The following is a 57,671-nucleotide window of genomic DNA, read 5'->3' as shown; positions in this document are numbered from 1 at the left end:
GCGCGAGATCACCGCGGCACGGGCGTTCAGGCCCAGCCCCGCACCGGTCACGGCCCCTGCGGCGATGGCCAGCACGTTCTTCATGGCCCCCCCCAACGCCACACCCACCACATCATCGCTGGCGTAGAGGCGGAATGCGGGTGACCCGAGGGCGGCGGCCCAGTACTCGGCCTTCTGCAACGGGTCGAAGGCCAGCACCGCCGCGGCAGGCAGGCCGCGCGCGACTTCCCCGGCGAAGTTCGGACCCGAGAGCATGCCCACCGGATTGTGCGGCAGAATCTCCGCCGCCACTTCGGGCAACAGGGCTCCGGTTTCACGTTCCAGGCCCTTGGCGCAGATCAGGATGGGCAGAGCGGGATCAATGCTGTCGGCCAGTTCCTGCAGGACGCCCCGGATCGTCTGGGCAGGCACGACCAGCAGCAGTGCGTCAGCCCCGGCGATGGCGCTGCGCTGCTGGTCCACGTCCCGCCCGGCAAGAGTCGTTCCGGGACCGGCACGGCCAATGGCGGCCTGCAGGGCATTGCCCCAGGCACCGGCGCCGACGACGGCGATATCTATCTTGTAGCTCATGCGTCTCAGGGTGCGGCAGCGACGGCCGGAATGGATGCGTCATAGGGACGCAAATCCCTGTAAGGGCGGGCCGCTGATTGGGCAATGGGCTCCGGACGCACTACGTTTCCGGCCAATCACAATCGCTTCGGGTGTCCATGCGCCCGAACAGCCCAACCTGACAGGGAGGTGAGCCAGTGAAGATCACCGGAACCTACGAACTCGAGGCAGACAGGCAGAAGGTCTGGGAAGCCCTGAACGATCCGGAGGTACTGCGCGCCTGCATCCCCGGCTGCGAGTCCCTGGACAAGACCGGAGAGAACGAACTGACCGCAACGGTGACCGCCAAGGTCGGACCGGTGAAGGCCAAGTTCAACGGCTCCGTCGAACTGAAGGATCTCAACCCGCCCGAGTCCTATCGCATCGAAGGGTCCGGCAAGGGCGGCGCAGCCGGTTTTGCCAAGGGCGGCGCGGATGTGCGCCTGGACGCCCGCGACGGCGGCGGCACGGTGCTGAGCTATGAAGTCGATGCCCAGGTCGGCGGCAAGCTGGCCCAGATCGGCTCCCGCCTGATCGATGGCACCGCCAAGAAGCTGGCCGACCAGTTCTTCAGCAACTTCCGGGAACATGTCGAGACACCGGACGACAGCAGCGCACCGGAGGAGCCGCAGGAAGCCGCGGCACCGGAAGCTGAAGCCCCGGATGCGGCACCGGCTCAGCCGGTGGCAGAGACCGATCCGGCGGATGCGGACACCCCGGCACCGGAGGTGGCGGTCAGCGATGTGCCGCAGCCGGAGACCGAGATGCGCCCGACGCCGCAGGCCGCGCCTTCACAGCCTCCGAAACCGGAGCCGGCAGGGTCCGGGCGACTGCCTGCCTGGATCTGGTTCCTGGGGGCTGCAGGATTGATTCTCGTTCTGGTCGCTCTCGTCTCTTGAGCCTGAGGCAAAGCCGATACAGGATGCACACAAGATTTCTTCGACCAAGGGAGGACGGGGTCACATGGCAAACGTGACGATGACGATCAATGGCAAGCAGGTCAGCGGTGAAGTTGAATCGCGCACCCTGCTTGTCGAGTTCCTGCGCGATCAGCAGCGCCTGACCGGCACGCATGTCGGCTGTGACACCAGCCAGTGCGGCGCCTGCGTCGTGCATGTGAACGGCGATTCCGCCAAGAGCTGCACCATGCTGGCGGTTCAGGCCGACGGTGCCGATGTCACCACGATCGAGGGACTGGCCAACGGCGACGACCTGCATCCGATGCAGGCCGCGTTCCGCGAGAACCACGGCCTGCAGTGCGGCTTCTGCACCCCGGGCATGATCATGAGCGCGATCGACCTGGTGAAGAACAACGCCGATCCGTCGGAGACCGAGATCCGTGAATGGCTGGAGGGCAACATCTGCCGCTGCACCGGCTATCACAACATCGTCAAGAGCATCAAGGCGGGTGCGGAGGCGATGCGCGGCTGAGCCATCGCGCGGCAGTAGCATGATCGGGTGACGGCGGCGGAAGACCGCCGCACCCCAACCCCAGGAAACGGGCCCCATGGCACAAACGCCGGATTCAACGGCGGACACGGGCCCTGAGGAGGCAACATGACTGAACAGGGAATTGGCGCCAGCGTTCTGCGCAAGGAAGACTTTCGGTTCGTGCGCGGTCGCGGCAAGTACACCGACGACATCAACCTGCTGAACCAGACCCACGCCATCATCGTGCGGTCTCCCCACGCCCACGCGACCATCAACAGCATCGACAAGGCCGCGGCGCTGGCCGCGCCGGGTGTCGTCGCCGTGCTGACGGCAGAGGACTTCGCGGCCTTCGGCGGCCTGCCCTGTGGCTGGCAGGTCATCGGCAAGGGCGAGGAACCGATGATCGAGCCCAAGCACCCGATCCTGGCCGAGGGCAAGGTCCGCCATGTGGGTGATCCCGTCGCCGTGGTGATCGCCGAGACCAAGACCCAGGCCCGTGACGCGGCCGAACTGGTCGACATCGACTACACCGAACTTCCTGCCGTCATCGACATGCGTGAGGCGCTGCAGAACGCGCCGGCCGCTGTGCATGACGAGGCTGCGGACAACCAGTGCTTCGACTGGGAGATCGGTGACCGTGCGGCCGTGGATGCCGCGTTCGAGAAGGCGCACCACGTCACCACACTGGAACTGATCAACAACCGCCTGGTGCCGAACGCCATGGAGCCGCGCTGCGCCATCGGTGACTATGACAATGCCAGCGGCGAGCACACGCTCTACACCACCAGCCAGAACCCGCATGTGATCCGGCTGCTGATGGGCGCCTTCGTGCTGCAGATCCCGGAGCACAAGCTGCGCATCTATGCCCCGGACGTGGGCGGCGGCTTCGGCTCCAAGATCTACCATTATGCCGAGGAAGCCATCATGACGGTGGCCGCCAAGGTGCTGGAGCGTCCGGTCAAATGGACCTCCGACCGTACCGAGGCCTTCCTGTCCGACGCCCATGCCCGCGACCACATCACGAAGGTCGAGCTGGCACTGGACGCCGACGGCAAGTTCCTGGCGCTGCGCGAGTTCACGCTGGCCAACATGGGTGCCTATCTGTCCACCTTTGCCCCGTCGATCCCGACCTACCTGCACGCCACCCTGCTGGCCGGGCAGTACACGACCCCGGTGATCTATGCGGAGGTCAAGGCGGCCTTCACCAATACCGTGCCCGTCGATGCCTATCGCGGTGCCGGCCGGCCGGAAGCGACCTATCTGCTGGAGCGCATTGTCGACAAGGCCGCGGCGGAGATGGGGATCGACCGCATCGAACTGCGGCGCAAGAACTTCATCCAGCCGGACCAGTTCCCCTATGACACGCCGGTCGCCCTGACCTACGACACGGGCGATTTCGAGGCGACGCTGGCCCCGGCGCTGGCCGCCAGCAAGTGGGACAGCTTCGAGGAACGCCGCAAGGAAGCCGCACAGCGCGGCAAGCTGCGCGGCATCGGCATCAGTTGCTACATCGAGGCCTGCGGTATTGCACCGTCCAACATCGCCGGTGCCCTGGGCGCCCGCGCCGGTCTCTACGAAAGTGCCACGGTGCGGGTGAACCCCACCGGCTCCATCCAGGTGCTGACCGGCAGCCACAGCCATGGTCAGGGGCACGAGACCAGCTTTGCCCAGATCGTGGCAGACAAGCTGGGCGTGGATATCGGCTCCATCGAGATCGTGCATGGTGACACCAACAAGATCCCGTTCGGCATGGGCACCTACGGCTCCCGCTCCATGGCGGTGGGTGGTGTGGCCCTGTCCAACGCGACGGACAAGATCATCAACAAGGCGACCAAGATTGCCGCCCATCTGATGGAAGCCTCCGCCGAGGACGTCGTCTTCGAGGACGGCATCTTCAAGGTGGCCGGGACCGACAAGGCGGTGCCTTTCGGCGACGTGGCCCTGACGGCCTATGTCCCGCACAACTATCCGCTGGAGGAGCTGGAGCCGGGGCTGGAGGAGACGTCGTTCTACGATCCGAAGAACTTCACCTTCCCGTCCGGTTCGCACATCTGCGAGGTCGAGATCGATCCCGCCACGGGTGAACTCGAGATCGTGGCCATGCATGCCACCGACGACTTCGGCAATGTCATCAACCCGATGATCGTCGAGGGCCAGGTGCACGGCGGACTGGTGCAGGGCATCGGCCAGGCGCTGTTCGAGAATGCGGCCTATGATTCCAGCGGGCAGCTGCTCAGTGGTTCCTACATGGACTACTGCATGCCGCGCGCCGATGATGTGCCGTCATTCACGGTGGATCACGAGGTCACGGCCTGCACCCACAATGTGCTGGGTGTGAAGGGCTGCGGCGAGGCCGGTGCCATTGGCTCACCGCCCGCGGTCATCAATGCCGTAGTCGACGCCCTGCGCGACTACGGCGTCACGCATATCGACATGCCGGCAACACCGGCGAAGATCTGGAACATCGTCAATCAGGGCGCGACCGCCCAGGCTGCCGAGTAAGGGGGACACCATGTACGAATTTGAATATGTGAAGCCGGGAAGCCTGGATGCCGCGAAGTCGGCCATTGCCGGGGCCGAGGACGGCAAGCTGATGGCCGGTGGCATGACCCTGATCCCGACGCTGAAACAGCGTCTGGCCAGCCCCAGCGATGTGGTTGACCTGGGTGGCCTCGGCGATCTGGCAGGCATCCGCAAGGATGGCGACAGCATCGTCATCGGTGCCATGACGCGCCATGCCGATGTTGCTGCCTCCGCCGATGTGAAGGCTGCCATTCCCGCTCTGGCCGACCTGGCCGAAGGGATCGGCGACCCGCAGGTCCGCAACCGCGGCACCATCGGCGGATCCATCGCCAACAACGATCCGGCGGCGGATTATCCGGCGGCGCTGGTGGCACTCGGCGCGACGGTCCGCACCACCAAGCGGGAGCTGGCGGCGGAGGATTTCTTCACCGGCATGTTCGAGACCGCGCTGGAGGATGACGAGATCATCACCGAAGTGGTGTTCCCGACGGCGGAGAAGGCAGCCTATGCCAAGTTCCCCAACCCCGCATCGCGCTATGCCATCGTCGGCGTCTTCGTCGCCAAGGGCAGCAGCGGCGTGAAGGTGGCCGTGACCGGTGCCGGTCCTGCCGTGTTCCGCGTCCCGGAGATGGAGACGGCCCTGTCCGGCAATTTCTCCGCCGACGCGCTGAAGGGCATTTCGGTTTCCGCCGATGACCTGAACAGCGACATCCACGCCGGTGCGGACTATCGGGCGCATCTGGTCGGCGTGATGGCACAGCGTGCCGTCAAGGCTGCTGGATAGAAATCCATACAGAAAAGTCCTTGGGGGCTGACCGGCCTGTGTTGTAGCATTTACGCCAGTTCGATTGCCCTAAAACAAAAAAACGGAGGAAAACATCATGGCCTGGTCCACACCGCGTATCGAAGAGATCTGCATCGGCATGGAAATCAACGGTTACTTCCCCGCCGAATTCTGATTGCGCCTTTCAGGCGTTTGACGGGACGACCGGCCGGGAAACCGGTCGGTCGTTTTCGTTTCAGGTCCACCGTTTGACATTCCCGGATCGGACATCCGCCATATGCGGCTGTGTGACGGGACGGGGCAGCCACGCGCCGGTTTCCGGTCCGCCCGCCCCGGGGTGAAACGCTGGCAGACAGCATGACCGTGACCGCATGAACACCTTTGAACTGCCACAATATGTGAGCGCCGACCGGCCCCTGGATCCCGACGGGCTGGAGGCAGCCCTGCGCGACATCGGCGCCCGTCGCTACCACAACCTGCATCCGTTTCACCGCCTGCTGCACGATGGTGCCCTGAACAGGGGACAGGTGCAGGCCTGGGCGCTGAACCGCTATTGCTATCAGGCCCATATCCCGAAGAAGGACGCCCTGCTGATGGCGCGTCTGCCCAGCGTCGAGCTACGCCGGGAATGGCGCCGCCGTATCGTCGATCACGACGGCGAGGATGAGGGTGAGGGCCCGCGCGGCGGTGACGATGGCGGGATCGAGCGCTGGCTGCGGCTGACCACCGGACTGGGGCTGGACCGCGATTACGTCAGGGACATGGTCGGCATCCTGCCCGCCACCCGCTTCGCGGTGGAGGCCTATGTCCATTTCGTGGCGGAGAAGCCCCTGCTGGAAGCCATCGCCTCCTCCCTGACCGAACTGTTCTCCCCGACGATCATCTCGGAACGGGTTTCCGGGATGCTGGCCAACTACGATTTCGTCGATGCGGAGACTCTTGCCTACTTCAGCAAGCGCCTGACCCAGGCCCCCAGGGACTCCGACTTCGCGCTGAACTACGTGCGGGAACATGCGGTACGGCCGGATCAGCAGCAGGCGGTGCTGGATGCCCTGACATTCAAGTGCAACGTGCTCTGGGCCCAGCTGGATGCGCTGTACTCTGCCTATGTCGCGCCGGGGCAGATTCCGCCGGGCGCCTATCGGCCATGATTGGCGATGCCACCATTCCGGCCCTGCCGCGCGGCGTGCGGCTGCGCGAGGATCAGGCCCGCGGCGGCTTCACGCTGATGGCACCGGAGCGCGTGCTGAAGCTTGATCCGATTGCGAACGAGGTCCTGAAACGCATCGATGGCACCGCCACCGTTGCGATGATCGTCGATGACCTTGCCCGGACCTTCGCCGCCGACCGTGCCCAGATCGACCGGGATGTGAAGTCGATGCTGCAGGGGCTGGCGGACAAGCGCCTGCTGGACCTGACCGGCAATGACTGACGGCACGGCCATTGATCCGCCGCTCGGCCTGCTGGCGGAACTGACGCATCGCTGCCCCCTGTCCTGCCCCTATTGCTCCAATCCGGAGAACCTCGACCGCCGCTCCGGCGAACTCGACACCGAAACCTGGAAGAGGGTCTTCGCCGAGGCCGCAGCCCTGGGGGTCATGCAGGTGCACCTGTCCGGCGGCGAGCCGACAGCACGCGCGGATATTGTCGAGATCACCGCCCATTGCCGGGATGTCGGCCTTTATACCAACCTGATCACATCCGGCATCAACGTCGCCGGGGCGAAGCTGGATGCGCTCGCCGATGCCGGGCTGGATCATGTCCAGATCTCGTTCCAGGGCGATATTTCGGACCACGCCGATCATGTCTCGGGGATGCAGGGATCACACGCGCGGAAGCTGGAACTGGCCGCGCAGGTGACCGGCCTCGGTCTGCCGCTGACCGTCAATGCCGTCATCCATCGCGGCAATGCTGATCGGGTGCGGGAGATGGTGCAGTTCGCCGTTGATCTCGGGGCCCGGCGGATCGAGATCGCACATGTCCAGTACTACGGCTGGGCGCTGCGCAATCGCGACGCCCTGATGCCCACGGCGGAACAGGTCCGCACCTCGACCGCAGCGGTCGACCAGGCGCGCGCGGACTTCGCCGGGCAGATCGTCATCGATGCCGTGGTGCCTGACTACTATGCCCGCAGACCCAAGCCCTGCGTCGGTGGCTGGGGCAGGCGTTCACTGAATGTCACCCCGGCCGGCAAGGTGCTGCCCTGCCATGCGGCGGAGACCATTCCGCACCTGACGTTTCCCAATGTGCGCGACCGGTCCCTGTCCGACATCTGGCACCACAGCGAGGCCTTCAATGCCTATCGCGGCACCGACTGGATGGCCGAACCCTGCCGCAGTTGCGACCGGCGGGACGTCGATTTCGGCGGCTGTCGCTGCCAGGCGCTGGCCATGACCGGCGATGCCGGGGCGACCGATCCCGCCTGCCAGCTGTCCCCGTTTCATGCCCGCATGATCGAACTGGCGGAGACGGCGGTAGCCGAAGTCGAGGCATCCCCCATGGACACCAGATACGACTACCGCCGCTTCCTCTGACCGGTGGATACGATCAGGCGTCGGACTTCGGGTCGAAGACCGGCGGGCGTTTCTCCCGATGGGATGCCAGCCCCTCCCGCACTTCCGGCCCGGTGAAACCGAGCATTTCCAGTGCCACGGAAGCATCGAACGCCGGTCCGGCCATGCGGTACCAGTTGTTCAGCGCATACTTGGTGAAACGCATGGCGGACGGCGCGCCATTGGCCAGCCGGACAGCCACTTCCAGCGCCTTGGCCTGCAGTTCGTCATCCTCCACGGCGAGCGATATCAGCCCCATCCGTTCGGCATCCTCACCGGTCATGGGCTCGCACAGCATCAGGTGATATTTCGCCTTCGCCATGCCACACAGGATCGGCCAGTTGATGACGGCATGATCACCCGCCGCCACACCCAGCCGCGTATGACCATCGACGATCTTCGCCGACTTCGCCGCGATGGAAATGTCCGACAGCAGGCCCGCGACCAGACCGGCACCGACCGCCACGCCATTGATGGCCGAAACGATGGGCTTGCCGCAGTTGATGATGTTGTAGACGAGGTCCTTGGCCTCCTTCCACGACCGCACGCGGGCGTGGTAGTCGTCGATCATCGCCTCGATCATGGCGAAGTCGCCACCGGCGGAGAAGGCCTTGCCCTTGCCGGTCAGGATGACGGCTGAAACGTCCGGATCGGCGTCGATCTCGTTCCAGATGTAGGTCATGTGATTGTGACCCGTCTGGTCGAGCGAATTCATCGTCGCCGGATTGTTCAGGGTCAGCCGCAGCACCCTGTCCGCAGGCCAGTCCACCTCGAAGGTCGAGAATTTCCCGTAATCGCCAGCCATGTTCATGTCCTCCCCATCTGACTGTCAGAAAGGCAGGAGTATAGTACGGATCAGGCCTGCGGGCGTTGCTTCGATGGATCCGGTGGCGGCAGGTCTGCCACCTGCACCGTGGCGCCCGCGGCATGTTTCACCACCAGCTCGCGCGGCACATTGGCCAGACACTCGGGTCCGTTCTCCCCGATCACGATACTTTCCGTCATCGCGATGCCCCAGTCCGCCTGCCACAGGCCGGTCATGAAATGGAACGTCATGCCCGGTTGCAGCACGGTCAGGTCCCCGGCGCGGAAGCTCATCGTCCGCTCGCCCCAGTCCGGCGGGTAGGACAGGCCGATGGGATAGCCGGTGCGGTTGTTCTTCTCGAAGCCATGGCGGCGCAGTTCGGCAAAGAACGTCAGCGCCACATCCTCGCAGGTATTGCCGGCCTTCGCCTTCTCCAGACCGAGCGCCATGCCTTCCTGCACCGCGGCCTCCGCCCGGCGGAACAGTTCCGGCGGTTCGCCGAAGTGGACCGTGCGGGTCAGGGGGCAGTGATAGCGGTGGTAGCAGCCGGCGATCTCGAAGAAGACACCCTCGTTGTCACGCAGCGGACTGTCATCCCAGGTCAGGTGCGGGGCGGAGCCGTCAACACCCGCACCGACCAGCGGCACGATGGCCGCGTAGTCACCGCCATGACCGTCCGTGCCGCGCAGGCCCGCGTCATAGATCTCGGCAATCAGGTCACACTTGCGGACACCGGGTTCGGCGATATCGAAGATGCGTTTCATCTGGGACTCGACGATCCGTGCGGCCTTGCGCATGTAGTCCAGTTCCTGCGGGCTCTTCACCGCGCGCTGCCAGTTGACCAGCGCGGTCGCATCCTGGAACCGGACGTTCGGCAGGCCGGACTGCAGCGTCGCGAATGCCTTGGCCGAGAAATAGTAGTTGTCCATCTCGACACCGACGGTGCCCCCGGCCCAGCCGCGGGTCACGATCTCCGCGCACAGCACCTCCATCGGGTGCCGCTCCATCGACTGGACGTAGTGATCCTCGTACCCGACGAGGTCGTCGAGGCCCATGTAGACGGTACGCTTGGCGCCGTTCAGATCCTGCCCGCGCCCGAACCAGACCGGATCGCCATGCGGCCCGACGATGACGGCCTGATGCACGTAGAACGACCAGCCGTCATAGCCGGTGAGCCAGGCCATGTTCGAGGGATCGCTGAGGATCAGGAGGTCGATGCCGGCTGATTCCATGGCAGCGCGCGTCTTGTTCAGCCGGTCGGCATATTCCTGGCGGCTGAAACGCAGTGCGACATCTTCAGGCATGGGCAGTCTCCGGACGACAGCAGGGACAGGTCGAATTCAGCTTGGCAGCGGGGACAGCGTCCGCTGTCCTTCCATCGCCAAGACATGTCCATGCTGCGACGCGCCCCTCGCAAGGGTGGCTCAGGTATTCTTGATGCCCCGCAGGCGTTCGGTGCGGCGGCGCAGCAGTTCCAGCGCGAAGAGCATCAGCATGGACACCAGTGTCAGCAGGGTCGCCACCGCCAGAATGGTGGGACTGATCTGTTCGCGTATGCCGGAGAACATCTGCCATGGAATGGTGCGTTGCTCGAAGGAGCCGACGAACAGCACCACCACGACCTCGTCGAAGCTGGTGATGAATGCGAACAGCGCACCCGATATCACGCCAGGCGTGATCAGCGGCACGATGACCGTGAAGAACGTGCGCGCCGGTGACGCGCCCAGGCTGTTGGCCGCCCGGATCAGATTGTTGTCGAACCCGACCAGCGTCGCGGTCACCGTGATCACCACGAAGGGGGTGCCGAGCGCGGCATGGGCCAGGATGACACCGAGGTGCGTGCCCTGCAGCCCGACGCGGGAATAGAAGAAGTACATGCCCGCCGCGGAGATGATCAGCGGCACGATCATCGGCGAGATCAGGATGCTCATGATCAGCGTGCGATAGGGCATCGACGGCCGCGACAGCCCAAGGGCCGCCAGCGTGCCGAGGCTGGCCGACAGGATGGTCGCGAAGAACGCGATGACGAAGGAGTTCCAGACCGCACCCTGCCAGTTCAGGTTGGTGAAGAAGTCCATGTACCATTTCGTCGAATAGCCGGCAGGATCGAACGCCAGCATCTCCGTCGTGAAGGTGAAGAAGGGCACCGCGTTGAACGACAGCGGCACGATCACCATCAGCGGGAAGATCAGGAAGAAGAACACCGCCGCGCAGATGACGCGGAAGGCGTAGTACCAGATCCGCTCCGGCGTCGATGCATAGGGTGGAAGGGCAGCCATTGGTCTCTCCCCTAACCCAGCTTCATGTTGTCGATGCCGACGATCTTGTCGTACAGCAGGTAGAACACCAGCACGATGGCCAGCAGCACCGCGCCCAGCGCCGCCGCCAGACCCCAGTTCAGGGAGTTCTGGATATGGAACGCGATGCGGTTGGAGATGAAGGTTCCCGACGTGCCGCCGACCAGTTCCGGCGTGATGTAGTAGCCGATGGCCAGGATGAAGACCAGGATCGCCCCGGCACCGATCCCCGGCACCGTATTGGGGAAATAGACCTTCCAGAAGGCCGGCCACGGATGCGCGCCCAGCGATGTCGCGGCGCGCATGTATGTAGGCGGCACGGTCTTCATCACGCTGTAGAGCGGCAGCACCATGAACGGCAGCAGGATATGCGTCATGGCGATGACCGAGCCGGTGGCGTTGTGGATCATCGCCAATCGCCCGTCCTCGGAGATGATGCCCACGAAGACCAGGATATCGTTGATCACCCCCTGTTGCTGCAACAGGGCGATCCAGGATGTGGTTCGCACCAGCAATGATGTCCAGAAGGGCAACAGCACAAGAATGATCAGCAGGTTGCCGATCTTGGCCGGTTGCGTGGCGATCAGGTAGGCGATCGGAAAGCCCAGCAACAGGGTCATCAGCGTGATCACCACGGACATGATCATGGTGCGTATGAACAGCTTCGTATGGATCGCCTTCTCGGAATCCTCGAACCGGATATCGCCTTCCGGCGTCTGCATCGCGTCGACGGCGGCCAGATAGTATCCCGGTGTCAGATTGGGCGAGAACTGCTTGATCACCTGCCAGGTAACGACCTTGCCCCAGTCCTTGTCGGTCTTGATCAGCTGTTCCTTGTAGGGCGGTTCCTTGATCCGGCTGGCCTTGCGTCCGGCACCACGGAACAGGCTGGACATGCCGGAGCGTTCGTAGTTCAGCCGCTGACCGACCTTGGTGTTGGTCCGTTCCTTCCGCGCCACCTTCAGGTCCGCGACCATGGCGGCATAGACGGCCTCGTCAGGCAGTTCACCGGAGGTCTCGTCCCAGGACTCCAGCGCCTTGACGGTCTGCGGCAGGATCTCCTCGACAATGCCGTTCTCGACGGAGCGGAACAGCATGTCGGCGATGGGGATGATGAAGCTGATGGCAACGAAGATGAACAGCGGCGCGACGAGGGCCAGCGCGAACATGCGCTGTCGGCGCAATGCCTTGGCCAGGGAGACCTTCAGCGGCTTGCCGTCCGCGGTGACGATCGCGTCGGCGGCACTGTTCTGCATGTCGGTCGCTGTCATCCTGGTTCGCTGAGCCCCCTGCCCAATACCTGTCCCGGACTTCGCCGTCCGGGCCGATGCCACACCGGAAGACGCCCGCTGGCGGGACGCATTCGGGAGTAGCAACGGTTTCCGGGGCGGGCGAAACCCGCCCCGGAGTCCGTCACGTCATGAGCCTTACTGCAGCAGCCAGGACTGGAAACGCTCATCGATATCGTCGCGATTGTCCGCCCAGAACTCGTAGTTGTAGAGCAGGGTGGTCTTGGAATTCGCGGGATCGGTCGGCATGTGCGGTGCCATCTCGATGCCCAGCGTGGCGTGCTTGCCCACCAGCGGTGCCGATGACTTGCGCGCCGGACCGTAGGAGATGAACTTCGCCTGATCAGCCAGACGCTGGGTGTCGGTGGCGAAGCGCAGATACTCCATCACCGCTTCCTTGTTCTTGGTGCCCGTGGGGACGATCCAGCCGTCCAGGTCAAACACCTGCCAGTCCCACAGCATCGCGATCGGCTGCTTCTCTTCCTCGATCACCGAGAAGAGACGACCGTTGTAGGTGGAGCCCATCACGACTTCGCCGTCAGCCAGAAGCTGCGGTGTCTGTGCGCCCTTGGTCCACCAGACAACGCTGTCCTTGATGGTGCCAAGCTTGGCCAGGGCCTTCTCGACACCGGCCGGGGTGCCCAGAACCTCATAGACCTGATCCGGCGCGACGCCGTCACAGAGCAGGGCCCATTCCATGTTGTTGATCGGGTTCTTCTCCAGCGCGCGCTTGCCGGGGAACTTCTCCAGATCGAAGACGTCGCAGACGCTGGTCGGCGTGGAGGAGACCATGTCGGTGCGATAGCCGAAGGTCGTGGAGTACACGATCTGCGGGATGAAGCATTCGGACACGATCAGGTCGCCGAAATCCTCAGAGGCGGGCGTGCCATCGGGGGCCGGTGCCAGCACCTTGTCGTGGTCGATGATCTCGGCCAGGCCCTCGTCGCACAGACGGATGGCATCGGCGGCGACCACATCGACCAGGTCCCAGGTGACATTGCCGGCTTCGTTCATCGCGCGCAGCTTGGCCACGGCCGCGTTGGACGAGTCGTCATTGACGATCCTGACATCGGAATTGGCGGCCATGTAGGGATCATGGTAGGCGCCCTGCTGGCTGGCCGAATAGGCACCGCCCCAGGATACGACAACCAGTTCCGTCTCGGCCTGGGCACTGGTCACGGCACCTGCCGCAACACTCGCCACAGCAGCCGCAATCAGGGCTGACTTGAAGCTTTTCATTATGAGCCTCCTTGGTTTTTCTCTCGTGCGATCCTGTTCCCTGCTGACCCTGTGATCACAGATTGTCGGGCATATCGAGTGCCCGGCAGTCGCGTGTCCGCCAGCCAAGGGAAATTTCGTTGCCGGGCACGAGACCGGCACGATCTGTTGAATTCGGAATCTTCACCACGAAGTCGTCGCGCCCGCAGACGGTCAGGCGCGTGCGGATGTGGTCACCCAGGTAGATGAGTTCCTGCACCCGGGCATCGACATGGACGTCGCAGTCCTTCACATCGTCGCCGATCATCACCCGCTCGGGCCGGATCGACAGCATGGTCTTTTGGCCCACACCACCGTGACTGATCGACAGGGCCGTCACCTTCTCACCGCTGTCGAGTTCCACCGAGCACCTGTCGCCATCCGCCGCCGTGACCTTGCCGGTCAGCTTGTTGTTCTCGCCGATGAACTGCGCCACGAAGGCATTGTCGGGGCGTTCATACAGGTCCGCCGGTGGTGCCAGCTGCTGGATGATGCCGTCGTTGAACACCGCAATGCGGTTCGACATGGTCAGCGCCTCGGACTGGTCATGGGTGACATAGACCACCGTGATGCCGAGATTGTCGTGAATATGCTTGATCTCGAACTGCATCTGCTCGCGCAGCTGCTTGTCCAGCGCGCCCAGCGGTTCGTCCATCAGCACCAGTTTCGGGTCGAAGACCAGCGCGCGGGCCACCGCGACACGCTGTTGCTGCCCGCCGGAAAGCTGCATCGGGCGCCGGCCGCCGAAGGGGCCGAGCTGCACCATGTCCAGTGCCCGCTGGACCCGCTCCTCGATCTCCGCCTTGCCCATCTTGCGGACCTTCAGCGGGAAGGCCAGGTTCTCGGCCACCGTCATGTGGGGGAACAGCGCGTAGTTCTGGAATACCATGCCGATGTCGCGCTTGTGCGGCGGCACATCGTTCAGCGGCGCGCCGTCGAGAACGATCTTGCCATGCGTCGGAGTCTCGAACCCTGCGAGCATCATCAGGCAGGTTGTCTTTCCGGACCCGGACGGGCCAAGCATCGTCAGGAATTCGCCATTGGCGATATCTAGGTTCAGATTCTTGACGACGAGCGTTTCACCGTCATAGCTCTTCTGCACTTCCTGGAACCGGACGAATGGATCGCCCATCGACTGATCGCCTGTCACGCAGCTGCCTCAATTCCCTGTTTGCCCCGCATTGATTGCAGGTGCTTGAAGTTCGAACGCCCGGTCGGCGTTTGCAGTCCCTGTTGGTCCGACCTGCTTGTTGCCGCAGTGTCTGGGCCCGTCTTCGTGTTGCGGTGCAACGATGTCAGCTTTGTGATCATCATGCAACCACCCTGCCTTGTTGCTGATTATGCAGGCAGAATCATCTTTTCGGGGCCGAAGGGGAAGTCCGTGATGTTCTCGGCGCCGTCCCCGGTGACGATCAGAATGTCATGTTCACGATAGCCGCCGGCCCCCTCCACACCCTCGGGCAGCATGATCATGGGTTCCATGGATACCACCATGCCCGGTTGCAGCACGGTCTCCACATCCTCACGCAATTCCACCGCCGCTTCGCGTCCGTAGTAATGGGATAACACGCCGAAGCTGTGACCATATCCGAAGGAGCGATACTTCAGCAGGTCCCAGCCGCGATACATCTCGTTCAGTTCCAGCGCGATATCGCAGCAGCGCGCACCCGGCCGGATCAGTTCCATGCCGCGTACATGAACCGCGCAGTTCTTCTGCCAGAGATCCAGCGAGACAGCGTCCACCGCACCTGCGAACAGGGTCCGCTCCAGCGCCGTGTAATAGCCGAAGATCATCGGGAAGGTGTTCAGGGACAGGATATCGCCCTGTTCGATCCGCCTGTTGGTCACCGGATTGTGGGCCCCGTCGGTATTGATGCCGGACTGGAACCAGGTCCAGGTATCCATCAGCTCGACGAAGGGGAAACTGTCCGCGATGGCCCGCACCATGGCACTGGTGGAGGCCAGCGCCACCTCATGCTCCGGCACCCCGGGGCGGGCGGCTTCCATCACCGCCTCGCCACCGATCCGGCAGATGCGTGCACCCTCCCGGATCAGGGCGTGCTCCTCTGCCGACTTGACCGTGCGCAGCCGCATGGCCGTTTCACCGCAATCCACCAGTTCCACACCCGGGAAATGCGCTGCCAGCAGATCGCGGAACTGCAGGGTCACGTGATCGAACTCGATCCCCAGCCGGCGAACCCCGGGCAGCAGTTGCTTCAGACCGTCGAAATAGCTCTCCCGACGCCAGTCCGTGTAGGTCAGGTTGTCACCGAACGTCCGCCGCCAGGGCTGCCCGCCATCGATCGCCGCGGTCAGGGTCGTTGCCGCATCCGGCGTCAGGGTCAGGGCGTAACGGCGCCCGAACTGGCAGTACATGAAGCCCGAGAAGTAGCAGATGTTGTGGTAGCTGCTGAACAGGCAGGCATCGATGTCATCCGCTGCCATCAGCGCCCGCATGGCGTCCTGCCTGCGCTGCATCTCCGCGTCCGTGAAGGGGGAGAAGCCCTTGTCCCCATTGTGCCAGCGTGCCAGATGGATCAGTTCATCGGTCATGTTCGCCCCCCTGTCGATCAACCTGTTCTTCCCACAGTCCGCCGCCGCGCCTGCGTCGGTCACGACCAAACACTGTTCCCCCAGCGACCATCACGTCCCCGACAGGAAACTTGATTGCCGCCGCAGCCGCATCAGATAGCGGGGCAGACACGCAGGAGGTGACGATGACACGGTTTCAGCTTCACACGCAGGAAACGGCGCCGGAAGACGGCAGGGAACTGCTGGAGAAGGCGGAGAAGAGCTATGGCTTCGTCCCCAACCTGATCGCCGGAATGGTGGAGGCACCGGCCACCACCGAAGCCTACATGGCCCTCAGCCGCGCCGTGATGAAGATGTCCTTCACGCCTGAGGAACGGCATGTGGTGTGGTTCACCATCAACGCCTATCACGACTGTACCTACTGCATGGCAGGCCACACGCGGATCGCCAATGCGGAGAAGATTCCGCAGGATGTGATCGAGGCGGCGCGCACCAATTCCCCCTTCGCCGACGACCGCCTGAACGTGCTGCGCGCCTTCACGCAGAAGATGGTGGTTCAGCGCGGCTGGGTGAAAGACGCCGACCTCGACCACTTCATGGCCGCGGGTTTCACGAAACGCAATGTCATCGAGATTGTCGGCGTCATCGCGCACAAGGTGATTTCCAACTATACCAACCATCTGGTCGGGACACCGCTCGACCCCCACTCGGAACAGCACGCCTGGACCCGCCCGCCGAGTCTGGCGGCAGAGTAGGATCGGATCACCCACCGGCAGGGAGCAGACGCAATGAATGTCTTCAGAATTCCCGACAGGGGCGTGCTGCGGGTTGGCGGCACCGAGGCCGTGGGATTCCTCCAGGCCCTGGTGACCAACAATGTTGCGGATATTGCCGCAGGAACGGCGGTCTATGCCGCGCTGCTGACCCCCCAGGGCAAGTTCCTGCACGACTTCTTCGTCACGCCCGAGCCCGACGGCGACGCCCTGCTGCTGGAGGTGGAGGCCCCCCGGATCGACGACCTGAAGCGACGCCTGACCATGTACAGGCTGCGATCGAAGGTCACGATCGACGACGTCAGCGCCGACTGGCAGGTGCTGGCGGCACCCGACGGCGATGTCACGGGAGAGGGTGCGATCAGCTACACCGACCCCCGCGATCCGGGCATGGGAAAGCGCCTGCTCTGGCCCGCCACACACCCCCTGCCCGACCACGATGACGACCTGTCCGCCTATCATGCGCTGCGCGTCTCACGCGGCATCCCGGATGGCAGCCGGGACATGGAGGTGGAGAAGAACTTCATGCTGGAGGTGCGTTTCGACAAGCTGAACGGCATCGACTTCCGCAAGGGCTGCTACGTCGGGCAGGAGATCACGGCGCGGAGCAGGTATCGCGGCAACGTCCGCAAGATGCTGCTGGCTTGCCATGTCGAGGGCGAACTGCCTGACGCTGGCGCGGATGTGGTCGTGGATGGGCGCAGCGTCGGGACCGTGCGCAGCGGCGCAGGCGATCACGTGCTTGCCATGCTGCGCCTGGACCGGCCTGAGGGTATCCTGCAGGCAGGATCCGCGCGCCTGACCGTCACGACACCGACGGACTGAACGGCAAGACTGATGGCGACCGGCAGGTCTGGCGAAGCGGTCAGTTCGGGCAGATGCGCGGCGTGATGCCATTTTCCTTCGCATAGGCGACCGCGGAGGATTCCACCATCGGGCGCACGATGGACTGATCGGTCTCGATCCAGTCCGTTGCCTCCCCCCAGGCGGTGCCGTCCCATTGCAGGAACTTCAGCGGCGAGTCACCGCCGTGATTGCGGCAGGAAAGCCTGATCTCCGGCAGCAGACCGACCGCGCCGAGCTTCGCCAGCCGCGCCTCATCAAGCGTCAACTGTTCCAGCGCGGCCTGAACCTCCGCCCCGGTGACCGGACGGTTCTCTCCCGCCATCCGCATGGCGTCGCGGATGGCCTCGGTGCCGACGATGGCCATGGCCACGGCACGATTGAAGTAGATCGAGCCTACCCGCCGCGGGTCCATGTCACCGTCACCCTTGTCATAGAGGTAACGGATCATGTCCTGGATCACCGGATAGTCCGCCCCGGCGGACTGGTACCCCGCAGCATAATAATCCTTCGCGGCCGGACCGGCGGGGATCACATCCTCCTCCGACCCCGACCACCAGGCACCGATGACCCGGTTGGCCGGAAACTTGACCCGGCGTGCCTCCTTCAGGGCCATGGGATTCATCACGCCCCAGCCGCGCAGGATCACGTAGTCCGGCTTGTACTGCCGTGCGACCTGCAGCCAGATCGATTTCTGGTCCAGCCCAGGATGGGCGACCGGGAAGTTGCGGAACTCGAACCCATACTTCTGCGCCTGACGCTCCAGAACCGGGATGGTTTCCTTTCCATAGGCAGAATCATGATGAACGTTGGCGATCTTCAGGCCTTTCAGCCTGTCCATCCCGCCTTCGAGCTGACCGATGAAACGGACCTCCGCCGTCGACTGGCTCCAGTAGCTGGTGATGACGGGGAACACGTAAGGGAAGACCCGGCCGTCGGAACCGTCCGCGCGCCCGTACCCCATGGTGATGATGGGAACCTGATCGGCCCGGCCCGGCCCCACCAGCGCATAGGTCGCGTCGGTCGAGAGCGGGTGAAAGAACGGCAGGCCGCTGGTGCTGGCCTTCTTCAGCTTCTCGTAACAGGCAACGACACGTTCCGCCTTGTAGGCGGTCTCGCACTTTTCCCAGCTCAACCTGACGCCGTTGATGCCGCCGTCCCGCCTGTTCAGCAGTTCGTAATAGTCCGCCATACCGTCACCGAACGCGGAACCGCCGGCGGCGTAGGGACCGGTCCAGTAGGCCGCGATGGGAATGAACTGTGTCGGCGGCGGTGCAGGCTTCTGGGCCACCGGCTTTGGCGGTGCGGGCCTGGCTTCGATCTCGTTCTGGGCCAGTTGCAGGGACTCGCGCGGGCCTGCCTGCAGACCCAAGGACACCATTGCCATCGGCAATGCCGCCAATGCTGCGGCGAGGACAAGTGTCCCTGAACGCATCTTGCTCTCCCCGGTCGCCTGCCCTTGAAGGGTCTTGTCCCTGAACCTTCTCATATCACGCGCGGGACGGCCGTACCATTCCGACAACACCTAAACAGCCGGAATATCGGCCATTTGTGACCGTTTCACATCGGATCAGTGGGAAACGCGCGCCAGCTTGCGCTCCCGATGGAACACATACATGCCTGCCCCGACGATCACCGCAACGCCGGTCCAGGTCACCGCATCGGGAAAGTCATCGAAGATGAGGTATCCAAGCACCGTCGCACTGATGATCTCCAGGTACTGAAACGGGGCGAGCACCCCAGCCGGAGCGCGACGGAACGCATGCACGACCAGCATGTGCCCAGCGGTCGCCACCAGCCCAAGCGCGAACAGCAGGCCCCACTCGTGCAGTTCGGGCTGAACCGCGGTCAGTGCCGGGATACCGGCGATCCCGCCGAGGGCCAGGACAGCCGCCATGGTCAGAAAGCCGAACACTCCGGCCCAGAACTGCATCTGCACCGCGTCACCGGTCTGGGCCATGCGCCGTGTCAGCACCAGATAGACGGCGAAACAGCCTGCCGCGAGCAGGGGCATCAGCGCCGGCCAGCCGACCCAGCCGAAGCCCGGTCTGATGACGATCAGCGCTCCCAGGAACCCGACCAGCACCGCGGTCATCCTGCGCCAGCCCACGGCTTCCCCCAGGAACAGTCCCGACAGCAGGGTCAGGATCAGCGGTTCCACGAAGAAGATCGCGATGGCGTCCGCAATCGGCATGTGTTGCAGCGCCGTGAAGAAGAACGCGGTTGCCAGGGCGATCAGCGCCCCCCGTGCCGCGTGCAGATGCAACTGTCGCCATGGCACACGGGGCAATCCCCCGGCCAGCAGCAACAGCGGAAACAGCAGCAGCGACTGGAACAGGAAGCGGCTGGCCGCGATCTGGCCCGGCGGCACGCTCTCGCCCAGGAACTTGGCGATGGCATCGATACAGGGAATCCACAGCATCCCCGCCGCCATCATGGCCATGCCGACCTCGACAGCCGGGCGTGGCTTGCGCGGGGCGCTCATGTCCCGTGGAGGGCAGCGATGGCTTCAGCCGACTCGCGGATCAGCTCGGGACCGCGCCAGATCATGCCGCTGTAGAACTGCACTGCCGAAGCCCCGGCGCGCACCTTCGCCGCCGCATCCTCGCCCGTCATGATCCCGCCGACCCCGATCAGCGGGACCTCGCCCCGGGTGGCCTCGCGGAACCGCGACAGCACCTCCGTCGACGGGCCGCAGAGCGGCGCGCCGCTCAGGCCACCGACCTCCGTGCGGTTCGGACTGCGCAGGCTGTCGGGGCGGGCGATGGTCGTGTTGGCAACGACCAGGGCATCGATTCCCATGTCGCGTGCGACGGCGGATACATCCGTGATGTCCGCCGCGGTCAGGTCCGGCGCGACCTTCAGGAACAGGGGCGTCTTCAGACGGCCTTCATTCCGTACCCTGATCAGCCGCTCGAAGATATCCACCAGCGCGGCGCGGTCCTGCAGCGCGCGCAGCCCGGGTGTGTTGGGGGACGAGACATTGACCGTCGCATAGTCCACCAGCGGCCCCACCACCCGCAGGCATTCCGCATAGTCGGCGATACGATCGGTGCTTTCCTTGTTGGCCCCCAGGTTGACGCCGACGATGCCCGGTGCGCGCCGCCGCTCCAGATTGCGCGCCACGGCCTCCGCCCCGTCGGAATTCAGGCCATAGCGATTGATCACAGCCCGGTCCTCCATCAGGCGGAAGACGCGGGGGCGCGGATTGCCCGGCTGCGGCTTCGGCGTCACGCCGCCGATCTCCACGAAGCCGAAACCCAGCGCCAGCAAGCCATCGACAGCTTCCGCGTTCTTGTCCAGTCCCGCCGCCAGTCCCACCGGGTTCGGCAGGCGCAGACCCGCGATCTCCACCGGCATGTCGGGTACCCGCACAGCCGCCAGCCTGGCCAGCGCCGGATTGCGGAGCGCCCGAACGGTCAGATTGTGGGCCCGTTCGGCATCCATGCTGAACAGCAGACGTCGCGCCAGGGGAAAAAGCAGGCTCATGGTTCCGGGTCCTGAAAGAGTCTCGAGCGTTGCTGATACAGGCTTGCGCGGTCCGACGCCACCATTGCCCTGACCGGACGCGCGGCGATCAGCGGGCAATTCCCTCACGGCGCAAAACCGACTAAGACACGGTCAAACGAAAGCTTGGGGAGGAGAGCGCAGCATGGAAGCACGGTTCTTTTACGACGGGGACTGGTTCACGGAGAACCCGCGCCTGACCGGCCCGATGGATCACGCCTTCTGGATGGCCAGTGTCGTGTTCGACGGCGCCAGGGCTTTCGAGGGGCTGGCACCGGACCTGACACCCCATTGCGAACGCGTCGTCCGTTCCGCCCGCACCATGCTGCTGGAACCGAAGGAAGATGCCGCGCGGGTGGAGGAGCTGTGCCGGGAGGCACTGGCCGACCTGCCCCGCGACCGCGCCTATTACATCCGTCCGATGTTCTTCGCCCGCACCGGCTTCGTCTCTCCCGATCCGGAATCGACGGAGTTCACGCTGGCTGTCTATGAGTCGCCCCTGCCCACCGCGACGGGGATGAGTGTCTGCCTGTCCACCCACCGCCGTCCGGCCCGCGACATGGCCCCGACCGATGCCAAAGCTTCCTGCCTCTATCCGAATTCCCAGCGCGCGCTGCGGGAGGCCGGACAGCGTGGCTATGACAATGCCCTGCTCTGCGACCCTTCCGGCAATGTCGCGGAACTGGCCACCGCCAACATCTGGATGGTCAAGGACGGTGTTGCCATGACACCGGTCTGGAACGGCACCTTCCTGAACGGCATCACCAAGCAGCGGATGACGGAGCTGTTCCGCGCCGACGGTGTCGAAGTGCAGGAGGTCACCCTGACTCCGCAGGACTTCGCCGAAGCGGACGAGATCTTCACCACGGGCAATTTCGGCAAGGTGGTCCCCGTCACCCGCTACGAGGGGCGGGATCTGCAGCCCGGCCCCATCGCGCGGCGCGCCCACGGTCTCTATTTCGACTGGTCGCAGTCGGAGGGCTACTGATGAAACTGGAAGGTATCCGCGTCCTCGATCTGTCGCTTTTCCTGCCCGGCCCGCTGCTGACCCAGATGATGGCGGATCACGGGGCGGAGGTGATCAAGCTGGAACCCATCAATGGCGGGGAGCCGAACCGGGAGATCGGCGCCCGGCGCGCCGACGGGGTGACGGTCTATTTCCAGAACACGCACCGAGGCAAGAAATCGGTGCAGCTGAACCTGAAGACGGAGGCGGGGCGGGAGGCGCTGCTGAAACTGGCCGAGACCGCCGACGTGATGATCGAGGCGTTTCGCCCCGGCGTGGTGAAACGGCTGGGTGTCGACGCGGAAACCGTGCGCGCCCGCAACCCGCGCCTGGTCTATTGCTCCATCTCCGCCTTCGGTCAGGACGGCCCCTATGTGAAGCGCCCGGCGCACGATCTGGCGACGGAGGCGCTGGCCGGTGTGCTGAGCTGCAACATCGGCGCGGACGGCGCGCCGACGATTCCCGGCATCGCCAACGCGGACATGCTGTCGGCCACCATGGGGCTGTCGGCGATCCTGATGGCGCTGCTGCGCCGGACCGAGACCGGTCAGGGGGACACCATCGATCTGTCGATGATGGATTCGCTGATGGCGGCAATGCCGAACCTGCTCGGCACCGTCTTTGCGGAGAAGAAGATGCCGGTCGTGCGGCATGAGCGGACCTGGGGCGGCAACGCCATGTACAACATCTACGCCACGGCGGACGGGAAGCACATCGTGCTGGGCGGCGCGGAGATGCACTTCGCGAAGGCGATCCTGACCAAGCTGGGCCGCCCCGACCTGATCGAGGCCTGCGAGCCGCCGCCGGGACCGACACAGCAGCCCGCCATCGACTTCCTGCGGGAAACCTTCGCCACGAAGACCCAGGCGGAATGGGTGGCGTGGTTCGAGGATGTGGACGCAGCCTTCGCCCCCGTCAACGACCTGCGCCAGGCCTGTGACGATCCGCAGTTGCGCCATCGCGGCATGATCTTCGAGGACGCGGACGGCTTCGAGCATGTCGGAGTGCCGATGAAGTTCGCGGAGGAACCGGGCCGCGCCAACACCACCCTGCCGCGCCTGAGCGAACATACCGAGTCCCTGCTGCGCGAGCTGGGCTATTCGGACGACGATCTCGCCGCGATGCGGGCAGAGGGGGTATTCTGAGGCCGCTCTGGCTCCCGTTTAATGACGTGCTACCCTGACACACAGGGGAGAGACGATCATGACCGAGCAGACCTTCGACGCCATCATCATCGGGGCCGGAATTTCCGGCATGTACCAGTTGCACCAGTTGCGCGGCCTGGGCATGTCGGTGCAGGTACTGGAGGCCGGGGACGGCGTCGGCGGCACCTGGTACTGGAACCGCTATCCGGGCGCGCGCTTCGATTCGGAAAGCTATTCCTACGGCTATTCCTTCTCGGAGGAGATCCTGGACGAGTGGCAATGGAGCGAGCATTTCTCGGCCCAGCCGGAGACGCTGCGCTATTGCAACTTCGTCGCCGACAAGCTCGATCTGCGCCGCGACATCCGCTTCGACAGCACGGTCACCCGCGCCCGCTGGGACAGTGAGGCGGAGCGATGGACGGTCTGGACGGCGGATGGCTGGACCGGCTCCGCGCAGTTCCTGATCACCGCCATCGGCCCCCTGTCGGTCCCCACCATGCCGACCATCGACGGCATCGACGACTTCCGGGGCCAGTCGATGCACACCGCCCGCTGGCCGCATGAGCCAGTGGATTTCAAGGGCAAGCGCGTGGCGGTCATCGGCACCGGAGCAACCGGCGTGCAGACGATCCAGGAAGTCGCCAAGACCGCCGGACAACTGACCGTGTTCCAGCGCCGCCCGAACTGGTGCGCGCCGCTGAAGAACAGCCCGATCACGCCGGAACAGCAGCAGGACATCCGCGCCCGCTACCCGGAGATCTTCGAGATCTGCAAGCGGTCCCACGGCTGCTTCATGCATGACGCCGACCCGCGCCGCGCGATGGGGGTGAGCGCGGAGGAGCGCGAAGCCTTCTACGAGGAACTGTACGACGCCCCCGGCTTCGGCATCTGGATGGGCAACTTCCGCGACATCTTCGTCAGCGAGGAAGCGAACCAGACCATTTCCGACTTCGTCGCCGCCAAGATCCGCCAGCGGGTGAAGGACCCGAAGGTCGCCGACATGCTGATCCCGAAGGATCATGGCTTCGGCACCCGGCGCGTGCCGCTGGAGACCAACTACTACGAGGTCTACAATCAGGACAATGTGCGGCTGGTGAACCTGCAGGACACGCCCATCGAACGGGTGACGCCGACCGGAATCCGGACCAGCGCCGAGTTACTGGAATTCGACATCATCATCTATGCCACCGGATTCGACGCCGTCACCGGCGGCTTCTCGAAGATCGCGTTCGAGGGCGTGGACGGCCAGACGCTGCAGCAGAAGTGGGCGGAGGGACCGCTCACCTACCTCGGCCTGATGGTGCCGGGTTTCCCCAACATGCTGACCCTGGTGGGGCCGCACAATGCCGCGTCCTTCTGCAACATTCCGCGCTGCATCGAGCAGAACGTGGAATGGGCCACCGACTTCATCCGCAACATGCGGGAGAAGGGCCTGGCGACGGCGGAGGCGGACGAGGCCGCTGCCACGGAATGGACACACCATGTCCATGAAAGCGCGGAAAAGATGCTCTATACCAAGGTCGATTCATGGTTCATGGGCATCAACACCAATGTCGAAGGCAAGAACAAGCGCACCTTCCTGCTCTACGCTGCGGGCGCACCGGCCTACCGCGCGAAATGCGACGAGGTCGCTGCCTCGGACTATGCGGGCATCGCCCGGCATTGACCGTCGCGGGCTGCTGCTGGGCGGGCTGGGCCTGCTGACGGCGGCGGCCCTGCCGGGCGCGGTCCATGCGGCGCAACCCGATGACATCCATTTCGACGTGCACATCGCCGGCTCGAAGGTCGGGCATCACAGCCTGAGCTTTACCCCCGGCCCCGACGCCGGACAGATGACCGTGAAGGTCGATATCCGCATCCGGGTGCGGCTGTTCTTCGTCACCGTGTTCGACTACACGCAGACAACGGAGGAAGTCTGGCAGGGCGACCGGCTCGTCCGCTTCACCTCCACCACCCTGGACGGCGACAACAGGGACGAGGTCACGGCGGTTCAGGGAGCGGAGGGTCTGGAGGTGACCAGCCTGCGCTTCGGCAACCGCACCCTGCCCGCCGACATTTGGCCCTCCACCGCCTTCTGGAGACAGGATGCCGTGCAGCGGAGCGCATTCCTGGATGCCGCGCGGGGCGACATCCGCAAGGTCGCCATCACGGAACTGGACCTGGAATTCATCGACGCGCAGGAGAAGCGCCACCTCGCCCGCCGCTACCACGCCGAAACCAGCCGCGATTTCGATGTCTGGTACGGCCCGGATGGTTCATGGCTGAAACTGCAGTGGTCCGGCTACGGCATGACGGCGGACTATCGGCGATAACGGAACAGCCGCACTGACGCGGGGGTAACGGCCCGGTACACTCCCTTCCACGGATACTGGATGCGGGAGGAGAATGGACATGCGGGTCGGGATCATCGGTGTGGGCTTGATGGGCCACGGGATTGCGCTGAATGTGCTGAAGGGCGGATTTCCGCTGGTGATGATGGATCATCCCGGCAACCAGCCGGTGGACGACCTGATCGGGATGGGCGCGGGCCAGCAGGACTCGCCGGGCGCGGTCGCGGCGGTTTCCGATCTGGTCATCATCTGCGTTACCGGTTCGCCGCAAGTGGAGGCGGTGATGACCGGGGAGACGGGCGTGATTGCCGCGCTGAAACCCGGCACCATCGTCGTGGACTGTTCGACCGCCCTGCCGGAATCGACGGAGCGGATGGCGGCATTGGTGGCGGAGGCCGGGGGGCGGTTTCTGGATGCGCCGATGACCCGCCTGTCAAAGCAGGCACATGAAGGCACGCTGAACATCCTCGTCGGTGGCGAGGCCGAGGTGCTGGAGGCTGCGCGACCGGTACTGGACACCTTCACGGAGAACATCGATCATGTGGGCGGTGTCGGCTTCGGACACCGGATGAAACTGCTGCACAACTATGTCTCGGTCGGCCACATGGCGCTGCTGGCGGAAGCGGCGGCGCAGGCGGCGGAGGCGGGGGTCGAACCGCAGGTCTTCGTCGATGTGCTGGGCAAGGGTGGCGGGGCCGGGATGGCGCTGGAGCGGCTGAGGCACTGCATCCTGACCGGCGACGCCAGTGACGTGCCCTTCTCCATCGGCAATGCGATCAAGGACATCGACTATTACCGCGAGATGGTTGGCGAGAGTTCCGGCAGCCGGGCCATTGCCGACGGCGTCTCCTCCGCCATCGGGACGGCGGCCGGGGCAGGGCATGGGGACGCCTATGTCCCGGAACTGAGCCGACTGTTCCGGGGCTGAACGGCAGGACACAGCGAAGTCGTCAGGATTTCAACCTGACACCAACGACAACGAGGAATGGTCGAACAACGAAGCAAGCGCCCCTTCCCCCTCGACGGGGGAAGGCCGGGAAGGGGGTGGATCGGCGAAGCCGATGCAGCACCGGACCACTGCGCAACAGCCTTCGGCTTCCCCCCCATCGACCGCTGCGCGGCCACTTCCCCCGCGAGGGGGGGGGGAAGCAGGGGAGAGATGCCAGGCCGACACTCCCTTGGTCAGAACGCTCGCGGGGGCAATGAAGATCATCCCCGTCCCGAACAAGACGATCCGCATTCAACGCGGCAGCAGGGTTGATCCCATCAGGAACTCGTCGACGGAGCGGGCGCACTGGCGGCCTTCGCGGATGGCCCAGACGACCAGGCTCTGACCGCGACGCATGTCACCGCAGGCGAAGACGTTGGCGCAGGAGGTCTGATAATCCTCCGTGTTGGCCATGACGTTGCCGCGCTGGTCCTTTTCCACCGCCAGATCGTCGATCATGCCTTCATGCACCGGGCTGACGAAGCCCATGGCCAGCAGCACCAGATCGGCCTTCAGCTCGAACTCCGACCCCTCGATCTTCGCGAAGCCCTTCTCCGGCCCCTCGCACCGCGCGCACTCGATGGCGACGACCTTGCCGTCCTCGCCCCGGATGGCGGTCGTGACGACGGAGAAATCGCGCTCGGCGCCTTCTGCCTGGCTGGAGGAGGTGCGCATCTTCAGCGGCCAGTCCGGCCAGGTCAGGGCCTTGTTCTCGCGCGCCGGCGGTGCCGGCATGATCTCGAGCTGGGTGACGGAAACCGCACCCTGACGGAAGCTGGTGCCGATGCAGTCGGAGCCGGTATCGCCACCACCGATGACGATGACGTGCTTGCCCTCTGCCGTGACTTCCTCGATATCGCCCAGCGGTTCGTTGCTGACCCGGCGGTTCTGCTGCGGCAGGAAATCCATCGCAAACATGACGCCGTCCAGGTCGCGGCCCGGCACCGGCAGGTCGCGCGGAGCCTCCGCGCCGCCAGCCAGGACAACCGCGTCGAATTCGGCCAGCAGGTCATCGACCGACTTGTCGATACCGACATGGATACCACCGATGAACATCACGCCCTCGGTCTGCATCTGCGACAGGCGGCGGTCGATCAGATGCTTCTCCATCTTGAAGTCGGGAATGCCGTACCGCAGCAGGCCGCCCATCTTCGCGTTCTTCTCGAATACATGCACCCGATGCCCGGCGCGGGCCAGCTGCTGCGCCGCAGCCAGACCGGCAGGGCCGGAGCCGACGACGGCAACCGTCTTGCCGGTGCGATGCTTCGGGATCTGCGGTTCGATCCAGCCTTCGCTGAAGGCGCGGTCGACGATGGCGCACTCGATGGTCTTGATGGTGACCGGGCTGTCGTCGATGTTCAGCGTGCAGGACGCCTCGCACGGGGCGGGACAGACGCGACCGGTGAATTCGGGGAAGTTGTTCGTGGAGTGCAGAACCTCCGAAGCTTCCCGCCATTTCCCGTTGTAGACCAGATCGTTCCAGTCCGGGATGATGTTGTTCACCGGGCAGCCCTGATGGCAGTAGGGGATGCCGCAGTCCATGCAGCGCGCGCCCTGGGCCTTCAGTTCGTCATCGGGAAGCGGCACCACGAACTCGCGGAAGTGCTTTACCCGCTCCTCCGCCGGACGGTAGTGGCGATCCTTGCGTTCGATCTCCAGGAACCCCGTGACCTTGCCCATCAGTCATCTCCTCCCGGCAGCGCGCCGGCTTCGGCGGTGGCGGCTTCCTCGGCCCGCAGCTCGTTCAGGGCGCGTGCATAGTCCCGCGGCGTGACCTTGACGATCTTCGACAGCGTGCCGTCGAGATCCTCCAGCAGGGCTTTCGCACGGGCACTGTTGGTGTAGTGCGCATGACGCTCCAGCAGCATGCGGATACGGCTGGCGTCGTGACGCAGGTGATCCGACAGGTCATCACCTTCAGGCGCCAGATCGGCAGGATCAACCGGACCAAGGTCCACCATCTCCGCATTGCAGCGCCGTTCGAAGTCGCCACGCTCGTCCAGGACATAGGCGATACCGCCCGACATGCCTGCCGCGAAGTTGCGCCCGGTGGGGCCGATGACCAGCACGATTCCGCCGGTCATGTATTCGCAGCCATGATCGCCGACGCCTTCGACTACCGCCGTCGCACCGGAGTTGCGCACACAGAAACGCTCCCCGCCGACACCGCGGAAATAGCATTCGCCGGCAATCGCGCCATACATCACGGTATTGCCGATGATGATGCTCTGCTCCGGCACGATCTGGCTGCTCGGGTCCGGGTAGATGGCGATACGGCCACCTGACAGCCCCTTGCCGACATAGTCATTGCCGTCGCCGCACAGTTCGAAGCTGACCCCGCGCGCCAGGAAGGCGCCAAAGCTCTGGCCCGCCGTGCCCTTGAACCTGACGGAGATCGAATCCTCCGGCAGCCCGGCATGGCCATAGCGCTTCGCCACTTCACCCGACAGCATGGCACCGGTGGTCCGGTTCATGTTGCGGATCGGCATTTCGATCTGAACCGGCGTACCCGACTCGAGCGCAGGCATCGCCTGCTCGATCAGGTCACGGTCCAGAATCTCGTAGATGTCGTGCTCCTGCTCCTCGGTGTTGCGCACGGCAACTTCCGGGCCGACCTGCGGACGGTGGAACAGACGGGAGAAGTCCAGACCGCGCGCCTTCCAGTGTTCGATCGCCTGCTTCTTGTCCAGCAGGTCGGTGCGCCCGATCAGCTCGTCAATGGTGCGAACCCCCATCGCGGCCATCAGTTCCCGCACTTCCTCGGCGACGAAGAAGAAATAGTTGATCACATGCTCCGGCGCGCCCTGGAACTTCTTGCGCAGTTCCGGGTCCTGGGTCGCCACGCCCACGGGGCAGGTGTTCAGGTGACACTTGCGCATCATGATGCAGCCCGCCGCGATCAGCGGCGCGGTGGCGAAGCCGAACTCGTCAGCGCCCAGCAGGGCACCGACGATGACGTCGCGCCCGGTGCGCAGGCCACCATCGACCTGCACCGCGATCCGGCCCCGCAGCCGGTTCAGCACCAGCGCCTGCTGGGTCTCGGCCAGGCCGATCTCCCACGGGCTGCCGGCATGCTTGATGGAGGTCAGCGGACTCGCACCCGTGCCGCCTTCAAACCCGGAGATGGTCACATGGTCGGCCTTGGCCTTGGACACACCGGCCGCGACCACGCCGACACCAACCTCCGACACCAGCTTCACCGACACGTCGCCCGTCGGGTTGACGTTCTTCAGGTCGTAGATCAGCTGCGCCAGATCCTCGATGGAATAGATGTCGTGGTGCGGCGGCGGGGAGATCAGGCCCACGCCCGGGGTCGAATGACGCACACGCGCGATCACCTTGTCGACCTTGTGCCCGGGCAGCTGGCCGCCCTCACCGGGCTTCGCGCCCTGGGCCATCTTGATCTGCATCATGTCCGAGTTGACGAGATACTCCGCCGTCACGCCGAACCGGCCCGACGCGATCTGCTTGATCGCCGAACGCTCCGAGTCGCCGTTCGCCAGCTTGACGAACCGTTCCGGCTCCTCACCGCCCTCGCCGGTGTTCGACTTGCCGCCGATCCGGTTCATGGCAATGGCCAGGGTGGTATGCGCCTCCCGGCTGATGGAGCCGAAGGACATTGCACCGGTGGAGAACCGCTTCACGATCTCGGTGGCAGGCTCCACCTCTTCCAGCGGCACCGGCTCCTCGGCGAGGCGGATCTCGAACAGGCCGCGCGGCGTCAGCAACTGCTTGCTCTGGTCGTTGATGATGCGCGCATATTCCCGGTACTTGTCCTGGGCGTCACCGCGCACGGCATGCTGCAGCAGGCCGACCGTTTCCGGCGTCCAGACATGCGCGTCGCCACGGATGCGGAACGCATAGTCACCGCCGACGTCCAGCGCGTTGCGATAGATCGGCACGTCCTCGTACGCCAGCCGATGCCGTTCCACCGTTTCCGCCGCCAGCACATCCAGGCCGACGCCTTCGATGCGGGTGTGGGTGCCGGGGAAATAGGTGGCAACGAAGCTGCTCGACAGACCGACGGCGTCGAAGATCTGCGCGCCGCAATAGGACTGGTAGGTGGAGATGCCCATCTTGGACATGACCTTCAGGATGCCCTTGCCCACCGCCTTGATGAAGTTCTTGTGCAGGCGCTTTTCCTCACCCGGGGCGATACCCGGATGCATGTCGGTCAGGGTCTCGAAAGCGAGCCATGGATTGATGGCCTCCGCCCCGTACCCGGCCAGCACACAGAAATGATGCACTTCGCGCGCCTCGCCGGTCTCGACGACCAGCCCGACGGAGGTACGCAGACCATTGCGCACCAGATGATGGTGAACCGCCGAAGTCGCCAGCGCGGCCGGGACCGGCACACGGTCCATGTCGACGGCACGGTCGGACAGGATGATGATGTTCTCACCGCGCTCGACGCAATCCTGCGCCTCCCGCTGCAGGGCACTGATCCGGCGCGCCATGCCCTGGGGCCCCTCCTGGCGGGAGAAGGTGATATCCAGCGTCTGCGCGTGGAAGTCGTTGGTGGGCACATCCTCGATATGACGGATTCGCTCCAGATCCTCGTTGGTCAGGATCGGCTGCGAGACCTCCAGCTTCAGATGCGCGCCACCGCCGAGACCCAGCAGGTTCGGGCGCGGACCGATGAAGCTGGTGAGCGACATCACCAGTTCCTCGCGGATCGGATCGATCGGCGGGTTCGTCACCTGCGCGAAGAGCTGCTTGAAATAGTTGTAGAGCGGCTTGCCCTTGGAGGACAGCGCCGGAATCGGCGTGTCGTTGCCCATGGAACCGATGGCTTCCGCCCCGGTCTCCGCCATGGGTGCCATCAGGAACTTCAGGTCTTCCTGCGTGTAGCCGAACACCTGCTGCATATCCAGCATGGTCGTCCGGTTCGGCTTCATCGGCGGCATGGCCGGCGGCAGGTCGCTGATCTTCAGCTGACTGTCCGCAACCCACTTGCCATAGGGCTTGCTGGCCGCGATCTCGGCCTTCAGCGCCTCGTCGGAGACAATCTCGCCCTTTTCCGTATCGATCAGCAGCATCTTGCCGGGCTGCAGCCGCCACTTCTGGCGAATCCGCTCCTCCGATACCGGCAGGGTTCCGGCTTCCGACGCAAGGATGACACGGTCATCGTCGGTAACGATGTAACGCGCCGGGCGCAGACCGTTGCGGTCCAGCGTGGCGCCGATCTGGCGGCCATCGGTAAAGGCGACGGCGGCGGGGCCGTCCCAGGGCTCCATCAGGGCAGCGTGATATTCGTAGAAAGCCTTCTGCGCCGGATCCATGAGCGGATTGTTGTCCCAGGCTTCCGGGATCAGCATCATCATGGCATGGCTGAGCGGGTAGCCACCGGCCACAAGCAGTTCCAGCGCATTGTCGAAACTGGCGGAATCCGAGACGCCATCGGCGATCAGCGGCCACAGCTTCTTCAGGTCATCCCCCAGCACGTCCGACTTCAGCGCCTTGCCACGCGCCGCCATCCAGTTGACGTTGCCGCGCGCGGTATTGATCTCGCCATTGTGGCAGATCAGACGGAACGGATGCGCCAGCGACCAGGCCGGGAAGGTGTTGGTGGAGAACCGCTGATGCACCAGCGCCAGCGCCGAGGAGAATCGCGGATCGGTCAGATCCTTGAAATAGCTGCCGATCTGCTCCGCCAGCAGCATGCCCTTGTAGCAGACGACGCGGGACGAACTGGTGGTGATGTAGAGCATGCCCGCTTCGCGGTGATTGATCTTGCGCGACTCGATGGCCGCCTGCTTGCGGATGACGAACAGCTTGCGCTCGAACGCGTCCTGATCCGGCAGTGCCGGGTCACGGGCGATGAACATCTGGCGGATCACCGGCTCAACGGCCAGCACGCTCTCGCCGATGCCATTGCGGTCCACAGGCACGTCGCGCCAGCCGAGCACGCGCTGTCCCTCGGCCACCGCGTAGCGCTCCAGCATGTTCTCGCAGAGCACGCGAATGTCGGGATCCTTGGGCAGGAAGATGTTCAGGACACCGTAGTGACCGGCCTCCGGCAGTTCGAAATCACAGACCTCGCGGAAGAACGCGTCCGGAATCTGGACCAGGATGCCCGCGCCGTCGCCTTCGAGAGGATCAGCACCGACAGCACCCCGATGGGTCAGGTTCACGAGAACCTGCAGACCCTGCGAGACAATGTCGTGCGATTTTCGCCCCTTGATGTCGACAACAAATCCGATACCGCACGCATCATGCTCGTTGCGTGGATCGTAGAGGCCCTGCTCGGGCGGCAGGCCGTAGGCGCGAGGCGTCCCAGTCTGTCGCGTCATGCGATCTCCATCGTCTCAACAGAAGCCGTGCTCAAGGGGCCAGACGTGCTGTGCGGAGCACGGCCGTCGTCGGCCCGACGGCGGTCGCGGCATTCGAATGCCAGTTTGCTTTGGGGATTCGATTGTCAGAGCGTTGTGCATGGAACCCGCACAGCACCCGTTCATGGACCGGCCCCCCGGATCTCGCCCATGGTCGGAAGCGAGCGCGGCTTTATGTCAGAGACACTGACCCTTTGCAAGCTCCCGCATGTGTACCGTCTCCGGCACGCGGCTTGAACCAGCATCGCACCACGAACGCCGACCACAATCAAGCATCCTGCAACAGGGGGCCTGAACGCCCGGTTTTCCGGGCATGGCGGCCCTGTCCGGAGCACGCATTACGGTTCGTTGACACCCTCAGCCCGCCTTACTATTGTGCGCCGCACCATCGCCGGGTCCGTTTTCGGGCGTGTCAGATGGCAGGATTTTCAAGTACGGTGTGGGGCTGCGCAGTGCTCCACGCTGCGTTTCCGGTTCCGACAAGATTGGGGAAAACGACCAGATGAAGGTACTCGTCGCTGTCAAGCGCGTGGTCGACTACAACGTGAAGGTGCGGGTGAAAGCCGACCAGAGCGGTGTCGATCTCGCCAATGTCAAGATGTCCATGAATCCGTTCGACGAGATCGCGGTCGAGGAAGCAGTGCGGCTGAAGGAAGCCGGCACCGCGACCGAGGTCATTGCGATCTCCATCGGCGTTCAGCAGGCGCAGGAAACCATCCGTACCGCGCTCGCCATGGGCGCTGATCGCGGCATCCTCATCAAGTCCGATGACGAAGTGCAGCCGCTGGCCGTGGCCAAGCTGCTGAAGGCGGTCTGCGATGAGGAGAAGCCGGACCTGGTGATCCTGGGCAAGCAGGCGATCGACGACGACTCCAACCAGACCGGCCAGATGCTGTCGGCGCTGCTGGGCTGGAGCCAGGGCACCTTCGCCTCCGAGGTCAAGATCGACGGCGACCATGCCAACGTGACGCGCGAAGTCGATGGCGGCCTGATGACGGTCAAGGTCAAGATGCCGATGATCGTCACCACGGACCTGCGCCTGAACGAGCCGCGCTATGCCAGCCTGCCGAACATCATGAAGGCGAAGAAGAAGCCGATCGACATGAAGGACGCGGCTGATCTGGGTGTCGACATCGCACCGCGCCTGAAGACCGTGAAGGTTACCGAGCCGCCGAAGCGTCAGGGTGGCATCAAGGTCGAGAGCATCGAGCAGCTGGTCGACAAGTTGAAGAACGAAGCGGGGGTGATCTGATGGGCATTCTGGTAGTTGCAGATCATGACAATGCGGCACTGAACCCGGCGACCCTGTCGGCAGTGACCGCGGCATCCGAAATGGGCGGCGACGTGCATGTGCTGGTCGCCGGCAGCGGTGCCGGTGCCGTGGCGGCGGAGGCCGCGAAGGTCGCCGGTGTCGCCAAGGTGCTGCATGCCGATGGCGCGCATCTGGAGCATCAGCTCGCGGAGCCGGTTGCGGCCCTGATCGCCGGTCTTGCCGGTGACTACAGCCACATCGTTGCCGCAGCGACGACCTCCACCAAGAACATCTTCCCGCGCGTCGCGGCCCTGCTGGATACCCAGCAGATCTCCGAGATCATCGCGGTGGAGAGCGCCGATACCTTCGTGCGCCCGATCTATGCCGGCAACGCCCTGGCGACCGTGCAGTCGAGCGACGAGACCAAGGTCATCACCGTGCGCCCGACCAATTTCGCCAAGGCGGATGCGGAAGGCGGCTCTGCCGATGTCTCGGAAGTGGGTGCCGGCGAGGACGCAGGCCTGTCGAGCTATGTCGGGGCCGAGCTTTCCAAGTCGGACCGCCCGGAACTGGCTGCGGCGAAGATCGTCATCTCCGGCGGTCGCGGCATGCAGAACGGCGACAATTTCGAGATGCTCTACAAGGTGGCCGACAAGCTGGGTGCCGCCGTGGGTGCCAGCCGCGCGGCGGTTGATGCCGGGTTCGTGCCCAACGACATGCAGGTCGGTCAGACCGGCAAGGTCGTGGCGCCCGAGCTCTATGTCGCTGTCGGCATTTCCGGTGCCATCCAGCATCTGGCCGGCATGAAGGACTCCAAGGTCATCGTCGCCATCAACAAGGATGAGGAAGCACCGATCTTCCAGGTTGCCGACTACGGCCTGGTGGCGGACCTCTTCCAGGCGGTGCCGGAGCTTGAGCAGGCCCTTTGATCCAACGACGACCGGGTCGGCATGGTGCGCATGCCGCTGCGTGCCGACCCGTTTTTCCTTTCCAGTTCCTGACAGATGGATGACAGCCGGATGAGTGACTCCTTTGAAATCCGCTCGGTCGGTGTGATCGGCGCAGGCCAGATGGGCAATGGCATCGCACATGTCTGCGCTCTTGCAGGCTATGACGTGGTCATGAATGACATCAGTCAGGATCGGCTGGACGCGGCGATGGAGACCATCGACGGCAACCTGGCCCGCCAGGCCGGTCGTGGCCGCATCTCCGAAGATGATCGCCAGTCCACCCTGCGCCGGATCACCCCCTCCACCGATCTCGCCCTGGTCGGCAAGGCCGATCTGGTGATCGAGGCCGCGACCGAGGACGAGGCGCTGAAGAAGGTCATCTTCCAGGGCCTGACCGAGCACCTGGGGGAGCAGACGCTGATCGCGTCCAACACCTCATCGATCTCGATCACCCGTCTGGCCGCAACGACCGACCGACCGGAACGGTTCATGGGCATGCATTTCATGAACCCGGTCCCCGCCATGAAGCTGGTGGAACTGATTCGCGGCATCGCGACCGAGGACGCCACCTTCAATGCGGTGCGCGAGGTCGTCATCCGCCTGGACAAGACCGCGACCGCGGCGGAAGACTTCCCGGCCTTCATCGTCAACCGCATCCTGCTGCCGATGGTCAACGAGGCCGTCTATACGCTGTACGAGGGCGTCGGCTCCGTCGATGCCATCGACACGGCCATGAAGCTGGGCGCGAACCATCCGATGGGGCCGCTGGAACTGGCCGACTTCATCGGTCTGGATACCTGCCTTGCCGTCATGCAGGTGCTCTATGACGGCCTGGCCGATTCCAAGTACCGTCCCTGCCCGCTGCTGGTGAAGTACGTGGAGGCCGGCTGGCTCGGCAAGAAGACCAACCGCGGCTTCTACGACTACCGCGGCGACGTCCCCGTCCCGACACGCTGACGGCCGGTCACCCGACCAGGACACCCGAAAAGCAGAAAGGCAGCCTGACCACTTCGGTCAGGCTGCCTTTTTCTGTTCCGGACCCGTGAAGGGTCAGGTCAGGCAGAAGTGCGCCCCCGCCTTACTGCGGGACGCTGCCCTCGATCCCCTCGACATAGAAGTTCATGCCCAGCAGGTCGCCGTCGGAGGCTGTTTCGCCTGCCTTCAGCCAGACGGATCCATCCTGGCGGTTCAGCGGACCGGTGAAGGGATGCAGGGTGCCGGCGGCGATGGCCTTGCGGGCCGCCTCCGCCTCGGCGACGACCTTGGCAGGCAGGTTGGCGTTGTAGGGTGCCAGCGCGACCATGCCGGTGCTGAAGCCACCCCAGGTGTCTTCCGACTTCCACTCACCATCCAGCGCCGCCTTGACGCGGGCGACGTAATAGGGCGCCCAGTTGTCGATGATGGCGGTCATCTGGGCATTGGGACCGAAGCGGGACATGTCGGAGGCCTGGCCGAAGGCATGGATGCCCGCATCCTCCGCGATCTTCATCGCTGCCGGTGAATCCGTGTGCTGCATCAGGATGTCCGCGCCCTGATCGATCAGGGCGCGTGCGGCGTCGGCTTCCTTGCCCGGATCAAACCAGGTGTTCACCCAGATCACCTTGAACTGGACCTTGGGGTTGACGCTGCGCGCGGCCAGGAAGGCCGCATTGATGCCGCGCACCACTTCCGGAATCGGGAAGGAGGCGACATAGCCGACCGTGTTCGATGTGGTCATCCGGCCCGCGATCAGGCCCAGGATGTGCCGCCCCTCGTAGAAGCGCGAGGAATAGGTGGCGACATTGGCACCGCGCTTGAAACCGGTGGCATGCTCGAACTTCACCTTGCCGAAGGACTTCGCCACCTTGACCGTCGGATTCATGAACCCGAACGATGTGGTGAAGACCATGTCGTTGCCGTTCTGGGCCAGCTGGCGGATCACGCGTTCCGCATCGGGGCCGTCGGAAACGCTCTCGACGAAGCTTGTCTCGACCCGGTCACCGAAGGCTTCCTCGATCGCCTTGCGGCCCTTGTCGTGTTCGTAGCTCCAGCCGAGATCACCGACCGGACAGCAGTAGACGAAGCCGACCTTCAGCTTTTCCTCCGCCTTGGCCACACCGCCGATCGCCAGAGCCGTCACCGCTGCCGCGATTCCGACCGTCATCACCCTGAACAGTTTCATGCCTTGATACCCCTGTAACTTGCCTGTCATTCAGGTAGCACCAGATCAACCCCACGTCACGACCCGCATTGCCCGATACAGGGCGATCAGCGATAAGGTCAGCAGAAATCTCAACAGGAGGGACGACCATGGCAGGCAAGATCGACGCACGGCTGAAGGAACTGGGGATCGAGCTGCCGCAGGCGGCATCGCCAGCGGCGAACTATGTGCCCTACGCGGTCAGCGGCAATCTGGTCTTCGTGGCCGGGCAGGTCCCGTTCTGGAACGGCGAACTGAAGTACATCGGCCGCCTGGGCCATGACACCGACATCGAGACCGGACAGGCAGCAGCCCGCACCTGCGCCCTGAACATCATCGCCCAGGTACGTGCGGCCTGCGGCGGCGATCTCGACCGGGTGAAGCGGATCGTGAAGATCGGTGTTTTCATCAATTCGACACCTGACTTTGATAAGCAGCCTGTCGTGGCCAATGGCGCGTCGGACCTGCTGGTGGAGATCTTCGGCGACGCGGGACGCCACGCCCGTTTTGCCGTCGGCAGCAACGTCCTTCCCATGGGCGTCGCCGTCGAGATTGATGCCGTTGTGGAGATCGAATGAACCGACCTGACTGGCTTGTCACCCGCCCGCTGGCCCATCGCGGCCTTCACAGCCCGGGCGATCTGTGTCCGGAGAACAGCCTGGCCGCGCTGGCGGCAGCGCAGTGGGCCGGGTTCGGCGCCGAGATCGATGTGCAGCTTTCCGCCGACGGTCAGGTCATGGTGTTCCATGACCGCCGCCTGCTGCGGCTCACCGGACTGCGGGGCCGGCTTGCCGACCGCAAGGCAGAGGATCTGACCCGCCTGCGGCTGAAGGGGGGACGTCAGACCATTCCCACGCTGGCGGAAGTGCTGGCCGCCTTCCCGAACCTGCCGCTGCTGGTGGAACTGAAGATGGATGTGAAGGGCGGGACAGGGCTGGCACCGGCAGTCGCCCGGCTGTTGCAGGACCATCGCGGGCCGGCCGCGGTGCAGAGCTTCGACCCCGCGCTGGTCGCCTGGTTCGCCGACAACTGCCCCGACATTCCCCGTGGCCTGATCGCCTATCAGCGCCGGAGCTTCGGGCGCAAGACCGTGGAGCCCCGGTTCCGGCCCGCTTTCCTGGATCTGGCCCGCCCGGACTTCCTTGCCTGGGACGTGCACAGCCTGCCGGTGGCGAAGCGCCTGACCGGGGACCTGCCCCTGCTGACATGGACGGTGCGCAGCCCAAGGGAGCGGCAGGTTGCGGCCAGCCACGCCGAGAACATCATCTTCGAGGGCTGGACCCCGCATCACGCCTGATGTCCGTGACAAGTCGCGGCCAGTTCCCAGGCCAGTCCTTGGCCTGCAGCCGCGCCGCCAGGGCGCCTGAGCGGCGACGGCCTGCGGCGGTTGGCACGATCCGCAATGCAAACAGGTCCGCCGTGCCGAACGGTGCCAGCAGGCGCAGGTGACCATCCGGCTCCTGCCGCACCGCGATGGCCGTCGCGGTCTCCAGCCAGTGCGCCATGGCATCACGTGTATCCCGGTAGGGACGGTCGCCGTTGCGGAGATGCATCCGGGCCTGGTTCCGTACCGACCAGGGACAGCCCGGCAGCATGGTCCCGAGAGCGTGCTCCGCCCGCGTCTCGGCGGCACTGCCGGTATCGGCCGCATCGAAGTAGAGGACATCGACATCGTTCAGCGGTGTTGTCTCGGCCCGGCCATGCAGGTGATCCCAGACCAGATTGCGCACGAAGCCTGCGCCGATCGCCCAGTCGCGCAGACGGAGGTCGCGCGCCGCAGCGACCACGCCCATGTGCCAGGGGCTTGCCCGCAGCAGCGCGATGATGCGGCGCTGCCGGTCGCTCTCCCCCGCGTCGGTCAGGTGAACATCCGGCGCTGGCGACGGCGGCGGGCGAGCAGCAGGATCAGGAGTGCCGGAACACCGGCCACCAGCCATGAGGGCCAGAGCAGGATGGTCAGCAGGACCGGATCGAACAGGTAGGGATGGACATAGCGCTCCAGCCCCACCTGCACCAGGCCGATGCTCTCGCGGTCGATCTGGGCCCAGACATCGCCAACGGCCAGCGAAACCCACTCCCCGGCCTGCACCGACATCAGGATCTCCGCCCCCAGCGCGGCAATCGCCAGGAACAGCAGCAGATAGCCGATGATGCGCAGGAGAATCATGGTTTCCGGTCCAGCATTTGAGGCCGCTACATTCGCAACTGCACCGCCTGTCGTCAACGAGACGCCGCCACAGGTTGCCACATGCCGGGCAGGCACGTATGAGCAGGGTCGTAACCTGACAGGTGCCACAGGCGGAGTCTCTGGAAATGGATGTTCTGGTAATCGGGTCGGGCGGACGGGAACATGCGCTCTGCTGGAAGCTCGCGTCTTCCCCCCTGCTGCGCAATCTCTACTGCGCCCCCGGCAATGGCGGCATCGCGCAGGAAGCCGAATGCGTCGACATGGACATCGCCGACCATGATGCGGTGATCGCGTTCTGCCAGGACCGGATGATCGAGCTGGTGGTGGTGGGACCCGAGGCCCCGCTGGTGGACGGTCTGGTGGATGCGCTGGAGGCGGCGGGGATCAGGGCGTTCGGCCCCCGCGCCAATGCGGCCCAGCTGGAGGGGTCGAAGGGGTTCACCAAGGATCTCTGCGCGCGCCACAACATTCCGACGGGCGCCTACGGTCGCTTTCGCGATGCGGCATCGGCCAGAGCCTACGTCGCGGAGCATGGCGCGCCCATTGTCGTGAAGGCCGACGGTCTGGCCGCAGGCAAGGGCGTCACGGTGGCCATGACCGTCGATGAAGCCAATGCCGCCATCGACGACGCTTTCGGCGGACGCTTCGGCGCCGCTGGCGCGGAAGTCGTGGTCGAGGAGTTCCTGGAGGGTGAGGAAGCCAGTTTCTTCGTCCTGACCGACGGGGTGAATGCGCTGCCGCTGGCCACCGCACAGGATCACAAGGCCGTCGGCGAAGGCGACACCGGTCCCAATACCGGCGGCATGGGCGCCTATTCCCCCGCGCCGGTGATGACGCCGGAAATGGTGGAGCGGACGATGGCGGAGATCATCCGTCCGACCATCGCAGGCATGGCAGCGGACGGCTGCCCGTTCCGTGGTGTCCTCTTCGCCGGGCTGATGATCACGGCGGAAGGGCCGAAGCTGATCGAATACAACATCCGCTTCGGGGACCCTGAGTGCCAGGCCCTGATGGTGCGCCTGCGCTCCGACCTCATGGCCGCGCTGATCGCCACCATGGACGGGGTGCTCGACCGCTTCGACCTGCGCTGGCACGACGATGCCGCGCTGACCGTGGTCATGGCGACGGAGGGCTATCCGGGCGACGTGGAGAAGGGCAGCACCATCGGCGGCCTGTTCGATGCCGGGCTGGTGGACGGCGTCACCATCTTCCATGCCGGCACCCGCGACGACGGCATGAACTTCCGCGCCAATGGCGGTCGCGTGCTTGGTGTCACGGCCCTGGGCAAGACCGTGCAGCAGGCCCAGGAACGCGCCTATGACGCCGTGGACCGCATCGAATGGCCGGAAGGCTTCTGCCGCCGCGACATCGGCTGGCGCGCGGTAGCACGGGAACAGGCGTCAACGGAAGGCTGAGCGCAGGAGGTCTCGAGCGCTGACCGGTCCATCCCTCTCCGGGATTGTCTGCTGACCGTTCCTCCCCTCTCCCCCTCCCGACCACCCACGGGATTATCCTTGATGGGTGGTCGGGAGGGGGAGAGGGGAGGAACGGTCCACAAACAGACTCCCGCTACTTCGCCTGCAGCACCAGTTGGGTCTGGGTGACAATGGCTGCGGTGCGGCCGTCTTCGCGCCGGATGGTGGTCTGCCAGACCATCGTGGTCTTGCCCCGGTGCAGCGGAATCGCGGTGGCAATCGCCTTCTGCCCCTCCGGCACCGCCGCCAGGAAGTTGGTCTTGCTCTCGATCGTCGTGGTCGTGGTGCCGGGCGGCAGGTTCACCACTGTCCCCACCGCGCCCACATTGTCGGCCAGCGCCATCATCGCGCCGCCATGCAGGATTGCAGGCGTGGTGCAGAGGTCCGGCCGCACCAGCATCTCCGCCTCGATCAGGTCCGGTTCCACCTTCGTGAACACCATGCCCATGGTCTCCGACAGCGGCGTCATGCGCCCCTGCACCATCTTCAGCAGATCATCGCTCATGTTCCGCTCTCTCCGTCCTTTTCGTTCCTGCGCGGTGTGCCCTTCAGCCCCTTGCGCGAAAACCGGCCACCATGGGCATGGGCCTTCGGCGGCGGCGGCATGCTGACCGATGTCGTCGCACGCTCACCGAAGCCGCCATGCACCAGGCAGCGGTCATACATCAGGATCGCCCCCGCCGTCGCGACGTTGAGGCAGAACCCGGTGGGAATCCGCACGACATGGTCGCAGCGGTCAATGACCTCCGGGGTAAGGGAACCCTTCTCCGGCCCCATCAGGTAGGCGGCGGCGAGCGGGTGATGAAACCTCGGCAGGTCGATGGCATCGTCCGTCAGTTCCACCCCCACAAGCGCACAGCCGCGCGGCAGGTCGAAGGCATCGAAACTGTCGTATTCATACCAGGGCACGTTGTTGGCAGAGCGCGAGGTATCCGACGGCGCGCTCTTCGCACTGAACTCCGCATCGATGGTGTAGACGAAGCTGGCACCGAACGCGTGCGCCGTGCGGAACAGGTTCCCGGCGTTCATGAACTTGGAGAACTGCCAGACCCCGATCCCGAAATATCCCCGCATTGCCAATCGCTCCCTCTCCATCCGGATCGCGGCATCTTATAGAGCAGATTCCCTGACCGTCGGAACTTCCTTGAGCGGGAACGGCGCATGATTTACTTTAAGCTTAAAGTATTATTACGGAGGGCGGGGATCGATGGTGGATACAGCAAGCCTGAGCGGCCAGCACGTCCTGGTTACCGGCGCGGCACAGGGAATCGGGCTCGCCATCGCCGGGGCCTTTCTGGAAGCGGGCGCAGCGGTCACCATCGTCGGCCGCAACGCGGAGCGGCTGGCCGGCGCCGCGGCTGAACTGCGTGCCGGACATGCACAGGCAAAACTGTTCGAGGGCGTGGCCGACCTGACCGACGCGGACCAGATCGCCAGCGCCTTCGCGGCGGCGGTCGCGGCGCAGGGGCCGATCACCGTGCTGGTGAACAATGCCGGCGCATCCGGTGCCGCGCCGTTCGCGAAGATGGATGAGGCGCACTTCAGCGCCATGATGGACGCCAACGTCCGCTCCACCTTCCTCTGCAGCAAGGCGGTTATCGGCGACATGCTGGCGGCGGGGAGCGGGCGCATAATCAACATCGCCTCCACGTCCGGGCTGAAGGGCTATGCCTACGTCGCCTCCTATTGCGCGGCCAAGCATGCGGTGGTCGGTCTGACCCGGGCGCTGGCCATCGAACTGGCGCGCAAGGGAGTGACCGTGAACGCCATCTGCCCGGGCTTCGTCGAGACCCCGATGACGGTGGAAAGCGTGCGCAACATCATGGAGAAGACAGGGCGGACAGAGGAACAGGCGCGCGCCGATCTGGCCGCCATGAACCCGCAGAAGCGGCTGGTGCAGCCTGACGAGATTGCCACCATGGCCGTGCAGCTTGCCCTGCCTGCGGCAGGCGGGATCAACGGTCAGACCATCGCCATCGATGGCGGCGAGACAGCGTGATGGCTGAAGCGGGCCTCGCATCGGAGACACGGGACGCGGCAGCGCCCGAGACAGCGCCTGAGGCTGCACCTGTGGCCGATGATCGGCTGGCAATACGCCTGTGGCTGCGGATGCTGGCCTGCACCACGCGGATCGAACAGGACATCCGGGGACGGCTGCGGGAGGAATTCTCGACCACCCTGCCCCGCTTCGACGTCCTGGCGCAACTGGACCGCGCGCCCGAGGGGCTGACCATGAGCGGCCTGTCGGCACGGCTGATGGTGTCCGCCGGAAACATCACGGGCCTGGTCACACGGCTGGCAGACGAAGGGCTGGTGGAACGGGCGCCGCACCCCGAGGACGGTCGCGCCCAGGTGGTGCGCATGACGGCGGAGGGACAGCGGGTGTTCGGGCAGATGACGCCTGCACATGCGTCCTGGGTCGCGGAGATGTTCAAAGGACTGAGCGACACCGAGGCGCAGGCGCTGCACAAGGCGCTTGGCCACCTGAAGGATCATCTCGAACGACCATCCTGACGGGTTGCCAACCAGCGATCCGCCCATGGACCGGAGGCAGGAGACCGAAGACATGAAGCTTCTCGAACCGCTGGACATCAACGGCATGGTGCTGCCCAACCGCATCGCGGTCCCCGCCATGGTCACCCGCCTGTCGGGGGAGGATGGGTACGTCAATGACGACATCATCGACCGCTACCGCCGCTACGCGGAGGGGGAGGTCGGGCTGATCGTGGTGGAGGCCATGGCCATCCATGGCTCCAAGTCCGGGCCGCTGCTGCGGATTTCCGACGACAGCTTCATTCCCGGCCACCGGCGGCTGGCGGAGGCGGTGCACGGCGCATCCGATTCGAAGGTCGTGCCCCAGATCATCCATTTCATGAAGGTTGCCCGCTCCGGCTGGCGCCAGAAGATCGAGGACCTGTCGGCGGAGCAGATCGAGGCGATCATCGCCGACTTCGGTGCAGCGGCAGCACGGGCGCGGGAGGCGGGATATGACGGCGTCGAACTGCATTCCGCCCATGCCTACACGCTCTCGTCCTTTCTCAGCCGCCGCAACAGCCGCAAGGACGCCTTCTCCGGCAAGACGCTGGAGGGGCGGCTGCACATGTTCGGACGGGTGATGGCGGAGGTGCGCCGCCTGGTCGGCCACGACTTCCCCGTCGGCATCCGCTTCCTGGCGGAGGAGGCGATCAAGGACGGCTACACGGTGGACGAGGCGCGACTGATCGCCCTGCGCATGGCGCAGGCCGGAGTCGACTACATCTCGCTGTCGGTCGGCGGCAAGTTCGAGGATGCGCAACCACGGGAGGGGCATCCCCTGTATCCCTACACAGGCTATTCCGGCGACCGCTGCATGCCGGGCAACTGGTATCCGGCGCTGCCCCACGCCCATCTGGCCGCCACCATCAAGCAGTTCATCAATGCCAAGGGCCACGATGTGCCGGTGATCTCCGTCGGCAAGATCTCCGACCCCGGTGACGCGGAACGGCTGCTGCAGGACGGCAAGGCCGACATCATCGGCATGGCACGGCAACTGCTGGCCGATCCGGACTGGCCGCTTAAGGTGCGCCAGTCCCGCCAGGACGCCATCGTCCACTGCATCTATTGCAACGTCTGCAAGCAACTGGACGAGAATTTCAAGGAGGTGCATTGCTTCCTCTGGCCCAAGGGTGCGCGGCAGGCCCCGGCAGACGATCCGTCCCGGCCGCTGCCGGTCTGGCCCGACGGGCACGGCGACCTGACGGCAACCATCTCGGACGGCCAGATCCAGCTTGCCTGGCCGAAGGTGCCAGGCGTGATCGGCTATGACGTCTATCGCGCGACCGATGGCGAGGTGGCGGAGGTCGTCGAGGCCGTGAAGTCGAACAAGTACAGCGACCGCACGGTGCTGGGCGGCCTGCGCTACGACTATTTCGTCCGCCCCTTCGATGCCAGCGGCACCGCTGGTCCACCATCGCGACAGGTTTCAGTCGACATGCCGATGCCGGAGGGGCTGGCCACGATGCTGGAGGCTGCCGATGCCTGATGCGCGCTCCCCCTCAGCCGCTGCGCCGGGGGGACCCAGCGCGCATGAGGATGATTTCGCCGCACGGATGCTGCCCCCGAAGGACCAGTGGCCCGAGATGTCGTTCGACAGCCTGCCCGGGCTTGCCGCGATCCCTGACCGGGTGAACTGCGGCGCGGTGCTGCTGGATGGCGGCGCGGCCCGGTTCGGCGACAGACCCGCCTGCCTGTATCGCGATCACGTCTGGACCTATGCGGACCTGAAACGGCAGGCCGACCGGCTGGCGCATGTGCTGGTCGACGACCTGGGCGTCCGGCCCGGCAACCGGGTGCTGATCCGTGGCGGCAACACCCCCATGTTCGTCGCCTGCTGGTTCGCGGTGATCAAGGCCGGGGCCATTGCGGTCGCCACCATGCCGCTGCTGCGCTGGCGGGAACTGGCCTACATGATCGACCGGGCGGAGATCACGGTGGCGCTGTGCGACCGGCGGCTGGCCGACGAGATGGCGCGGGCGCAGGCGGAGAGCCATCATCTGAAACATGTCCGCCACTATGCCGGTGACATGTCGGCACCGGATGAACTGGAACAGGCGGCGGCCACCAGACCGGATGCGTTTCAGGCGGTCGATACGGCGGCGGATGATGTCTGCCTGATCGCCTTCACCTCCGGCACCACCGGCCAGCCCAAGGGGTGCATGCATTTCCACCGCGACGTGCTGGCGATCAATGCCACCTTTGCCGATCTGGTGCTGAAACCCGGCCCGGACGACATCTTCACCGGCAGCCCGCCCATCGCCTTCACCTTCGGGCTGGGGGCGCTGGTGACCTTTCCCATGTCGGCGGGCGCAGCGACCCTGTTCAGTGAACAGTTCACCCCGGAAAGCACGCTGCAGGCCATTCAGGACCATCGCGTCACCACCCTGTTCACCGCACCGACGGCCTATCGCGCCATGACAGGGCTGGTGGAAGGTTTCGACCTGTCGAGCCTGCACACCTGCGTCAGCGCAGGGGAAACCCTGCCTGCCCCGGTCTGGCAGGGCTGGCACGATGCGACGGGCATCCGCACCATCGACGGGCTGGGATCGACGGAGATGCTGCACATCTTCATCGCCGAGAAGGCAGAGAACATGCGTGCCGGGGTGACCGGACGACCGATCCCGGGCTATGAGGCCAGGGTCGTCGATGACGACGGCAATGAATGCCCGCCCGGCACCGTCGGTCATCTGGCGGTCAGGGGACCGACCGGTGTGCGCTACCTCGACAATCCGGAACGGCAGGCCGCCTATGCGCGCGACGGCTGGAACCGCACGGGCGACAGCTACATGGTCGATCAGGAAGGCTGGTTTCACTATGCCGCGCGCACCGACGACATGATCATCTCCGCCGGCTACAACATCTCCGGGCCGGAGGTGGAGGCGATCCTGCTGACCCATCCGGCCGTCGCGGAATGCGCCGTCATCGGGGCGCCTGACCCGGACAGGGGCCAGATCGTGAAGGCCTTCGTCGTGGCCCGGGATACGGCAGCCGCCGGGCCGGAACTGGCCCGGGCGCTGCAGGACCATGTGAAGGCGGAGATTGCCCCCTACAAGTATCCGCGCGCGGTTGAATTCGTCGCCGAACTGCCCAAGACTCAGACCGGCAAGGTGCAGCGGTTCCAGCTGCGCAAGGATGAGGACGCGAAGTGATGGCAACACCGGTGAACATCAGCCAGGCCCTGGCAGGCCGCCCCTTCTTCAAGGGTCGCACGGCGGAGAATGACGACAAGGCAGAGTCCGCCTTCGCCCGACTGGGTGCCATCAACAACGGCCAGATCTTTGCCGGCAGCTATCAGGGCTACACGGCCTGGGAACGGCATGGCAATGGCGACGAACTGGTGCAGGTCATCGACGGCATGACGGAGATCACCATCCTGACCGACGATGGTCCCGAAACGCATGAGCTGACTGCCGGATCGTTCATTGTCGTGCCGCAGGGTCTCTGGCACCGTTTCAACACACCGGACGGTGTCACGGTCATGACAGCGACACCGATGCCGACCGATCACAGCAACGCCGACGATCCACGGGTCGGCTGACGGCAGTTTCATCAAGGCCCGTCATCTGACGGGCGCGCACCGGCCCTCTCCCCCACCCGGCCACCCATAAGGATAATCCCGTGGGTGGCCGGGTGGGGGAGAGGGCCGGTGCAGCACTCGAACGGATCAACGATCCATGAATTCCTGGGGAGGACACGAGGAATGACTGATATCCGCTATGACGGCCGTGTTGCCATTGTCACCGGCGCGGGCGCGGGCCTGGGCCGCAGCCACGCCCTCTTCCTGGCCAGTCGGGGCGCGAAGGTCGTGGTCAACGACCTCGGCGGCAGCGTCGACGGCACCGGCGGTTCCGGCAAGGCTGCCGACGACGTGGTGGCGGAGATCAAGGCGGCGGGCGGCGAGGCGGTTGCCAACTACGACGCGGTCGGCACGCCGGAAACGGGCAAGTCCATCGTCCAGACGGCACTGGATACCTGGGGACAGGTCGACATCCTGATCAACAATGCCGGTATCCTGCGCGACAAGTCCTTCGCCAAGGTCGATGCCCCCGACTTCCAGGCCGTCATCGACGTGCATCTGATGGGCGCGGTCTGGTGCACCCATGCCGCCTGGCCGGTGATGCAGGAACGCGGCTACGGGCGTGTGGTGATGACCACCTCCGCCGCCGGTCTGTTCGGCAACTTTGGCCAGGCCAACTATGGCGCGGCGAAGCTGGGCATGGTCGGGCTGATGAATGCCCTGAAGCAGGAAGGCCGCAAGAGCAACATCACCGTCCATACGGTCGCCCCGATCGCGGGCACCCGCATGACCAAGGGGATCGTGCCCGATCAGGTGTTCGAGGCACTGAAACCCGAACTGATCACCCCCGTCATCGGCTGGTTCGTGGCGGAGGAGAACGAGGAAACCGGCCACATCATCGAATGTGGCGCAGGCTATTACAGCAAGGTGGAAATGGTGGAGGGACAGGGACACCACTTCGGTCCGTCCGCCGCTGTCACCCCCGAAGACCTGAAGGCAAACTGGGGCAAGATCACCGACATGAGCGGTGCACGGCCGTTTCCGTCCGCGATGGAAGCCATCGGCGCGGTCTTCGCGGGCCTGCCGTCGGCGTGATCTGACGCGAAGGGGCCGCGCCTTTCAGGCGACCCGGTCGGGCCGGTTGGAACTGGCCTCGCCGGATGCGGCATGCGCGGCCCCGGCGATCTCCGCCTCCGGGATCACATCGACCTCGACCTTCAGGTCGTGCTCGCCACCGCCGGTGATCACGCCCTTGACCGGCACCACGTCCCGGAAGTCGCGTCCCCAGGCCACCGTTATGTGTCCCTGCCCGGCAGGCACCCCGTTGGTCGGGTCGAGATCGACCCAGCCCCAGCCAGGCACATGCAGACGGACCCAGGCGTGGGACTGGTCGGCGCCGACCAGACGCGCCTGCCCCTTCGGCGGTTCCGTCACCAGGTAACCGGAGACATAGCCCGCAGGCAGACCCATGCAGCGGAAGGCCGCGATCAGCAGCCGCGCGAAGTCCTGGCAGACACCCCGGCGGGTCCTGAGCACTGTCGACAGCGGCGTCGAGATGGTCGTCGTGCCCGGCGCATAGGCAAAGTCGCGGAACATGCGCTGCGTCAGATCCAGTCCCGCCGCCAGCACCGGGCGGCCAGCGGGAAAGGACGGGGCGGCATAGTCCCGGATCGCGGCGGCCAGCCACTGCGGCTCGACACGCGCTGAATAGGCATGCAGCAGATGATGTTCCGCGTCGAGACCGGTCGGCATGCTCTCCGGCACGGCATCCCATGCGGGCGTCCCGTCAGGGTCGGGCACGGACGGTGGCAGGACCGCGACACGGCTTGTCGATGTCACCTCGAACCGCTTGTGCGGGGTGTCGATGTCGAAGTTCTGCACGATGTTGCCGAAGATGTCGGTACGCGATGAAGGCGCCACCGCCGGGCTCGGCAGGATCAGTATGCTGCTTTCCAGGCATCGCTGGTTCAGCGTATCGCGCGGCGTCAGGTGCAGCAGGTTCTGCGAGACCAGAACCTGGCTGCCGTATCTGTAGGCCGTCCGATGCCGGATCCGGTAGAGCAATTCCTCTGTCATGGCTCATCTTCATCCGTATCGGGTGAATCGTCATCCGTATCCTCATCGGGATCCGTATCGAAACCACCAATGGCAATCTGCGCGCCACGACCGGCAACATGACTGAAGTAGCGCTGGGAGATGGCATTGCCCAACGCGTAGAGCTGTGACTGCAGATATTCGACCAGCTGTTCCAGCAGCGGCCAGCTGCCGTCCGGATGCCAGGTCCCCAACTGGTTGATATCCGCAGTACGAACGGCGGAGAACGCAGCGATCGCCAGACGCTGATCCTCGCCCAGCAGGGGGCCGCGCAGCCGTGACAGGGCCTCCACGTGGTCGCGCATCTTCTCCAGCTGGTGCGCCAGCGACCGGGGACTCTCCAGGTCGGCGACCAGCAGGTCGAGCACCGGCAGCAATTCCGGCTCCGACAGGTAGCGGGCGCGGTAGGTGACGGCGCAGTCACTGATGTCCAGCAGGGCATTAAGCACCAGCGCATTGTCACCATCCTGGCGCAGCAAGGTCGCGGCAATCAGATCCACGCTCTGCTGCGCACGCTCCAGCCATCGTCCCAGATCATGGAACCGCCAGCCATAGCCCCGGCTCATGGTGTCGTTCAGCGCACCGCCGAGCGCCCGCAACGCATAGATGATGTCGTCGAGACGGGGCAGCAGCAGGTTCTGTCGTCCCGGTGCCCGCTCCGCGGCCTGCAGGGCCTGACGCACCCGGTCCACCGCCAGCCAGCTGTCCTGGGACAGCCGGTCCCGCAGGTTTCCGGCATTGCGGTAGAGCTGTTCGATGCTGTTGTGCAGACCGGTCGGCACGTCGGGGCTGAAGGCCCGCTCACCGGCCATGGTCAGCAGCTTGCGGGCATCCGCAGGACCGGCATCAGGGGCCAGATGCCCCGCCAGCAACCCCTGCAGCACCGCCTTCTCGGCCTCGGTGGCCTGCGGCAGCAGCCTTTCGTCGATACAGGTCAGCGCGCCACGCAACCGCAGTGCCTGGGCCTCTGCCCGCTGCTGGTAGCGGCCCAGCCAGAACACACTGTCCGCCGTGCGCGACGGCAGGTTGCCATCGGAGCGACGGATCTCGGTGACTTCCCGGTGCGTGCCGCCGTCCCCTTCGGCCGTGGCCGGGACGCTGTTGCCGCCCAGAACCCAGACATCCTTGGATCCGCCACCCTGCTGCATGGAGACGACGCGACCGCGCCTGTCCGGCGCGACCCGGACCATGCCCCCCGGCATGACCGACCAGCCTCCACGGCGGTTGCGGCAAAGCATGACGCGCAGCATGGCCGAACGGGGCTCAAGACCATGGCTGGACCAGGTTGGTGCCGTGGAAAGTCCCACGTACTCCTGCCCGATGTGGCGATCCGGCCGGCTGCGGATCCGTTCCGCGATGGTCTGCCGTCCGGCGGGCGTGATGGTCTGTCCGAAGACCGGTTCCCCCCTGTCGGCGGGAAAAGCGGGCTTGACCACCAGCCGGTCAAGCTGTGCCAGCACCTGCTCGCGCTCAATGGGCTGACCACACCACCAGGTCGCCACGGAGGGCATCTTCAGCTCCTCCCCCAGCAGGCGCTGGCAGAGGCCCGGCAGGAAAGGCATCAGTCCCGGCGATTCGACCACGCCCGATCCCAGCGAGTTGACCACGGTGACATTGCCCTGCCGCGCGGCGGAGACCAATCCGGCGAACCCGAGCGTGGAATCGCCGCGCAGCTCCAGCGGATCACACCAGGCCGTGTCGGTGCGGCGCAGGATGACATCGACGGACTGCAGCCCGTCCAGGGTCTTCAGATAGACATGGCCGCCACGGACCGTCAGATCATCCGCCTCCGCCAGGGTGCAGCCCAGGTGGCGCGCCATGAAGGCATGTTCGAAATAGGCTTCGTTGCGGAATCCGGGTGTCAGCAGCACGATGCGCGGTTCCGCCTTGCCGCCGGGCGCAATCGCATGCAGCCCGGCCCGCATGTCACGATAGAAGGCTCTGACATGACGGACACCGACGGAGCGCAGCAATTCCGGGAAGACCCGCTCCAGAATCTGCCGGTTCGCCAGCGCGTAGCCGAAGCCGGACGGGGCTTCCGTCCGGTCCATCATCACCCGCCAGTGGCCGTCAGGTGCCCGGGCCAGATCGGCGCCATAGAGGTGCAGGCAGGGGCGCGCGGCCATTGCCGGATCAATGCAGGACATGAAATGGCCCGGATGCCCCGTGATCAGGGAGGCCGGCAGATGATTGTCCCGCAGCAATTGCTGATTGCCCAGAAGGTCACGCAGCACCAGGTCCAGCAGATTGGCCCGTTGCGTCAGCGCGGTCGCAAGCGTGGTCCATTCCTGCGCCGTGACCACCATGGGCACAGGGTCCAGACGCCAGGCAGGGGCATCCCTGTCGGTGTCCGAGTACACATTGTAGGTGACGCCCTGTTCGCGCAGCGCCTGCTGGCCCTGCTGCCAGCGGCGGACCCATTCATCAGTGCTCAGTCCGGCCAGGAAGTCGGAGATCTCGCCCCAGCCCGACCGGACATCACCGTCGGGTGAGACCAGTTCGTCGAACACGCCCTCCGCCGGGCTGTAGCCAAGCCCGAGCGGTCCTGACAGCCAGTCGTGCATGGCGCTGGAACTGTCACTCATGGCCGTGCGCCCCTCACGCAGGCATGACAGGGGCGCGCAGATCCAGCGTATGCGGGAATCGCGGGTTCCGTTCCCTGACCGGCACACCGACCGGACCCGGCGAATGTCCACGGGGTTCGAACCGCGACAGGCGCCTGCCCTCGGCCTCTTCCCCGTTCACCGGCGACACCTCGTAGTTCCGCCCGCCGGGATGCACCACGTGATAGCGGCAACCGCCGATCGACCGCCCCGACCAGGTATCGATCACGTCGAAGACCAGCGGGCTGTGAATGTCGATCATCGGATGCAGCGCGCTGTAGGGTGCCCAGGCCTTGTAGCGGACACCCGCAACCCAGGTCCCTGCATGGGACGTTGCCGCCAGCGGCACATGCCGTCCGTTGCAGGCAACCAGATAGCGTTCCGGATCGGAAAGGCCGGAGATCTGCACCTGCACACGTTCGAGCGACGAATCGACATAGCGCGCGGTACCGCTGCTGCCGGACTCCTCCCCCAGCACATGCCAGGGTTCCAGGGCGTTGCGGATCTCGATTTCCATGCCGTGAACCGTCGCCTCGCCCATGCGCGGGAAGCGGAACTCGAACTGCGCACGGTACCAGTCCGGATCAAAGGCCAGTCCGGCCTCCTGCATCTCGGCGATCACCTGCTCGAAGTCCTGCCAGGCGTAGTAGGGCAGCATGTGGCGATCACGCAGCGCATCACCATGACGGACAAGCGGGCGGGTATAGGGCTGCTTCCAGAACCGCGCGATCAGACCGCGCAGCAGAAGCTGCTGCGCCAGCGACATTTCCGCATGGGGCGGCATCTCGAAGGCGCGGAACTCCACCAGGCCAAGGCGGCCGGTCGGGCCGCTGGGGGAATAGAGCTTGTCGATGCAGATCTCGGAGCGGTGCGTATTGCCTGTCAGGTCGACCAGCAGGTTGCGCAACATCCGGTCAACGGTCCAGGGCCGCACGTCCTCGCCCTGCTTCGGCAGTTGCGACAGCGCGATCTCCAGCTCATAGAGCGTGTCGTCGCGGGCCTCGTCCACCCGTGGCGCCTGACTGGTCGGGCCGATGAACATGCCGGAGAACAGGTAGCTCAGGCTCGGATGATTCTGCCAGTAGCGGATCAGCGAACCCAGCAGGTCCGGCCGCCGCAGGAACGGGCTGTCCGCAGGGGTCGCGCCACCGACAACGATGTGGTTGCCGCCGCCGGTGCCCACATGCCGGCCATCGACCATGAACTTCTCGGTGCCCAGACGGGTCTGGCGCGCATCGTCGTAGAGCCCCCTGGTGATGTCACGCAGCATGGCCCAGTCGGTTGCGGGGTGCACGTTCACCTCGATCACCCCCGGATCCGGCGTGACCCGGATGACACTCAGGCGCGGATCCGGCGGAGGCTCGTAGCCTTCGATGTGGATCGGCATGTTCATTGTCGCGGCGGCATCTTCCGCCGCGGCGATCAGTTCCAGATAGTCCTCCGCACATACAGTCGGCGGCAGGAACAGGTTCAGCCTGCCCGCGCGCGGTTCGACCACCAGCGCCGTGCGCACGAGATCGCTGACAGCGCCGCGCGGCGCGGCCTTCGCGGCCTTCGCGGGCTTGGCGGTTGCCCCCGTCCCGGTGCCACTGGCGGCACCCGTACCGGATACTGAAACCACAGGTCCCGCCGCAGCGCCGAAGCGTGCGGACAGTTCGGCCGGATCGGGCAGCGGTCCCTCGATCGAATAGGGATCGACCGGTGTCGTGCTGGGGTATTTCTCGGGCGGCAGATACGGCAGGGCCGAAAGCGGCAGGCGGAAGCCCACCGGCGAGTCCCCGGGCAGCAGGAACATGTACCCCGCCTTGAACTCCCACGGGCCGGTGATCCAGTGCTCACCCGCCGCGTCATGCCCGCGCATCACCGGCAGGACATAGCCCTTCGGCTTGTCGAGGCCGCGACGCAGTACGTCGGCCAGCCGCTTGCGGTCCTGATCCTTGGCAAATGCCGGATCGTCCGGGCTGAGGTTCACAGGCAGCTGCTGCTCGGCCTTCAGGTGCGCCAGCGGATCCTCATAGGCCGGGATGACATACTGCCGGTCGACCTGAAGCCGGTCGCACAGCAGGTGCGTGAAGGTCTCGGCATCGGCGGTGGTCGGCGCGTAATCCTTGTCCTCGCTGGCGATCAGGTCCGCACGGTTCCAGAGCGGCAGCCCGTCGTTGCGCCAGAACAGGCCAAAGGCCCAGCGCGGCAGCGGCTCCCCCGGATACTGCTTGCCCTGCCCGAAGGTGAGCAACCCGTCCGGCGCGAAGCGCTTGCGAATGCGCTTGATCAGGTCGAAGGCCAGTTTCCGCTTGGTCGGTCCCAGCGCATCGATGTTCCATTCGGCGCCATCCATGTCGTCGATGGAGACGAACGTCGGCTCGCCCCCCATCGTCAGACGGACGTCGCCTTCCTGAAGCTGCTGCTCGATCTCCTGCCCCAGCGCATCGACCTTGTCCCAGGCATCTTCGGAGAACGGCCTTGTGACACGGCGCGATTCATAGATCCGGTCCACCCGCATCTCGTGCGAGAAATCGACCTTCGCCGGCCCGACAAGTCCGGAAATCGGTGCGGCGCTGGTGGGCTGCGGCGCGCAGGCGAGCGGGATATGGCCCTCCCCCGCCAGCAGGCCGGATGTGGCATCCAGACCGATCCAGCCCGCGCCGGGCAGATATACCTCGGCCCAGGCATGCAGATCGGTGAAATCGGACTCAGGCCCGGTCGGCCCCTCAAGCGGCTTCTGGTCCGGCTGCAGCTGGATCAGGTAGCCGGAGGCGAAACGGGCCGCCAGACCGACATTGCGCAGCACCTGCACCATCAGCCATGCCGTGTCACGGCAGGATCCCTTGGCCAGGCCCAGGGTTTCCTCGGGCGTCTGCACGCCCGGTTCCATGCGGACGACATAGCCGATCATCTTTTCCAGGTTCTGGTTCAGCGTGAACAGGAAATCGACCGTGCGGCGCGGGGTGCGGTCAATGCCGTCGAGCAGCGCCTGCAGCAGGGGGCCGACCGGCTCCGGATCCAGATAGGGTTCGAGAGAAACCGCCTCGTCCGGCTCATAGCTGAACGGGAACTCCTCAGCATATTCCTCCACGAAGAAATCGAACGGATTGAGCACCGCCATCTCGGCAACCAGATCGACCTCGACGTGGAAATGGTCCACGGGATCGGGGAACACGACGCGGGCCATGTAGTTGCCCAGCGGGTCCTGCTGCCAGTTGATGAAATGGTTCTCCGGCGAGATGCGGAGCGAATAGCTCAGAATATTGGTCCGCGTATGGGCCGCGGGGCGGAGCCGGATCGTCTGGGGTGAAAGCGTGACCTTGCGGTCATAGTCATAGATCGTCTTGTGATTGAGTGCCGCATGAATCGGCATTCATTTGCTCCAGCAACAATTTAAGGGATGCACGTCGGTCAGTGCATTGCACTGCACAATACCGACGCGACCGGGGGGGAGCAAGGACAGCGAAATCCGCTGGTCCGGCCTCAGGTATTGAAGCGGAAGTGCAGCACATCCCCGTCGCGCACGGTGTAGTCGCGCCCTTCCAGGCGCATCTTGCCAGCGTCCTTGGCGGCCTGTTCACCGCCCAGGGTGACGTAGTCGTCATAGGCGGTGGTCTCGGCGCGGATGAAGCCCTTCTCGAAATCCGTGTGGATCACACCGGCGGCCTGGGGTGCCAGGGCGCCTGACTTCACGGTCCAGGCACGGGCTTCCTTCGGGCCGACGGTGAAGAAGGTCAGCAGGCCCAGCAGGTCGTATCCGGCGCGGATGATGCGGTCCAGACCGGCATGCTCCAGGCCGATCTCGGACAGGAACATCTCCCGTTCCTCCCGGTCGGTCAGCTGGGCAATCTCCTCCTCGATCCGGGCGGAGACAACCAGTGATCCGGCCCCCTGCGCCGTGGCCATCGCCTCGACCCGGGCCGTATGTTCGTTGCCGGTTCCGGCATCGGCCTCTGCCACGTTGCAGACATAGAGGATCGGTTTCGACGTCAGCAGCTGCAGCGCCCGGAAGCGCGGCCGGTCGTCATCATGCACATCCAGCATCCGCGCCGGCTTGCCATCCCGCAGCAGCTCCAGCGCCCCTGCCATCAGTTCCACATCGGCCTTCAGCGACTTGTCGCCGGAGCGGAAGCGCTTCTCCAGCGGTGTGTAGCGCTTCTCCAGGCTGTCCAGGTCGGCGATCATCAGTTCGGTCTCGACCGTTTCCGCATCCGCCACCGGATCGATGCGCCCGTCCACATGGGTGATGTCATCATCCTCGAAGCAGCGCAGCACATGGACGATGGCGTCCACTTCGCGGATGTGGCTGAGGAACTGGTTGCCCAGCCCTTCCCCCTTGGAGGCGCCGCGCACCAGCCCGGCAATGTCCACGAAGGTGAGCTGGGTCGGAATCAGTTCCTTCGAACCGGCCAGTTCGGCCAGCTTCGACAGGCGCGGATCCGGCACCCCGACCTGACCGAGGTTCGGCTCGATGGTGCAGAACGGATAGTTCGCCGCCTGGGCCGACGCGGTCTGCGTCAGGGCGTTGAAAAGGGTGGACTTGCCGACGTTGGGCAGACCGACGATCCCGCATTTGAAACCCATCTGCGGTTCCTCCTCACTCAGGCGATTTTTCAGGCTTTGGCGCCGGACACTTCAGCGCCACCTCGTTCAGGAATCCCGGCGGGTCTCCGGCACAGAGCTTTGGGGCCGCGCCGGCAACCGCATCGACCAGGTCATCGACATAGGCCCGTTCCGCCTTGCTGAAATCCGAAAGCACATAGTGGCTCACCAGATCCTTGTGGCCCGGATGGCCGATCCCCAGCCGGACCCGCTGGAAGTCCGGCCCCATGTGCCCGGCGATGGAGCGGATGCCATTGTTGCCGGCATGACCGCCGCCGACCTTCACCCGCACCCTGCCGAAAGCCAGATCCAGCTCGTCATGAAACACGGTGATCCGGTCAAGACCGAGCTGGAAGAAGCGGGCCGCTTCCTGCACCGACCGGCCGGACTCGTTCATGTAGGTGGTCGGGCGCAGCAGGATGAGCTTGTCGGAGCCGAGGCGAACTTCCGCCACGTCTCCCTGGAACTTGCTGCGCCAGGGAGAGGCGCGGTGCACCTCGGCCAGCCGGGTGATGGCCATGAAACCGATATTGTGGCGATTCCCGGCATAGCGTGCGCCGGGATTGCCGAGACCAACGAAGAGACGCATGTCGAAACCTCCCTGCGGAGGCGGCGATCAATCCTCCGCCTTTTCCTCGTCCGCGCCGGCTTCTTCCTCATCACCGTCTTCAGCCTCGGCCTCGGCTTCCGCAGCTTCGTCCACGACAGCCGAGGAACCGGTGATCGTCGCGATCGTGAAGTCACGATCCGTGATCGTCGCTTCCACATCGCCCGGCAGCTTGACGTCGCTGATCTTCAGCGAGTCACCGATGTCCGTGCCCGCGAGATCGATCTCGATGAACTCGGGGATATGGTCGTTGGGGCAGAGCAGCTCGACCTCATGGCGGACGATGTTCAGCACACCGCCGCGCTTCAGGCCTGCGCTCGATTCCTCGTTCGCGAAGTGCACCGGCACCATGACCGCGATCTTGGCGTCATCCGCCAGACGCAGGAAATCAACGTGCATCGGATCATCGCTGACCGGATGAAGCTGCACGTCGCGCGGCAGGCAACGCTGCTTGCGGCCATTCAGCTCAAGCTCGTACACGCGGCCCATGAAGCCACCGCGGTTGAGTTCCTTGACCACGACACGACGGTCCACGGCCACCAGGGCCGGTTCGCGGTCATTGCCATAGACGACACCCGGAACCATGCCCGACTTCCGAAGCGCCCTTACGCCTCCGGTTGTCGTGCGTTCACGTGCGCTGACTTCGATCACATCCGTATCCGACATCGTCTCAACTCCTTGTAGCGCCTGGCCCTTGGCATC

The 57,671-nt window shown here is 65.0% G+C and carries 49 protein-coding genes and 1 pseudogene (1 of these 50 only partly in view); 26 read left to right on the top strand and 24 right to left on the bottom strand.

Going from position 1 to position 57,671, the window contains the following annotated elements; genetic code table 11:
* Nucleotides 1-570, bottom strand: partial view of an NAD(P)H-dependent glycerol-3-phosphate dehydrogenase gene (locus QGV54_RS00520; protein ID WP_281018837.1) — the 5' portion only. Its footprint begins 333 nt before the window's first position; only the first 570 of its 903 coding nucleotides appear in the window; the start codon lies at nt 568-570; its stop codon lies beyond the left edge, outside the window.
* A gap of 176 nt (nt 571-746) precedes the next feature.
* Between QGV54_RS00520 and QGV54_RS00515 the strand changes: the two genes are divergently transcribed.
* The 7 genes and pseudogenes from QGV54_RS00515 to pqqE all read left to right on the top strand — a co-directional run bounded on the left by QGV54_RS00515 (nt 747) and on the right by pqqE (nt 7,860).
* Entirely contained in the window at nt 747-1,487 is a 741-nt protein-coding gene (locus tag QGV54_RS00515) for an SRPBCC domain-containing protein (protein ID WP_281018838.1), read from the top strand.
* A 64-nt stretch (nt 1,488-1,551) separates the two neighbouring features.
* Nucleotides 1,552-2,019, top strand: a complete 468-nt coding sequence (locus QGV54_RS00510; RefSeq protein ID WP_281018839.1) for a (2Fe-2S)-binding protein — start codon at nt 1,552-1,554, stop codon at nt 2,017-2,019.
* Between the two features lie 126 nt (nt 2,020-2,145).
* On the top strand, nt 2,146-4,521 hold the full coding sequence (locus QGV54_RS00505; RefSeq protein ID WP_281018840.1) for a xanthine dehydrogenase family protein molybdopterin-binding subunit: 2,376 nt from the start codon (nt 2,146-2,148) through the stop codon (nt 4,519-4,521).
* Nucleotides 4,522-4,531: 10 nt separating this feature from the next.
* A complete protein-coding gene (locus tag QGV54_RS00500; RefSeq protein WP_281018841.1) occupies nt 4,532-5,326 on the top strand; it encodes a xanthine dehydrogenase family protein subunit M in 795 nt (264 codons plus the stop codon).
* A gap of 97 nt (nt 5,327-5,423) precedes the next feature.
* Nucleotides 5,424-5,501 (top strand): pyrroloquinoline quinone precursor peptide PqqA, encoded by a 78-nt coding sequence (gene pqqA, locus QGV54_RS19805; RefSeq protein WP_348637665.1) that lies wholly within the window; start codon nt 5,424-5,426, stop codon nt 5,499-5,501.
* 196 nt (nt 5,502-5,697) lie between these two features.
* A pseudogene (pqqC, locus tag QGV54_RS00495) lies at nt 5,698-6,758 on the top strand (pyrroloquinoline-quinone synthase PqqC).
* Nucleotides 6,751-7,860 carry a pyrroloquinoline quinone biosynthesis protein PqqE gene (gene pqqE / locus QGV54_RS00485; protein WP_281018844.1) on the top strand — a complete coding sequence of 370 codons (1,110 nt, stop codon included), beginning with the start codon at nt 6,751-6,753 and terminating at the stop codon, nt 7,858-7,860. The pseudogene pqqC and the gene pqqE overlap by 8 nt, the downstream one beginning before the upstream one ends.
* Before the next feature lie 13 nt (nt 7,861-7,873).
* On the opposite strand, the gene QGV54_RS00480 is transcribed toward pqqE, so the two are convergent.
* The 7 genes from QGV54_RS00480 to QGV54_RS00450 form a co-directional block, all read right to left on the bottom strand.
* Nucleotides 7,874-8,683: an enoyl-CoA hydratase/isomerase family protein gene (locus QGV54_RS00480; protein WP_281018845.1), complete on the bottom strand. Its 810-nt coding sequence runs from the start codon at nt 8,681-8,683 to the stop codon at nt 7,874-7,876.
* Between the two features lie 50 nt (nt 8,684-8,733).
* Nucleotides 8,734-9,987: an ectoine hydrolase DoeA gene (gene doeA / locus QGV54_RS00475; RefSeq protein ID WP_281018846.1), complete on the bottom strand. Its 1,254-nt coding sequence runs from the start codon at nt 9,985-9,987 to the stop codon at nt 8,734-8,736.
* 120 nt (nt 9,988-10,107) lie between these two features.
* A complete protein-coding gene (locus tag QGV54_RS00470) occupies nt 10,108-10,962 on the bottom strand; it encodes an ABC transporter permease (protein WP_281018847.1) in 855 nt (284 codons plus the stop codon).
* Between the two features lie 11 nt (nt 10,963-10,973).
* A complete protein-coding gene (locus QGV54_RS00465) occupies nt 10,974-12,251 on the bottom strand; it encodes an ABC transporter permease (protein ID WP_281018848.1) in 1,278 nt (425 codons plus the stop codon).
* Between the two features lie 156 nt (nt 12,252-12,407).
* Entirely contained in the window at nt 12,408-13,508 is a 1,101-nt protein-coding gene (locus QGV54_RS00460) for an ABC transporter substrate-binding protein (protein ID WP_281018849.1), read from the bottom strand.
* Nucleotides 13,509-13,563: 55 nt separating this feature from the next.
* Nucleotides 13,564-14,658: an ABC transporter ATP-binding protein gene (locus tag QGV54_RS00455; protein WP_281018850.1), complete on the bottom strand. Its 1,095-nt coding sequence runs from the start codon at nt 14,656-14,658 to the stop codon at nt 13,564-13,566.
* Nucleotides 14,659-14,864: 206 nt separating this feature from the next.
* Nucleotides 14,865-16,079, bottom strand: a complete 1,215-nt coding sequence (locus QGV54_RS00450; protein ID WP_281018851.1) for a M24 family metallopeptidase — start codon at nt 16,077-16,079, stop codon at nt 14,865-14,867.
* A gap of 164 nt (nt 16,080-16,243) precedes the next feature.
* Here QGV54_RS00450 and QGV54_RS00445 point away from each other — a divergent pair, with 164 nt between their 5' ends.
* Both QGV54_RS00445 and QGV54_RS00440 read left to right on the top strand, forming a co-directional pair.
* Complete coding sequence (locus QGV54_RS00445; protein ID WP_281018852.1) at nt 16,244-16,813, top strand: carboxymuconolactone decarboxylase family protein; 570 nt, start codon at nt 16,244-16,246, stop codon at nt 16,811-16,813.
* 33 nt (nt 16,814-16,846) lie between these two features.
* Nucleotides 16,847-17,656 (top strand): hypothetical protein, encoded by an 810-nt coding sequence (locus tag QGV54_RS00440; protein ID WP_281018853.1) that lies wholly within the window; start codon nt 16,847-16,849, stop codon nt 17,654-17,656.
* Between the two features lie 40 nt (nt 17,657-17,696).
* On the opposite strand, the gene QGV54_RS00435 is transcribed toward QGV54_RS00440, so the two are convergent.
* The 3 genes from QGV54_RS00435 to QGV54_RS00425 form a co-directional block, all read right to left on the bottom strand.
* Complete coding sequence (locus tag QGV54_RS00435) at nt 17,697-19,109, bottom strand: ABC transporter substrate-binding protein (RefSeq protein WP_281018854.1); 1,413 nt, start codon at nt 19,107-19,109, stop codon at nt 17,697-17,699.
* Between the two features lie 135 nt (nt 19,110-19,244).
* Nucleotides 19,245-20,159 (bottom strand): DMT family transporter, encoded by a 915-nt coding sequence (locus tag QGV54_RS00430; protein WP_281018855.1) that lies wholly within the window; start codon nt 20,157-20,159, stop codon nt 19,245-19,247.
* Complete coding sequence (locus QGV54_RS00425) at nt 20,156-21,163, bottom strand: quinone-dependent dihydroorotate dehydrogenase (protein WP_281018856.1); 1,008 nt, start codon at nt 21,161-21,163, stop codon at nt 20,156-20,158. The genes QGV54_RS00430 and QGV54_RS00425 overlap by 4 nt, the downstream gene beginning before the upstream one ends.
* A gap of 163 nt (nt 21,164-21,326) precedes the next feature.
* Between QGV54_RS00425 and QGV54_RS00420 the strand changes: the two genes are divergently transcribed.
* From QGV54_RS00420 to QGV54_RS00400, 5 genes are all read left to right on the top strand, one after another.
* Nucleotides 21,327-22,169: a branched-chain amino acid aminotransferase gene (locus tag QGV54_RS00420; protein WP_281018857.1), complete on the top strand. Its 843-nt coding sequence runs from the start codon at nt 21,327-21,329 to the stop codon at nt 22,167-22,169.
* A complete protein-coding gene (locus QGV54_RS00415) occupies nt 22,169-23,332 on the top strand; it encodes a CaiB/BaiF CoA-transferase family protein (RefSeq protein ID WP_281018858.1) in 1,164 nt (387 codons plus the stop codon). The genes QGV54_RS00420 and QGV54_RS00415 overlap by 1 nt, the downstream gene beginning before the upstream one ends.
* Nucleotides 23,333-23,390: 58 nt before the next feature.
* Nucleotides 23,391-24,998, top strand: coding sequence for an NAD(P)/FAD-dependent oxidoreductase (locus tag QGV54_RS00410; protein ID WP_281018859.1), 1,608 nt, complete (start codon nt 23,391-23,393; stop codon nt 24,996-24,998).
* Nucleotides 24,976-25,644, top strand: a complete 669-nt coding sequence (locus QGV54_RS00405; protein WP_281018860.1) for a DUF6134 family protein — start codon at nt 24,976-24,978, stop codon at nt 25,642-25,644. The genes QGV54_RS00410 and QGV54_RS00405 overlap by 23 nt, the downstream gene beginning before the upstream one ends.
* 79 nt (nt 25,645-25,723) lie before the next feature.
* A complete protein-coding gene (locus QGV54_RS00400; protein WP_281018861.1) occupies nt 25,724-26,590 on the top strand; it encodes an NAD(P)-dependent oxidoreductase in 867 nt (288 codons plus the stop codon).
* Nucleotides 26,591-26,902: 312 nt separating this feature from the next.
* Here the strand turns inward: QGV54_RS00400 and QGV54_RS00395 are convergent, their stop codons facing one another.
* Entirely contained in the window at nt 26,903-28,330 is a 1,428-nt protein-coding gene (locus QGV54_RS00395; protein WP_281018862.1) for a glutamate synthase subunit beta, read from the bottom strand.
* Nucleotides 28,330-32,943, bottom strand: coding sequence for a glutamate synthase large subunit (gene gltB, locus QGV54_RS00390; RefSeq protein WP_281018863.1), 4,614 nt, complete (start codon nt 32,941-32,943; stop codon nt 28,330-28,332). The genes QGV54_RS00395 and gltB overlap by 1 nt, the downstream gene beginning before the upstream one ends.
* A gap of 541 nt (nt 32,944-33,484) precedes the next feature.
* Between gltB and QGV54_RS00385 the strand changes: the two genes are divergently transcribed.
* From QGV54_RS00385 to QGV54_RS00375, 3 genes are all read left to right on the top strand, one after another.
* Entirely contained in the window at nt 33,485-34,234 is a 750-nt protein-coding gene (locus QGV54_RS00385) for an electron transfer flavoprotein subunit beta/FixA family protein (RefSeq protein ID WP_281018864.1), read from the top strand.
* Nucleotides 34,234-35,163, top strand: coding sequence for an FAD-binding protein (locus tag QGV54_RS00380; RefSeq protein WP_281018865.1), 930 nt, complete (start codon nt 34,234-34,236; stop codon nt 35,161-35,163). The genes QGV54_RS00385 and QGV54_RS00380 overlap by 1 nt, the downstream gene beginning before the upstream one ends.
* A 90-nt stretch (nt 35,164-35,253) precedes the next feature.
* Nucleotides 35,254-36,141, top strand: coding sequence for a 3-hydroxybutyryl-CoA dehydrogenase (locus QGV54_RS00375; RefSeq protein WP_281018866.1), 888 nt, complete (start codon nt 35,254-35,256; stop codon nt 36,139-36,141).
* A gap of 121 nt (nt 36,142-36,262) precedes the next feature.
* Here the strand turns inward: QGV54_RS00375 and QGV54_RS00370 are convergent, their stop codons facing one another.
* Nucleotides 36,263-37,345: a BMP family ABC transporter substrate-binding protein gene (locus QGV54_RS00370; protein ID WP_281018867.1), complete on the bottom strand. Its 1,083-nt coding sequence runs from the start codon at nt 37,343-37,345 to the stop codon at nt 36,263-36,265.
* 128 nt (nt 37,346-37,473) lie between these two features.
* On the opposite strand from QGV54_RS00370, the gene QGV54_RS00365 reads away from it, so the two are divergent.
* Both QGV54_RS00365 and QGV54_RS00360 read left to right on the top strand, forming a co-directional pair.
* Nucleotides 37,474-37,941 (top strand): RidA family protein, encoded by a 468-nt coding sequence (locus QGV54_RS00365; RefSeq protein ID WP_281018868.1) that lies wholly within the window; start codon nt 37,474-37,476, stop codon nt 37,939-37,941.
* Nucleotides 37,938-38,660, top strand: a complete 723-nt coding sequence (locus QGV54_RS00360; protein WP_281018869.1) for a glycerophosphodiester phosphodiesterase family protein — start codon at nt 37,938-37,940, stop codon at nt 38,658-38,660. The genes QGV54_RS00365 and QGV54_RS00360 overlap by 4 nt, the downstream gene beginning before the upstream one ends.
* Here the strand turns inward: QGV54_RS00360 and QGV54_RS00355 are convergent.
* Together QGV54_RS00355 and QGV54_RS00350 are read right to left on the bottom strand one after the other, a co-directional pair.
* A complete protein-coding gene (locus QGV54_RS00355; protein ID WP_281018870.1) occupies nt 38,626-39,156 on the bottom strand; it encodes a nucleotidyltransferase family protein in 531 nt (176 codons plus the stop codon). The genes QGV54_RS00360 and QGV54_RS00355 overlap by 35 nt on opposite strands.
* A 65-nt stretch (nt 39,157-39,221) precedes the next feature.
* Nucleotides 39,222-39,530, bottom strand: coding sequence for a hypothetical protein (locus QGV54_RS00350; protein ID WP_281018871.1), 309 nt, complete (start codon nt 39,528-39,530; stop codon nt 39,222-39,224).
* Between the two features lie 146 nt (nt 39,531-39,676).
* On the opposite strand from QGV54_RS00350, the gene purD reads away from it, so the two are divergent.
* Nucleotides 39,677-40,966, top strand: a complete 1,290-nt coding sequence (purD, locus tag QGV54_RS00345; protein ID WP_281018872.1) for a phosphoribosylamine--glycine ligase — start codon at nt 39,677-39,679, stop codon at nt 40,964-40,966.
* Between the two features lie 154 nt (nt 40,967-41,120).
* On the opposite strand, the gene QGV54_RS00340 is transcribed toward purD, so the two are convergent.
* Nucleotides 41,121-41,531, bottom strand: a complete 411-nt coding sequence (locus QGV54_RS00340) for a PaaI family thioesterase (RefSeq protein WP_281018873.1) — start codon at nt 41,529-41,531, stop codon at nt 41,121-41,123.
* Nucleotides 41,528-42,100, bottom strand: coding sequence for an RNA methyltransferase (locus tag QGV54_RS00335; protein WP_281018874.1), 573 nt, complete (start codon nt 42,098-42,100; stop codon nt 41,528-41,530). The genes QGV54_RS00340 and QGV54_RS00335 overlap by 4 nt, the downstream gene beginning before the upstream one ends.
* Nucleotides 42,101-42,233: 133 nt before the next feature.
* Here QGV54_RS00335 and QGV54_RS00330 point away from each other — a divergent pair, with 133 nt between their 5' ends.
* From QGV54_RS00330 to QGV54_RS00305, 6 genes are all read left to right on the top strand, one after another.
* Nucleotides 42,234-43,025, top strand: coding sequence for an SDR family NAD(P)-dependent oxidoreductase (locus QGV54_RS00330; protein WP_281018875.1), 792 nt, complete (start codon nt 42,234-42,236; stop codon nt 43,023-43,025).
* Nucleotides 43,025-43,540, top strand: a complete 516-nt coding sequence (locus QGV54_RS00325; RefSeq protein ID WP_281018876.1) for a MarR family transcriptional regulator — start codon at nt 43,025-43,027, stop codon at nt 43,538-43,540. Before QGV54_RS00330 ends, QGV54_RS00325 begins: the two co-directional genes overlap by 1 nt.
* A 52-nt stretch (nt 43,541-43,592) precedes the next feature.
* Entirely contained in the window at nt 43,593-45,047 is a 1,455-nt protein-coding gene (locus tag QGV54_RS00320; protein WP_281020033.1) for an NADH:flavin oxidoreductase, read from the top strand.
* Nucleotides 45,040-46,710 (top strand): benzoate-CoA ligase family protein, encoded by a 1,671-nt coding sequence (locus tag QGV54_RS00315; RefSeq protein ID WP_281020032.1) that lies wholly within the window; start codon nt 45,040-45,042, stop codon nt 46,708-46,710. Before QGV54_RS00320 ends, QGV54_RS00315 begins: the two co-directional genes overlap by 8 nt.
* Nucleotides 46,710-47,099, top strand: coding sequence for a cupin domain-containing protein (locus QGV54_RS00310; protein WP_281018879.1), 390 nt, complete (start codon nt 46,710-46,712; stop codon nt 47,097-47,099). Before QGV54_RS00315 ends, QGV54_RS00310 begins: the two co-directional genes overlap by 1 nt.
* 162 nt (nt 47,100-47,261) lie before the next feature.
* A complete protein-coding gene (locus tag QGV54_RS00305; RefSeq protein WP_281018880.1) occupies nt 47,262-48,173 on the top strand; it encodes an SDR family oxidoreductase in 912 nt (303 codons plus the stop codon).
* A gap of 24 nt (nt 48,174-48,197) precedes the next feature.
* Here QGV54_RS00305 and QGV54_RS00300 read toward each other — a convergent pair whose 3' ends face one another.
* The 6 genes from QGV54_RS00300 to QGV54_RS00275 form a co-directional block, all read right to left on the bottom strand.
* Nucleotides 48,198-49,154, bottom strand: coding sequence for a transglutaminase family protein (locus QGV54_RS00300; RefSeq protein ID WP_281018881.1), 957 nt, complete (start codon nt 49,152-49,154; stop codon nt 48,198-48,200).
* On the bottom strand, nt 49,151-51,757 hold the full coding sequence (locus QGV54_RS00295; protein ID WP_281018882.1) for a circularly permuted type 2 ATP-grasp protein: 2,607 nt from the start codon (nt 51,755-51,757) through the stop codon (nt 49,151-49,153). The genes QGV54_RS00300 and QGV54_RS00295 overlap by 4 nt, the downstream gene beginning before the upstream one ends.
* Nucleotides 51,758-51,770: 13 nt before the next feature.
* A complete protein-coding gene (locus QGV54_RS00290; protein WP_281018883.1) occupies nt 51,771-55,133 on the bottom strand; it encodes a transglutaminase family protein in 3,363 nt (1,120 codons plus the stop codon).
* 110 nt (nt 55,134-55,243) lie between these two features.
* Nucleotides 55,244-56,344 (bottom strand): redox-regulated ATPase YchF, encoded by a 1,101-nt coding sequence (gene ychF, locus QGV54_RS00285; protein WP_281018884.1) that lies wholly within the window; start codon nt 56,342-56,344, stop codon nt 55,244-55,246.
* Between the two features lie 13 nt (nt 56,345-56,357).
* Nucleotides 56,358-56,951 (bottom strand): aminoacyl-tRNA hydrolase, encoded by a 594-nt coding sequence (pth, locus tag QGV54_RS00280; protein ID WP_281018885.1) that lies wholly within the window; start codon nt 56,949-56,951, stop codon nt 56,358-56,360.
* A gap of 27 nt (nt 56,952-56,978) precedes the next feature.
* Nucleotides 56,979-57,635, bottom strand: a complete 657-nt coding sequence (locus QGV54_RS00275; protein WP_281018886.1) for a 50S ribosomal protein L25/general stress protein Ctc — start codon at nt 57,633-57,635, stop codon at nt 56,979-56,981.
* Nucleotides 57,636-57,671: the final 36 nt, after the last annotated feature.

It is taken from the genome of Minwuia sp. IMCC3060 (genome assembly GCF_029909435.1).
In the GTDB taxonomy this organism is placed as follows: domain Bacteria; phylum Pseudomonadota; class Alphaproteobacteria; order Minwuiales; family Minwuiaceae; genus Minwuia.
The sequence above is the reverse complement of the archived record's forward strand: the minus strand, read 5'-3'. Positions and strand labels throughout refer to the sequence as shown.

Coding starts and splice junctions, on each gene's coding strand:
- gltB (WP_281018863.1), bottom strand. CDS start 32,943: ATGACGCGACAGACTGGGACGCCTCGCGCCTACGGCCTGCCGCCCGAG.
- QGV54_RS00300 (WP_281018881.1), bottom strand. CDS start 49,154: ATGACAGAGGAATTGCTCTACCGGATCCGGCATCGGACGGCCTACAGA.
- QGV54_RS00275 (WP_281018886.1), bottom strand. CDS start 57,635: ATGTCGGATACGGATGTGATCGAAGTCAGCGCACGTGAACGCACGACA.
- QGV54_RS00400 (WP_281018861.1), top strand. CDS start 25,724: ATGCGGGTCGGGATCATCGGTGTGGGCTTGATGGGCCACGGGATTGCG.
- QGV54_RS00440 (WP_281018853.1), top strand. CDS start 16,847: ATGAATGTCTTCAGAATTCCCGACAGGGGCGTGCTGCGGGTTGGCGGC.
- QGV54_RS00450 (WP_281018851.1), bottom strand. CDS start 16,079: ATGACCGATGAACTGATCCATCTGGCACGCTGGCACAATGGGGACAAG.
- QGV54_RS00290 (WP_281018883.1), bottom strand. CDS start 55,133: ATGCCGATTCATGCGGCACTCAATCACAAGACGATCTATGACTATGAC.
- QGV54_RS00395 (WP_281018862.1), bottom strand. CDS start 28,330: ATGGGCAAGGTCACGGGGTTCCTGGAGATCGAACGCAAGGATCGCCAC.
- QGV54_RS00295 (WP_281018882.1), bottom strand. CDS start 51,757: ATGAGTGACAGTTCCAGCGCCATGCACGACTGGCTGTCAGGACCGCTC.
- QGV54_RS00325 (WP_281018876.1), top strand. CDS start 43,025: ATGGCTGAAGCGGGCCTCGCATCGGAGACACGGGACGCGGCAGCGCCC.
- QGV54_RS00310 (WP_281018879.1), top strand. CDS start 46,710: ATGGCAACACCGGTGAACATCAGCCAGGCCCTGGCAGGCCGCCCCTTC.
- QGV54_RS00425 (WP_281018856.1), bottom strand. CDS start 21,163: ATGAGCCTGCTTTTTCCCCTGGCGCGACGTCTGCTGTTCAGCATGGAT.
- QGV54_RS00435 (WP_281018854.1), bottom strand. CDS start 19,109: ATGCGTTCAGGGACACTTGTCCTCGCCGCAGCATTGGCGGCATTGCCG.
- QGV54_RS00410 (WP_281018859.1), top strand. CDS start 23,391: ATGACCGAGCAGACCTTCGACGCCATCATCATCGGGGCCGGAATTTCC.
- pth (WP_281018885.1), bottom strand. CDS start 56,951: ATGCGTCTCTTCGTTGGTCTCGGCAATCCCGGCGCACGCTATGCCGGG.
- QGV54_RS00315 (WP_281020032.1), top strand. CDS start 45,040: ATGCCTGATGCGCGCTCCCCCTCAGCCGCTGCGCCGGGGGGACCCAGC.
- QGV54_RS00460 (WP_281018849.1), bottom strand. CDS start 13,508: ATGAAAAGCTTCAAGTCAGCCCTGATTGCGGCTGCTGTGGCGAGTGTT.
- QGV54_RS00505 (WP_281018840.1), top strand. CDS start 2,146: ATGACTGAACAGGGAATTGGCGCCAGCGTTCTGCGCAAGGAAGACTTT.
- QGV54_RS00465 (WP_281018848.1), bottom strand. CDS start 12,251: ATGACAGCGACCGACATGCAGAACAGTGCCGCCGACGCGATCGTCACC.
- QGV54_RS00385 (WP_281018864.1), top strand. CDS start 33,485: ATGAAGGTACTCGTCGCTGTCAAGCGCGTGGTCGACTACAACGTGAAG.
- doeA (WP_281018846.1), bottom strand. CDS start 9,987: ATGCCTGAAGATGTCGCACTGCGTTTCAGCCGCCAGGAATATGCCGAC.
- QGV54_RS00320 (WP_281020033.1), top strand. CDS start 43,593: ATGAAGCTTCTCGAACCGCTGGACATCAACGGCATGGTGCTGCCCAAC.
- QGV54_RS00380 (WP_281018865.1), top strand. CDS start 34,234: ATGGGCATTCTGGTAGTTGCAGATCATGACAATGCGGCACTGAACCCG.
- QGV54_RS00500 (WP_281018841.1), top strand. CDS start 4,532: ATGTACGAATTTGAATATGTGAAGCCGGGAAGCCTGGATGCCGCGAAG.
- purD (WP_281018872.1), top strand. CDS start 39,677: ATGGATGTTCTGGTAATCGGGTCGGGCGGACGGGAACATGCGCTCTGC.
- pqqE (WP_281018844.1), top strand. CDS start 6,751: ATGACTGACGGCACGGCCATTGATCCGCCGCTCGGCCTGCTGGCGGAA.
- ychF (WP_281018884.1), bottom strand. CDS start 56,344: ATGGGTTTCAAATGCGGGATCGTCGGTCTGCCCAACGTCGGCAAGTCC.
- QGV54_RS00340 (WP_281018873.1), bottom strand. CDS start 41,531: ATGAGCGATGATCTGCTGAAGATGGTGCAGGGGCGCATGACGCCGCTG.
- pqqA (WP_348637665.1), top strand. CDS start 5,424: ATGGCCTGGTCCACACCGCGTATCGAAGAGATCTGCATCGGCATGGAA.
- QGV54_RS00355 (WP_281018870.1), bottom strand. CDS start 39,156: ATGGGCGTGGTCGCTGCGGCGCGCGACCTCCGTCTGCGCGACTGGGCG.
- QGV54_RS00350 (WP_281018871.1), bottom strand. CDS start 39,530: ATGATTCTCCTGCGCATCATCGGCTATCTGCTGCTGTTCCTGGCGATT.
- QGV54_RS00335 (WP_281018874.1), bottom strand. CDS start 42,100: ATGCGGGGATATTTCGGGATCGGGGTCTGGCAGTTCTCCAAGTTCATG.
- QGV54_RS00470 (WP_281018847.1), bottom strand. CDS start 10,962: ATGGCTGCCCTTCCACCCTATGCATCGACGCCGGAGCGGATCTGGTAC.
- QGV54_RS00375 (WP_281018866.1), top strand. CDS start 35,254: ATGAGTGACTCCTTTGAAATCCGCTCGGTCGGTGTGATCGGCGCAGGC.
- QGV54_RS00480 (WP_281018845.1), bottom strand. CDS start 8,683: ATGGCTGGCGATTACGGGAAATTCTCGACCTTCGAGGTGGACTGGCCT.
- QGV54_RS00370 (WP_281018867.1), bottom strand. CDS start 37,345: ATGAAACTGTTCAGGGTGATGACGGTCGGAATCGCGGCAGCGGTGACG.
- QGV54_RS00360 (WP_281018869.1), top strand. CDS start 37,938: ATGAACCGACCTGACTGGCTTGTCACCCGCCCGCTGGCCCATCGCGGC.
- QGV54_RS00365 (WP_281018868.1), top strand. CDS start 37,474: ATGGCAGGCAAGATCGACGCACGGCTGAAGGAACTGGGGATCGAGCTG.
- QGV54_RS00510 (WP_281018839.1), top strand. CDS start 1,552: ATGGCAAACGTGACGATGACGATCAATGGCAAGCAGGTCAGCGGTGAA.
- QGV54_RS00405 (WP_281018860.1), top strand. CDS start 24,976: ATGCGGGCATCGCCCGGCATTGACCGTCGCGGGCTGCTGCTGGGCGGG.
- QGV54_RS00415 (WP_281018858.1), top strand. CDS start 22,169: ATGAAACTGGAAGGTATCCGCGTCCTCGATCTGTCGCTTTTCCTGCCC.
- QGV54_RS00455 (WP_281018850.1), bottom strand. CDS start 14,658: ATGGGCGATCCATTCGTCCGGTTCCAGGAAGTGCAGAAGAGCTATGAC.
- QGV54_RS00330 (WP_281018875.1), top strand. CDS start 42,234: ATGGTGGATACAGCAAGCCTGAGCGGCCAGCACGTCCTGGTTACCGGC.
- QGV54_RS00420 (WP_281018857.1), top strand. CDS start 21,327: ATGGAAGCACGGTTCTTTTACGACGGGGACTGGTTCACGGAGAACCCG.
- QGV54_RS00445 (WP_281018852.1), top strand. CDS start 16,244: ATGACACGGTTTCAGCTTCACACGCAGGAAACGGCGCCGGAAGACGGC.
- QGV54_RS00305 (WP_281018880.1), top strand. CDS start 47,262: ATGACTGATATCCGCTATGACGGCCGTGTTGCCATTGTCACCGGCGCG.
- QGV54_RS00430 (WP_281018855.1), bottom strand. CDS start 20,159: ATGAGCGCCCCGCGCAAGCCACGCCCGGCTGTCGAGGTCGGCATGGCC.